The sequence below is a fragment of the Mucilaginibacter sp. SG538B genome (genome assembly GCF_013376065.1).
In the GTDB taxonomy this organism is placed as follows: Bacteria; Bacteroidota; Bacteroidia; order Sphingobacteriales; family Sphingobacteriaceae; genus Mucilaginibacter; species Mucilaginibacter rubeus.
The window spans coordinates 1,842,688-1,900,358 of record NZ_JABMJI010000001.1 but is presented as its reverse complement, the minus strand read 5'-3'; the positions used below and the strand labels follow the sequence as shown (position 1 = coordinate 1,900,358).

General features: G+C 44.0%; 41 protein-coding genes (2 of these 41 only partly in view). 15 read left to right on the top strand and 26 right to left on the bottom strand.

All coding sequences use genetic code 11. The features are described from left to right. The 4 genes in view from FHW88_RS07680 to FHW88_RS07665 are tightly spaced (at most 2 nt apart) and all read right to left on the bottom strand, a layout consistent with a single transcriptional unit that may run on beyond the window. Window positions 1-998, bottom strand: partial view of a hypothetical protein gene (locus FHW88_RS07680; protein WP_176624372.1) — the 5' portion only. 214 nt of this gene lie to the left of the window's left edge; only the first 998 of its 1,212 coding nucleotides appear in the window; its start codon is at window positions 996-998; its stop codon lies beyond the left edge, outside the window. Continuing rightward, on the bottom strand, window positions 998-1,330 hold the full coding sequence (locus FHW88_RS07675) for a metal-sulfur cluster assembly factor (protein ID WP_218117141.1): 333 nt from the start codon (window positions 1,328-1,330) through the stop codon (window positions 998-1,000). Before FHW88_RS07675 ends, FHW88_RS07680 begins: the two co-directional genes overlap by 1 nt. After that, window positions 1,323-2,609, bottom strand: a complete 1,287-nt coding sequence (locus FHW88_RS07670) for a hypothetical protein (protein WP_176624370.1) — start codon at window positions 2,607-2,609, stop codon at window positions 1,323-1,325. The genes FHW88_RS07675 and FHW88_RS07670 overlap by 8 nt, the downstream gene beginning before the upstream one ends. 2 nt (window positions 2,610-2,611) lie before the next feature. Then, window positions 2,612-3,427: a DUF2249 domain-containing protein gene (locus tag FHW88_RS07665; protein WP_090525207.1), complete on the bottom strand. Its 816-nt coding sequence runs from the start codon at window positions 3,425-3,427 to the stop codon at window positions 2,612-2,614. A 489-nt stretch (window positions 3,428-3,916) separates the two neighbouring features. Here FHW88_RS07665 and FHW88_RS07660 point away from each other — a divergent pair, with 489 nt between their 5' ends. Next, window positions 3,917-4,729, top strand: coding sequence for a universal stress protein (locus tag FHW88_RS07660; protein WP_176624368.1), 813 nt, complete (start codon window positions 3,917-3,919; stop codon window positions 4,727-4,729). 48 nt (window positions 4,730-4,777) lie between these two features. Here FHW88_RS07660 and FHW88_RS07655 read toward each other — a convergent pair whose 3' ends face one another. From FHW88_RS07655 to FHW88_RS07645, 3 genes are read right to left on the bottom strand one after another with little or no spacing between them, the layout of a single operon-like run. Next, on the bottom strand, window positions 4,778-5,989 hold the full coding sequence (locus FHW88_RS07655) for an acetate/propionate family kinase (protein ID WP_176624367.1): 1,212 nt from the start codon (window positions 5,987-5,989) through the stop codon (window positions 4,778-4,780). A gap of 8 nt (window positions 5,990-5,997) precedes the next feature. Further along, window positions 5,998-8,103, bottom strand: a complete 2,106-nt coding sequence (gene pta / locus FHW88_RS07650) for a phosphate acetyltransferase (RefSeq protein WP_176624365.1) — start codon at window positions 8,101-8,103, stop codon at window positions 5,998-6,000. A gap of 30 nt (window positions 8,104-8,133) precedes the next feature. Then, window positions 8,134-8,508, bottom strand: coding sequence for a hypothetical protein (locus FHW88_RS07645; protein ID WP_090525198.1), 375 nt, complete (start codon window positions 8,506-8,508; stop codon window positions 8,134-8,136). 36 nt (window positions 8,509-8,544) lie between these two features. Here FHW88_RS07645 and FHW88_RS30140 point away from each other — a divergent pair, with 36 nt between their 5' ends. Then, complete coding sequence (locus FHW88_RS30140; RefSeq protein ID WP_255485223.1) at window positions 8,545-8,670, top strand: hypothetical protein; 126 nt, start codon at window positions 8,545-8,547, stop codon at window positions 8,668-8,670. A 52-nt stretch (window positions 8,671-8,722) separates the two neighbouring features. Here the strand turns inward: FHW88_RS30140 and FHW88_RS07640 are convergent, their stop codons facing one another. After that, entirely contained in the window at window positions 8,723-9,184 is a 462-nt protein-coding gene (locus FHW88_RS07640) for a DUF3659 domain-containing protein (RefSeq protein ID WP_139159926.1), read from the bottom strand. A gap of 196 nt (window positions 9,185-9,380) precedes the next feature. Here FHW88_RS07640 and FHW88_RS07635 point away from each other — a divergent pair, with 196 nt between their 5' ends. The 4 genes from FHW88_RS07635 (at window position 9,381) to FHW88_RS07620 (ending at window position 14,749) form a co-directional block, all read left to right on the top strand. Continuing rightward, window positions 9,381-9,779, top strand: a complete 399-nt coding sequence (locus FHW88_RS07635) for an HYC_CC_PP family protein (protein ID WP_090525192.1) — start codon at window positions 9,381-9,383, stop codon at window positions 9,777-9,779. A 128-nt stretch (window positions 9,780-9,907) separates the two neighbouring features. After that, window positions 9,908-10,411 carry a DUF3347 domain-containing protein gene (locus tag FHW88_RS07630; RefSeq protein ID WP_090525190.1) on the top strand — a complete coding sequence of 168 codons (504 nt, stop codon included), beginning with the start codon at window positions 9,908-9,910 and terminating at the stop codon, window positions 10,409-10,411. A gap of 43 nt (window positions 10,412-10,454) precedes the next feature. Continuing rightward, on the top strand, window positions 10,455-12,647 hold the full coding sequence (locus FHW88_RS07625) for a multicopper oxidase domain-containing protein (protein WP_255485222.1): 2,193 nt from the start codon (window positions 10,455-10,457) through the stop codon (window positions 12,645-12,647). A gap of 38 nt (window positions 12,648-12,685) precedes the next feature. Continuing rightward, complete coding sequence (locus FHW88_RS07620; RefSeq protein WP_176624363.1) at window positions 12,686-14,749, top strand: copper-translocating P-type ATPase; 2,064 nt, start codon at window positions 12,686-12,688, stop codon at window positions 14,747-14,749. A 14-nt stretch (window positions 14,750-14,763) separates the two neighbouring features. On the opposite strand, the gene FHW88_RS07615 is transcribed toward FHW88_RS07620, so the two are convergent. Further along, window positions 14,764-15,456 (bottom strand): hemerythrin domain-containing protein, encoded by a 693-nt coding sequence (locus FHW88_RS07615; RefSeq protein WP_176624361.1) that lies wholly within the window; start codon window positions 15,454-15,456, stop codon window positions 14,764-14,766. Window positions 15,457-15,690: 234 nt separating this feature from the next. Further along, window positions 15,691-16,962 (bottom strand): glutamyl-tRNA reductase, encoded by a 1,272-nt coding sequence (gene hemA / locus FHW88_RS07610; RefSeq protein WP_176624358.1) that lies wholly within the window; start codon window positions 16,960-16,962, stop codon window positions 15,691-15,693. 395 nt (window positions 16,963-17,357) lie between these two features. On the opposite strand from hemA, the gene FHW88_RS07605 reads away from it, so the two are divergent. Then, window positions 17,358-17,810, top strand: coding sequence for a pyridoxamine 5'-phosphate oxidase family protein (locus FHW88_RS07605; protein ID WP_090525181.1), 453 nt, complete (start codon window positions 17,358-17,360; stop codon window positions 17,808-17,810). Between the two features lie 231 nt (window positions 17,811-18,041). Here the strand turns inward: FHW88_RS07605 and FHW88_RS07600 are convergent, their stop codons facing one another. The 3 genes from FHW88_RS07600 to FHW88_RS07590 form a co-directional block, all read right to left on the bottom strand. Continuing rightward, a complete protein-coding gene (locus tag FHW88_RS07600) occupies window positions 18,042-19,562 on the bottom strand; it encodes a RagB/SusD family nutrient uptake outer membrane protein (RefSeq protein ID WP_176624356.1) in 1,521 nt (506 codons plus the stop codon). A 9-nt stretch (window positions 19,563-19,571) separates the two neighbouring features. After that, a complete protein-coding gene (locus FHW88_RS07595) occupies window positions 19,572-22,994 on the bottom strand; it encodes a TonB-dependent receptor (protein WP_176624354.1) in 3,423 nt (1,140 codons plus the stop codon). A 139-nt stretch (window positions 22,995-23,133) separates the two neighbouring features. Further along, window positions 23,134-24,303, bottom strand: a complete 1,170-nt coding sequence (locus FHW88_RS07590) for a FecR family protein (protein WP_176624352.1) — start codon at window positions 24,301-24,303, stop codon at window positions 23,134-23,136. Between the two features lie 140 nt (window positions 24,304-24,443). Between FHW88_RS07590 and FHW88_RS07585 the strand changes: the two genes are divergently transcribed. Next, on the top strand, window positions 24,444-25,028 hold the full coding sequence (locus tag FHW88_RS07585) for an RNA polymerase sigma factor (protein WP_176624350.1): 585 nt from the start codon (window positions 24,444-24,446) through the stop codon (window positions 25,026-25,028). Window positions 25,029-25,116: 88 nt separating this feature from the next. Here the strand turns inward: FHW88_RS07585 and FHW88_RS07580 are convergent, their stop codons facing one another. After that, complete coding sequence (locus tag FHW88_RS07580) at window positions 25,117-26,562, bottom strand: phytoene desaturase family protein (protein ID WP_176624348.1); 1,446 nt, start codon at window positions 26,560-26,562, stop codon at window positions 25,117-25,119. A 449-nt stretch (window positions 26,563-27,011) separates the two neighbouring features. Between FHW88_RS07580 and FHW88_RS07575 the strand changes: the two genes are divergently transcribed. The 7 genes from FHW88_RS07575 (at window position 27,012) to FHW88_RS07545 (ending at window position 37,594) form a co-directional block, all read left to right on the top strand. Beyond that, entirely contained in the window at window positions 27,012-28,274 is a 1,263-nt protein-coding gene (locus FHW88_RS07575; protein WP_218117140.1) for a glycoside hydrolase family 2 TIM barrel-domain containing protein, read from the top strand. 74 nt (window positions 28,275-28,348) lie between these two features. After that, window positions 28,349-31,255, top strand: coding sequence for a glycosyltransferase family 2 protein (locus tag FHW88_RS07570; protein ID WP_218117139.1), 2,907 nt, complete (start codon window positions 28,349-28,351; stop codon window positions 31,253-31,255). Window positions 31,256-31,261: 6 nt separating this feature from the next. Continuing rightward, window positions 31,262-32,947 carry a hypothetical protein gene (locus FHW88_RS07565; protein ID WP_176624342.1) on the top strand — a complete coding sequence of 562 codons (1,686 nt, stop codon included), beginning with the start codon at window positions 31,262-31,264 and terminating at the stop codon, window positions 32,945-32,947. Between the two features lie 124 nt (window positions 32,948-33,071). Beyond that, the gene (locus FHW88_RS07560) at window positions 33,072-34,022 is read left to right on the top strand and encodes a manganese catalase family protein (protein WP_176624340.1); all 951 of its coding nucleotides are present in this window, start codon (window positions 33,072-33,074) and stop codon (window positions 34,020-34,022) included. A 298-nt stretch (window positions 34,023-34,320) separates the two neighbouring features. Then, entirely contained in the window at window positions 34,321-35,175 is an 855-nt protein-coding gene (locus tag FHW88_RS07555; RefSeq protein ID WP_176624338.1) for an SDR family oxidoreductase, read from the top strand. Window positions 35,176-35,292: 117 nt separating this feature from the next. Continuing rightward, window positions 35,293-35,544, top strand: a complete 252-nt coding sequence (locus FHW88_RS07550) for a hypothetical protein (protein ID WP_176624336.1) — start codon at window positions 35,293-35,295, stop codon at window positions 35,542-35,544. A 142-nt stretch (window positions 35,545-35,686) separates the two neighbouring features. After that, on the top strand, window positions 35,687-37,594 hold the full coding sequence (locus tag FHW88_RS07545; RefSeq protein ID WP_176624334.1) for a PAS domain S-box protein: 1,908 nt from the start codon (window positions 35,687-35,689) through the stop codon (window positions 37,592-37,594). 194 nt (window positions 37,595-37,788) lie between these two features. On the opposite strand, the gene FHW88_RS07540 is transcribed toward FHW88_RS07545, so the two are convergent. The 12 genes from FHW88_RS07540 to FHW88_RS07485 all read right to left on the bottom strand — a co-directional run. Next, a complete protein-coding gene (locus tag FHW88_RS07540; protein WP_176624332.1) occupies window positions 37,789-39,396 on the bottom strand; it encodes an arylsulfatase in 1,608 nt (535 codons plus the stop codon). 19 nt (window positions 39,397-39,415) lie between these two features. Next, a complete protein-coding gene (locus tag FHW88_RS07535; RefSeq protein ID WP_176624330.1) occupies window positions 39,416-41,887 on the bottom strand; it encodes a glycoside hydrolase family 31 protein in 2,472 nt (823 codons plus the stop codon). Beyond that, window positions 41,887-43,032, bottom strand: coding sequence for a glycoside hydrolase family 88 protein (locus FHW88_RS07530; protein WP_176624328.1), 1,146 nt, complete (start codon window positions 43,030-43,032; stop codon window positions 41,887-41,889). Before FHW88_RS07530 ends, FHW88_RS07535 begins: the two co-directional genes overlap by 1 nt. A 43-nt stretch (window positions 43,033-43,075) precedes the next feature. Further along, complete coding sequence (locus FHW88_RS07525) at window positions 43,076-45,217, bottom strand: hypothetical protein (protein WP_176624326.1); 2,142 nt, start codon at window positions 45,215-45,217, stop codon at window positions 43,076-43,078. 10 nt (window positions 45,218-45,227) lie between these two features. Beyond that, window positions 45,228-46,301, bottom strand: coding sequence for a glycoside hydrolase family protein (locus FHW88_RS07520; protein ID WP_255485221.1), 1,074 nt, complete (start codon window positions 46,299-46,301; stop codon window positions 45,228-45,230). A gap of 13 nt (window positions 46,302-46,314) precedes the next feature. Further along, window positions 46,315-47,133 carry a rhamnogalacturonan acetylesterase gene (locus FHW88_RS07515; RefSeq protein ID WP_176624324.1) on the bottom strand — a complete coding sequence of 273 codons (819 nt, stop codon included), beginning with the start codon at window positions 47,131-47,133 and terminating at the stop codon, window positions 46,315-46,317. Between the two features lie 14 nt (window positions 47,134-47,147). Next, window positions 47,148-47,915 carry a rhamnogalacturonan acetylesterase gene (locus tag FHW88_RS07510; RefSeq protein WP_176624321.1) on the bottom strand — a complete coding sequence of 256 codons (768 nt, stop codon included), beginning with the start codon at window positions 47,913-47,915 and terminating at the stop codon, window positions 47,148-47,150. A gap of 1 nt (window position 47,916) precedes the next feature. Continuing rightward, window positions 47,917-50,850: a sugar-binding domain-containing protein gene (locus FHW88_RS07505; RefSeq protein WP_255485220.1), complete on the bottom strand. Its 2,934-nt coding sequence runs from the start codon at window positions 50,848-50,850 to the stop codon at window positions 47,917-47,919. Further along, window positions 50,831-52,240 carry a glycoside hydrolase family 28 protein gene (locus FHW88_RS07500; RefSeq protein WP_176624319.1) on the bottom strand — a complete coding sequence of 470 codons (1,410 nt, stop codon included), beginning with the start codon at window positions 52,238-52,240 and terminating at the stop codon, window positions 50,831-50,833. Before FHW88_RS07500 ends, FHW88_RS07505 begins: the two co-directional genes overlap by 20 nt. A 300-nt stretch (window positions 52,241-52,540) precedes the next feature. Continuing rightward, complete coding sequence (locus FHW88_RS07495) at window positions 52,541-54,064, bottom strand: RagB/SusD family nutrient uptake outer membrane protein (protein ID WP_176624317.1); 1,524 nt, start codon at window positions 54,062-54,064, stop codon at window positions 52,541-52,543. 19 nt (window positions 54,065-54,083) lie between these two features. Continuing rightward, window positions 54,084-57,299, bottom strand: coding sequence for a SusC/RagA family TonB-linked outer membrane protein (locus FHW88_RS07490; RefSeq protein ID WP_176624315.1), 3,216 nt, complete (start codon window positions 57,297-57,299; stop codon window positions 54,084-54,086). A 170-nt stretch (window positions 57,300-57,469) separates the two neighbouring features. Continuing rightward, window positions 57,470-57,671, bottom strand: partial view of a glycosyl hydrolase gene (locus FHW88_RS07485; protein WP_176624313.1) — the 3' portion only. The gene runs 2,657 nt beyond the window's last position; the window shows 202 of its 2,859 coding nt (coding positions 2,658-2,859); the start codon falls outside the window, past its right edge; it ends in the stop codon at window positions 57,470-57,472.

Genomic DNA, 57,671 nt, shown 5'->3' with positions numbered 1-57,671 from the left:
TTTTTTCCGGCGCCGAAAAAGCCGGCTTGCTTAAACTGATCGAGTATGACTGGTGTCACGATGCCCAATGTCAGCAAATGAATATAGCCAATGATGATATTACGGTCACTGAAAGCCCATTTGCCAATGACGGGAATACATACCAGGGTTTGAAAAACGGTTTTTAAGGTGATGGCCAAAAATGCAACTTTTAACAGCAAAGGCAGTTTCAGCAGCCGCGTTTTCCGACCCTGCCATATCATAAACCACGCAGTAAGATTACCCGCAGCCGCAATTCCGGCTATCAGAAAAACCCAACCGGCAGGGTTGCTCCACAAGGTAAAAATTAAATACAGCGGCAGGTTCGACCAGATTAATAGTTGATATACCCAACGCCGCGGATTGGTTGGGCACATATTAAAATAGGTGATTTCAACCAACGCAATGGCCGCCAACTGCATCCAGCCATTCAACTGAAAATGCAGGTAAACATAAATTACATCCTGGTACACTGCCGTGCCTTTTAATCCCATAACCATAAGCGGCCCCAGGGCTAAAGGGCCCAGTGAGGAAAAGCAGAGAAAAAACAAAGCGCCAAGGGTCAATTGGCGCGCGCCTTTTGAAAGTTGCCGTGTTTCCTTTAAACTTTTCAGGAACTGTCGGGTAAAATAATAAGTACTTAAAATAAAAAACGTCGAAAAAATAATAGAGACTGTTTTGTAGCCCTGAAAGGAGAAACTAACCAGCATGCCATAAGCACTTAATAGTGTTACATTAAGGGCATACAGGAACTTCCGGCGTCTTTGAACAGGCGAAACCCGTCCGGCCAATAACATGGCCAATCCAAGAAAAGCCCACCCCGCAAAAGCGAAATGCGAGTGAGCATGCAGTAAAAAAATATAGTTTAAATGAGGCACAAAGGCAATATGCATCAGCCTGAGCAACACGCCAAAAACAGCAAGCACCACAAAGCTGCCTCCTGCCCAATAATGATACCTGCCTTTACTTATCCAGTCCATTATCCCCACAACTGTTTTTTGCCTTCTTCAGTAATATTATCAAAGCCCCATGCTGGCTCCCAGGTGAGTTGCACATCTGTCTTGTAGTCCACAAATCTGGCTTCAAGGCAATTGGCCACCCCCTGCAAAATGGCTTCACCCACCGGGCAACTGGGTGACGATAAGGTCATTACCACCGCCAGCATCCTCACTGTGCTATTTGCCCTGATAGTATAAACAAGTCCCAAATCAATGATATTGACATGAAGTTCAGGGTCAATAATGGATCGTAAGCGCTCCCATGCTTCCATTTCTATGTAGGTATCAGGATCGGTAATGTCAAAGCTATGCATGGCCGGTTGTTTTTTTGTGGGTAAGGACCCTGGTTAAATTTAAAAGATAGCAAAGCGCCGTTAACAGCAGGCAACCTGAGGCAATACGCGCAGGCGCAGCCAGGCCGGATAACGCCATAGTGATCATGGATAATATAAAACCGATAAAGGCGATACCCTGGATGACCAGTAATTTTTGACTGTATAGATCCGAAGGTAAAGGTGTAGGTTCTTTGCCGGTGCCCGGGCCATAAATTTTTAGCCAAACCAGGAAAGGCAAAGTTTTAAACGCCTGCCCCAGGATCAGTAAAGAAAGCCAGCCCATTAGCACCAATAGCCCGTATAGTTTAGTAAGCGCAATGCCTTGTGCGGTATTTTGAACATGCGCGTTAATAATGAGCGGCTGTATCAGCAATGCAGCCAGCAGCAATATAAAAGACAACATAGTGTACATCATGGGCAAATCCAACTTTCTTTTCATTCTTGACCGGTAACATTGGATTAAATAAATGAAATATATGATAAACGCTGCAGCTGGAAGCAGTGCGATGAGATAGGTCCGGTTATTGATACCTTCCAGGTACGTATCGATCACAAATGCAAGCAGGCCGCCATTCAGCAGATAATAAACCCAATCAAGCAGCCGCAAATTCTGTTTGCGGGACACCAGGAACATCGGTACCAATTTACTGCTTACCCCTATCACCAACAATAAAAACCAGCCTCCCATTCCCATATGCGCATGGAGCCTTAAAAACTGAAGGTGATCCTGTGGCAGAAAGGCGTAACGGAGGTTGAACACCAGCAGAACCCCAAGAACACCGGTGGCCAGCAACCAGATACAGGAAGTATTGATCATTTCCTGATGAATGTTCTCCTTTTTGTTCTTTAACCTTTTTCCTGTTAGAAAAATAACAGTGGTAAAGCCAAGCATGCCGGTTAGCAGCAGCAGAGCCCCTCCCTGCATACATAAACCTGGTTCAAAACGCCAGAAAGAGCAAACCAACAGGACAAGCCCGCTCAAAAAAGCGACGAATGATAACCAGGGCAAACGATAGCCTGACAAACCTGTTTCAAGTATGACCGGTACCAGTTGATACGCTGCACCGAAAATAACCATGGTAACCCAGCCCAACGCGGCAAGATGGGTAATGGCTAATAATTTCGGCTGAAAATAGTGCCCGGCAAAGTCTGCCGACGCAAAGAAAAACAAGACGCCGATAAGCACAAAACAAACCGCTGAAGCCAGGTAGTGAGCCCTTACAATAGGGTATAATTCGGGATGCTGTTTAGTGATCATATTCATGGCCTATAGATAAACAGGATAACTGCTTCCGCTGTTTCCATGACGCGAAAGTCAAAACCTCTTTCTTTTAATACCGGGAGCAGATGAACTGGGACTTTTCGATGCCGGACATACAAGGCTTCAGTGGTCTTCAGCGTTTCCAGCTTGTCAAGGATCATAGTCATAGGCTTAGGCATTTGGAAAGGCCTGACATCCATAATGTGCAATTGATAGGCTTTCATAAGTTCCGTGAGCCCATCTGCTTCAACCGATAATTCCGATATATCCATTATAAGCTCATCAGGTTGGGCCTCTTTCTTTAGGAAATAAGTATTCACAAGTTCCGGTCCCGCGATGTCAATAAACGAACGGTATCCCTTATTTTCCAGGAGGTTGATTAACGGCACAGGTTCAAAAGTATTGATCACTTTAAGCACCTCGCCATTTTTAAGCCCGGCCGCCGTAGTAAGGATCATTTTTAAAGGGTCATTTCCTGCCGCCAAAATCGGTCTGACATCGAGGTCGATAATTTTATTAAAAGAAGCAGCAAGCGAAAGCGGTAACCTGTCAACTTCAACAGCTTCGTGCGCCGCTTTAAATCCAAGCGGTTTAAGGACGTCAAAAAATTCATTCAGCGAGCAGCCTGCTATCCTGCAAGCCTGAGCAACGGATACCCGTTTGGCTAAAACCTTTCTGAGCACAGGGTTTTTCAGCCGGTTAAAATTTTTATTGAGTTCGGTAAGTTTTTGGATTATCAGCTCTTCGTTATACTTCAGCAGATCACTTATTAGGCTATTAGCATTCAATACAATGTGTATTTCTGACGGTTCCATTTTTTTATGAGTTGATGGACAAATGTAAATAATAAAAGATAAAATTGTCTTTTATTATTTAGAAAGGTGACGTAAAGATTACGTTTACCCTGCTGCGATATTTTTTGCGTCAGTCACCCATCGATCAAATGGCTGCCAACAATTGGTTTCCTGTTCTCTTTCTGCCGACATTATCTACGCTATTTTTAAAAAGCCCTATCTCCTAAAATAAACTTTTCAAAATGGCCCGGCGCTATGGCAGTTGATCTTCTCCCTGATTGCCTTCTGGTTTCCCTGCAGTTGTTAGTAATTGTGATCATTTTTTAAGCTGATCAACGTCATGTTGAAGTTTAAAGCCATTCTTGATCTTTGTTTTTAAGAAACCGCCGATAAAAAAGCAGAACAGGTTGCACTGTTTAACTGCGCTATTTACTGTACAAAGGGTCTTCTACTTTTACGAGCCCGTATTTAATGGTTTTATGAATATTAACAAAACAACCAGTCACCCATATGAAAACTATAATTGCTGCAACAGACTATTCGCCGGCTGCCGAAAACGCGGTAACCTATGCCGCCGCTTTGGCCAAACATTTCAACTACAGGCTCCTGCTTTTTAATGCCTTCAGCTTGTCCCTGCACGAATCGAATACGCTCCTGCCAGCTTCAACCGTAAGCGACCTGGAGGCAAAAAATCAAGACCGGCTTGCACAACAAGCAGCAATAACCGCATTGGTTCACGACATCACTGTCAGTTGTGAAACCAGTTATACGCCGGTAACAGATGAATTACAAAACCTGGTAAAAAAGCACAATGCTTCGCTGGTAGTGCTTGGCATGGCCCCTGAAAGCCAGGACTGGATTTTGGGCAATACAACTACAACTGCCATCAAAAATTTGGCTTTCCCTGTGCTGGTCGTCCCCATTGGCGCCCGGTTCAAAGGGCTAAGGAAAATCATGCTGGCATGTGATGTGGCTAATGATCAGCCCGTACACTTACTTTCCACGATTCGGAATGAAGTTATTGCTTTCGAATCGCCGGTGGAGGTTTTTTATGTTAATAAAGAAGCAGCTGAAATAAAACCTGTTCAGGGCACAGTACCGCATAATTTCCAGGCAGCTGGTATTGATTGTGTTTATAGAGAAACTAATTCAAATAAAATCGTTGCCGAATTAAAAAAAGAGCTTATTACTTGTGACGCCGAGTTGTTGATCATGATCCCCAAAAAGCACGGCTTCTGGTCTTCACTTCTTCACCGAAGTAAAACCCGCCAAATGGCTACCGGGCTGAACATACCGTTACTTGCTGTTCCGATGAGTTCATGAACTTAAGTAATGATCCCCAGAATTATAAAATATTTGCATGGGATCCAGTTACCGCCCGGTGGTTTCACCGAGCAATTGCCTGCACTGCCGGGCAATTTCCAATTCTTCATTGGTGGGCACCACCAATATTCTGGCACGGGCAGCCGGTGCACTAAGATCACGAATCCCATTGCCTTTTTCTGAATTTTTTGCGTTATCCAGTTTAATGCCTAAAAAATCCATATTCCGGCAAACGAGGTCGCGTGCCAGGGCATCATTTTCACCAACCCCAGCCGTAAACACAATTGCATCAAGCCCGTTCATTGCAGCGGCATAAGCGCCAATAAATTTTTTAATCCGGTAGGCATACATCTCATAAGCAAGCTCCGCCCGGGCGTTCCCATTATTATAAAGCGCGCTGATATCCCGCATATCGTTATGACCGGTAAGCCCCTGCATGCCGCTTTGTTTGTTTAACAAGGTAGTAAGTTGTTCTGTACTGTAATTTTCTTGTTCTGAAAGGTATAATAATACCGAGGCATCAATGCTTCCGCTTCTTGTTCCCATGATCAACCCATCAAGTGGGGTAAGCCCCATACTTGTATCCACGCTCTTTCCGCCGTTAACAGCGGCCATGCTACAGCCATTACCAAGGTGAATGGTAATAAGTTTTGCGTCTGTATGATTAAGATATTTCATTGCTTCACCACTAACGTACTGATGACTTATGCCATGAAAGCCATAAACACGAATGCCATGGTTTTTATAAAAAGAGTCGGGTATAGCATACCTAAAAGCTTTTTCGGGTAGCGATGTATGAAACGCGGTATCAAATACAGCAATCTGCACAGCCTGGGGGAAAATCTTTTCTGACACTTCGATACCCTTTATATGCCCCGGATTATGCAAAGGCGCCAGTGGGTACAGTGCTTTGATCTTGTCTTTTACCCCGGGCGTAATGACTGTGGTACCGGTAAGTTTTTCGCCGCCATGAACTACACGATGACCAACCGCGCCCACTTGTCCCGAATCGCGGATCACCGCGATACCATCCCTGGTGAGCAGTTCGCCCACAGCCTGCATGCCGGCTTCGTGATCGGGTACCTGTTGTTGAATGTACAACACTTTTTCCTCGTCATGCTGCCTGTATTTATGAGTGATCAGCGCATCTGGCTGACCGATGCGTTCAACCAGGCCACTGCAAAGCGGGCTGCTTGAATCCTGAGAAAACAACTGGTATTTGATAGAGCTGCTGCCCGAATTGATAACAAATATTTCCATATGTAAAATTATAGTGAGGCCGGGCTATCCTGACTTTGGATGGCAGTGATAATAACGGTATTAAAAACATCATCAACAGTGCAACCGCGGCTAAGGTCATTAACCGGTTTATTCAACCCCTGCAGCATCGGCCCAATGGCCAGGGCTCCCGTTTCCCGCTGTACCGCTTTATAAGTGTTATTCCCGGTATTCAGATCAGGGAAAATCAATACGCTTGCCTTGCCTGCAACTTCCGAACCGGGCATTTTCTGGCTGCCAACTACCGGATCTACAGCGGCATCATATTGTATAGGCCCTTCTACTTTAATATCGGGCCGTCTATCACGCACCAATTGGGTAGCTCGCCTAACCTTTTCCACATCGGCCCCTGAACCTGATGTGCCCGATGAATATGAAAGCATTGCAACACGCGGTTCAATGCCAAAACGCAGGCTGTTATCTGCCGACGAGATAGCTATCTCGGCCAGTTCTTCGGCAGTAGGGTCGGGATTTACCGCGCAATCGCCAAATACAGAAACACGGTCGGCCAGGCACATAAAAAAAACAGATGACACCGTAGAGATGCCGGGCTTTGTTTTGATAAACTGCAGAGCGGGGCGTATGGTATGCTGAGTGGTATGAACGGCCCCGGAAACCATTCCGTCGGCATGCCCTTTATAAACCATCATCGTTCCAAAATAAGATACATCCGTCATGAGGTCCCTCGCCATTTCGAGGGTTACGTTTTTACTTTTACGCAGCTCATACAGTGTTTGAACATAATCTTCGTAATGAGGCGAACTGGCCGGGGGTATAACGGTTACCTTATTGAGATCAAGGTCAATGCCCAACCGTTTCACCGAAGCGGCTATTTCTGCAGGATCGCCAAGCAGGATAATGTTAACCAACTGCTGTGCAATCAGCCTTGCGCTCGCCTGCAGGATGCGGTCGTCATTCCCTTCGGGCAGTACAATAGTTTTGCGCTGCCGCTTAGCCCATTGGGTGAGCTGGTATTGAAACATGTGCGGCGTCATCACATTGGAATGATATGTTACCAGCATTTTATCAAGGGCGGCGATATCTATATAACGGTTAAATGTTTCTATAGCAAGCCGTATTTTTTTAGTATTATCCGCTGTAATACGGGCTTTAACCGCTGCCACCTGGTTAGTTGTTTCAAAAGTGCCTGACCCGACAGCGAGGATAGGGACAACGTTCTGCAATCCTTCAATCAACCTCATCACCGGTTCTTCCGGAATTGCGCCTGCCGTAAGTATAATGCCGGCCACGCGGGGATAACTGGCAGATTGATTGGCTTGCAACGAGCTGATGACAATATCTCCCCTGTCGCCAGGTGTAACGATCAAAACATTCTCCTTCAGATAATTCAAAAAATTGGGCACCTGCATGGCGCCGGTCACAAAGTTATCAACCTGGTTTCCGAGGTGTTCACTACCAAACAGCAACCTGCCGTCCAACTTTTCAAAAATATCGTGAACAGTTGGGTTTTCCAGGCCCGGATCAGCGGGTATAACCGCGATAAGTATATTTTCAGACAATTGCGCACGCAGCAATTGTTGTACATCTGCAGCCTGATCGGCCTGTACCCTGTTGACAACAACCGCTAATACCTGAATATCCTGCGCCTGGTAAGCCTGCTTGAAATTCAGCGCATCCTGAACAATTCCGGCAGTGGTTTTCCCCACGCCCGATACAAGGAGTAAGACGGGGGAGTTCAGATTTTTGGCGATGAGCCGGTTAGTTTCAAACTCAAATGCCGTTCCCTGCCCTTCAAAATCACTCCCTTCAACTACAGTAAAATCGCACGTCGCTTCTAAGGCCTTAAACCGTGCGATAATCGCGTCGATCATGTCGCCCTGGTGCTGATCTTTGATCTGCTGCATAGCCCCCTGCCGGGTAAATACATAGGTATCCCGATAAGTTTGCGGTAGTTGAAAATGTGCCAAAACCGTTTCAATATGGGTATCTGGCTGCTCTTCCGGGCCAAACGGTATAATGGGTTTCAAATAACCTATCTTTTGTGCCCGGCCAAGCAGCATAGCCACCAGGCCCAATACAATAACTGATTTGCCGCTATAGGGTTCGGCCGAAGTGATATAAATACTTTTTGTCAAAACCTTTATAAATTAAGTTTTCTTGTGGAACTAAGCAGCCCGCCTTATGCCTGTAAACGCTAATTTAAGGTCCTTCATTGCCAATAAAGCACCCCCTACCCTGATCTGTAAACTGATAAAGTCATCTATCAGCGATAACCCGATCACAGCTCCCGGAACAACGATCAATTGTTCTATTTTGTTTATGAAATGAAGAATATCTTTATGCAGGTCATGTTGCTCAAGCATAGCGGAGTGCAGCCCTTCTTCCATATGCCTGGCCGGGCTTTTTTCGCCAGCCAGCAGTTTTGTTAAAAAGGCATGCTCATTATCCATGAAGGCCAGGTCTGCCAGCCATTGTTTACCAGTGAGGTAAATTTCCTGAAGTTCAAATTCCAGTTCGGTGTCTTCGATAAGTGCTTCCATCGTTTGAATATTTTATAGTACAAATATCGTTGCCGGATGAAATCTGATAAGGGTAAACAATCAAAAACAAAAATGATCTCCGTCATATTTAACTACGGGCTGAGCAGGATAGTGGGGATACAACCCTCGCTTAAAAACAACAACTATGAAAGTGCTGATTAGCAGCTTTGAATTAGCAAACAGAAAAGGGAGTATGTTGTGATACTCCCTTTAATTAATGCACCGGGTGTGGCGTATTTTTCTTTTTCAGCCAGAAACAATGCGCGGCGCATGCATGCAGTTTATAATTTTTGTGTGTCGTGCCAAGGTTATGTCCTGCGGGATCAAGGATTTCGCATTCTTCGGCGTCCTTATCCTTAACTTTAAGTACGGTTTCACCCTCATTATTAAAATAAAAACCGTCTTTCCTTGCTTTGCCCAATTTATTGCCCTTGGCATCGATCACGTTACCGTCCCGGTCGATAAAATAAACCTTGTTGCCCTGGGCATCTTTTACGATATCATCTTTGCTGATATACCCGAGCAGCGTACCGCCGTGATCATGGATTTCACCTTTTTTATTAATATGAATTTCGCTGGCAGGAACACTCTTAGGTTCTGTTTGCGCAAATGCAGGTACGCTATTCCATAATAGCGCAGCTGTAATAAACAAAATAGCTGTGATTAGTTTTTTCATGATTGTTTTTTTTTCCAAAGTACCGGCATTTAAAAAAGCAAATCATTGATCATCAGCATGTAAAAAAGTAATGGTTATCATTTATTGCAAGGATGGTTTATTCTATGTTTGGAAGGTGATCTATCCCAAAAAAACATAAAAAGAAAAAGAAATTCTATAAACAACACTTTACTAATTTGCTCATATTTGTACCGTGATGAAGAAACTGTTCGTAACTTTTTTAGCTGTGCTGTACCTCGGGGTTTCTTCGGGTGCAACATTGCATTATCAGTACTGCATGGGCAGGCTGGTCAAAGTTGCGTTGTGGCATGATGAGCAGGGCAAAAAATGCAATACTTGCGGTATGAACTACCATGGCAAGGCTGCAAAAAAATGCTGTACAGATAAACACCAGCAACTGAAATCGGAAAAGAGCAGCTCACTTACGTACAGCCAGATTGGCCTGGGCACAAGCCCCGCATTGTTGGTTATACCGCTTTTCGGGTTAGTGCCTTACAATTACCTGCCGCTGAAAATTAGTCATCCGGTTGGCCAGTCACCGCCGCTTGTCACTACCCTACCTGTTTTTTTACGCAACTGCACATTCCGCATTTGATTTTCCTTTTGCTTCAATCCGAAGCCCGGTAGCTTTTTTATGGCTACCCTGCAACCCTAAAACTTCTTTAATTCATAGTTTCCTGCTACGGCGGGAAATGATATTCATTACTTAATCATTTCTATATCATGAAAAAGATTCAAATTTTCGTTTTCGCCATCATCATGCTATTTGCTTTTAACCAGGTTAAAGCACAAAACACTTCATCCAAAGCGGATGTACTTTCGGCCTATTATGGCGTAAAAAACGCCCTGATCAGCGGCGACGCGTCTGCAACCAATGCCAAAGCCAAAATGTTGCTGGCTGCAATCAGTTCATTTCCGGTCGACAAGCTTTCAGCAGCTGATAAAACTAGCTGGACAAAATATGCGGATAAGTTGCAGTTCGATGCCCGCCATATTTCGGAAAGCGATGATATCACGCATCAGCGTGAACATTTTGCCAGCCTTTCAGAAAACATGTTCGCCACCGTACAGGCAATCAAACTGAACAATGCCCCTGTTTACCGCGACTATTGTCCGATGAAAAAATCATATTGGTTAAGTGAAACTGCCGCTATTCAAAATCCCTACTACGGCAATCAAATGTTAACCTGTGGCGCTGTAAAAGAAACTTTACCTGCAGCTAAGTAATTAAAGGGCCGGGGCATATACTCCGGCCTTATATTTTAATACTATGAAGAAGTTTATTTTATTGTTCCTTTTTTTGCTGCCTGTTGTCAGTTCCATTGCCCAACATTCGGGGATGAAAATGGAGTCTGCCGGTCAGAGCAAGCATCTTCCGTTTTTCACCAAGACAGGTAACCGGGAGATTTACCACTTATATATCAATGATACCACCGTTAACTATACCGGCAAACAGCGGCCGGCTATGGCTATAAATGGCAGTATCCCTGCACCCGAACTGGAATTTACCGAAGGCGATACTGCCGAGATCTATGTGCACAATGAAATGATGATGGAAACCTCTATCCACTGGCACGGGCTGATCCTGCCCAACCGGTATGACGGTGTTTCCTATCTAACTACCACGCCCATCAAGGCTGGTGAAACGCACCTATTCAAATTTCCGCTGGTGCAGCACGGAACCTACTGGTACCACTCCCATACGATGACGCAGGAACAAAGCGGGCTGTACGGGGCATTTATCATTCATAAAAAACAGCCATCCCCTTTAAAGGAATATACCCTGCTGCTAAGCGACTGGACCGATGAAAACCCGGAACAGGTACAGCGCCGGCTCCATAATGCCACAGACTGGTATGCCATCCGTAAAGGCAGTACCCAGAATTATTTGCAGGCGATACAAACCGGACATTTCAAAACAAAGCTGGCCAATGAATGGAAACGCATGACGGCTATGGATGTAAGCGATGTTTACTACGACCGTTTTTTCAGCAATGGCAAGGCCGAAAACCAAGCTCCCGAATTTAAAGCCGGCGACAAGGTGAAACTGCGGGTAATTAACGGAAGTTCTTCTACCTATTTCTGGCTTGGCTGGGCGGGCGGCAAACTAAAAGTTGTTGCCAATGACGGCGAAGATGTTCAGCCTGTTGAGGTGGACCGGATGATCGTAGGCGTTGCAGAAACGTATGACCTGATAGTTACTATCCCTGCCGATGGCAGTTATGAGTTCCTGGCGACACCCGAAGATCGCACCAAATATACATCGCTTTGGCTGGGCAGCGGTATCAAACATGCTGTTAAAAAGCTGCCCAAGCTGAAATACTTTGAGGGCATGAAAATGATGAATGATATGATGGATATGCAGGGTAACATGAAGGAAATGGAAGGAATGAAGATGACTACCCAGGTAATGGACATGAACACCGTGATGTATCCCGAACTTGACAAAGGCAAGCCGCCGATTACCCTGAACTATGGTATGCTGAAAGCCCTTCAACCGACAACGCTTCCAACCGACCCTACCAAAGTGTTCAATTTTGAATTAACCGGTAACATGAACCGCTATGTCTGGACGATCAACAACAAAACCGTTTCTGAATCTGACAAGATCCTGATTAAGCGGGGAGAAAATGTTCGTATCATTCTCTATAACAATACCATGATGCGTCATCCTATGCACCTTCACGGGCATTATTTCAGGGTATTAAGCGGACAGGGAGAATACTCGCCGCTGAAGAACACCCTGGATATTATGCCGATGGAAAGGGACACCATCGAATTCCGTGCCAGCGAAAGCGGCGACTGGTTTTTCCATTGTCATATCCTATACCATATGATGAGCGGTATGGGGCGGATCTTCAGTTACGAAAACTCGCCGCCTAACCCCGAAGTGCCTGACCCGGCAGCTGGATTTAAGAAAGTAGCTGCCGACGATCGTAAATACTATGCATCGGCCAAACTGGGGTTGGAAACAAACGGCAGCGATGGCAACGCGGCTTTAGCAAATACCCGCTGGAAATTTTCTACCATGTGGCACCTTGGAATAAACAATACCAAGGGATATGAGAGTGAAACGATGTTTGGAAGGTACTTTGGCCGTATGCAATGGCTGTATGCTTATGCAGGATTTGATTATCATTATAAAAAAACAAACGAACAGGAAAAAAACCTGTTCGGTCAGCTCAGCAATAAAAACAACCGGCATACGGTAGTTGCAGGTTTGGCCTACACTTTGCCATTACTGTTTGTGGCCGATGCCCGTATTGATGGCAATGGCAAACTCAGGTTTCAACTTGGCCGGGAGGATATTGCATTGACCAGCAGGCTCCGGTTTTCTATAACAGGCAATACCGATAAAGAATATAGCACCGGACTGCGCTATATCGTTAATAAGAATTTTTCTTTCTCCAGCCACTATGACAGTGATATGGGCTTAGGCGCCGGATTAACATTAACCTATTAGTAGTTATCAGTAAGTAAAGCTAATTAATACAAACGACTATGGAACATCAGCATCATGAACACCAGCACGAAATGCCTGAAATGAAAGGGCACCAGCATCCACAACATCAGGAAAGGAATGGTATGGGGCATGGAGACATGGGCCACGCCGGGCATGATCACGGAGCCATGATGGCTGATTTCCGTAAGCGTTTTTACGTAGTGCTGGCATTCACCCTACCTATATTGGCGCTATCGCCCATGATCCGACACTGGCTGCACCTGCAAATTGGTTTCCCGGGCGACCGGTATATACTTTTTGCGCTGTCGACGGCAGTTTTTCTTTATGGCGGCCGGCCTTTTCTGACCGGGTGGCTTTCGGAACTAAAGGCGAAAAACCCCGGAATGATGACCCTGATCGGTTTCGCCATATCCGTTGCTTACCTGTACAGTGCGGCTACCGTATTCGGGCTTAATGGCATGGATTTCTTTTGGGAACTGGACACGCTTATTCTCATTATGCTATTGGGACACTGGATCGAAATGAAATCGATAGCCGGCGCCTCGCGCGAGCTCGAATTGCTGGTCCAGCTCATGCCTTCAGCCGCGCACGTATTTAAAGGAGACATTACAGAGGACGTGAAAACGGAAAGCCTGAAAGAAAATGACCTGATCTTAATTAAACCAGGCGAAAAGGTACCCGCCGACGGTATGGTGGAAGATGGCGAGAGTTACCTGAATGAGTCCATGCTGACAGGGGAATCTGCCCCGGTGCAAAAAACAAAAGGCCAGCAAGTGATTGCCGGATCGGTGAACGGTAACGGTTCATTAAAAGTTCGTGTTACACATAGCGGTAAAGATTCCTATTTGTTCAAAGTCATCGATCTTGTCCGCGATGCGCAAAACGCTAAATCAAACACGCAGTTGTTAGCAGATAAAGCGGCCCGTTGGCTAACTATCATTGCGCTCTTAGCCGGTATAACTACATTCGTGGTATGGATTAGCCTGGGGCACGACCTGGCTTTTGCCATGGAGCGAATGGTGACCGTTATTGTGATCTGTTGCCCGCATGCGCTCGGCCTGGCTGTTCCCCTCGTGGTAGCTAAATCAACATCCTTATCGGCGCAACATGGCCTGTTGATCAAAAACAGGACTGCTTTTGAAAATGCACGAAAGATCACTTCTATTGTTTTTGATAAAACCGGCACCTTAACTAAAGGAAAATTTGAGGTATCCAGGACGGTGCTTACCGGAGGAGTATTGAAAAGCGAAGATGAATTACTTAGGCTGGCGGGGGCATTGGAAAGCAATTCAGAACATCCGATAGCCACAGGCATTTTAAGTGAAGTTAAAAAAAGAAAACTAACCCTTCCCGAAGTAACACAATTTAAAGCGATCACTGGTAAAGGCGTTGAAGCGGTTACAGAGCAAAAGCACATCAAAGTGGTCAGTCCCGGTTATCTGAAAGAAAATAGTATCGGCCTTCCGGCAAATTTCAAGGTGTCCAGTAACGAAACAGTGGTATTTGTATTGATCGATGAAAAACTTGCCGGGTTTGTTGCCCTTGGCGATGCCATCAGGGAGGAATCAAAGGGAGCGATAGCAACCCTCCACGAAAACGGTATCAAGTCGATACTCCTGACCGGCGATAATAAGCAGGTTGCCGAAAGTGTTAGCACACAGCTGAAAATGGATGGTTTTTTTGCCGAAGTACTGCCGCATGAAAAACTGGAAAAGATCAAAGAATTACAGCAACAGGGCGAGTTTGTAGCAATGACAGGTGATGGTGTAAACGACGCCCCCGCACTTGCACAGGCCGACGTTGGCATTGCTGTTGGCTCGGGCAGTGACATTGCTGCCGAAACCGCCGGCATTGTGCTGGTGAACAGCAATCCTAAAGACATCGTTAACCTGATCCTGTTTGGTAAAGCCACCTACCGTAAAATGACACAGAACCTGGCCTGGGCAACAGGTTACAATGTGATAACCCTGCCACTGGCAGCAGGCGTTCTGTACAACCAGGGTATTATGGTGAGCCCGGCAATTGGCGCGGTACTCATGACAGTGAGCACGGTAGTGGTGGCTATTAATGCCAGCCTGTTATCGATAGGAAACAAAAAATAGTTGGCAATTTGCAGTTAGGTGCCTGGCGTGAACCGGGCCAGCTCATAAATACCTAAAGACTTTTCGATACCGGCCACTTTCTCAACCATGTCTTCAAACCCGTTTTTGCCAAACAGTTTATGTTCGTTATTTTCAAATTCCTCACCCAGAGCGTCATATTCATGATGGGATACGATCTTGCGGAAGGCGGGGAATAAAATGGTATCCTCGCGCGTTTCATGCGGGCGGTACATCCTGTTGAAATTATTCAACAAGGTAATAAGCTGCTGTTTTTCCGTATCGGTCAGGTTTTGAGACTTAGTTAATTGCATGAGCTCATCCGTGACAGTACGCCCAGCCTTATGCTGCGCCAGCAACGTTTGTACAAGATCAGTTAACTGGTTGGCCTTTTGAAAACGTGGGAACAGGTAGTTTTCTTCCTGCTTTTCATGGTAATCCTCAACAAAGGTGCGAATAATGCCAGCCGAGTTTAACAATGCTTCCATCGGGAAACCCTGCTTATCTATTAGGAGGCCTTTGCAATGGTCATAAATGAGCAGCACCCGGTTCAGTAAACCGTGCTCCTGCATAAGATCCTCGGGTGGCGATACTTTTTGATCCTCCTCATCATCGTTGTCATTACAAGCTGATAACAATGTCAGCCCGGTTAGTGACCCAATGGCGGCTGTCTTAATAAAATCCCTGCGGTGTTGATTTGCGGTTTCCATAGCGAAGTCAGATAAGATGATGATCAATGACTAACAAAAATCGTACTGTATCAGGCAATACTGCAAAATATGTTTAGTAATAAAGGTACTATGATATTTTGAACGCTGGAAATCCTCTTTTTCTTATTCGCTATTTAATAATCTCTTTCATGCCCCGGTTATATTCAGGCAAAATTGATATTACTTCCGTTTATCCGATAACCTCAAACATCTGCCTTGGCTGTCTATTGTTATTTATATTAACGTTCGCTCAGGATTTAATATGTTGGTTGGTAAACCCGGGGGCGACATAAATTCATTTAAAGCCTCCAGGTAATGGCAGCCGGCTTTGTTAACGCCTTTTATTTTTCCCGCTGTTCCGTTTAATATTTGCTGTATTCTTTGTTCATCCGTGGAAGATACAAAGCCCGCAACGCAGCCGGCGGATTTAGATTGGCTTAAACAAATGGAGGTTAACTGTTTTTTAATGGCATTCACCACTATGCAGCTTTTTCGCAGTTCGCACCATTCAACAAACCTGTTGATGAAATGGTTGTTGATCTCTCGCGCGGCAATAACCTGACTTTGCCTTTTCTGAATAGTTTCACTGTTAACAAGCGAGAGTTCGTCAATATTAACCAGTTTAATGTGCGGTAATTTTGACGCTGCGGGTTCAACATTGTTGGGTATTGCCAAATCTATGATCAGTTTTTCACTGCAATATTCAAGATCAGCTTTAAAAATTACAGGCGTAGCGCAAGCTGTGGTTACAATAATAACATCTGCAAGAGAAATGAGCGTTGGCAAATCTGCTATATGGCCATAACTAACGTCCATTTCTTCGGCAAGCCGCTCTGCCTTATCAACAGTCCTGTTAACCAAAGTAATACGAACCTTTTGTCCCAGGTAATCTTTAATGTTTTTACATGTACGCTGCCCCATTTTACCTGCCCCTACAATCAAAATATTTGTCGCATCAGCATGATATTGCTTAATGGATTGCAGAGCTGCAAATGATACGGAAGTAGTTCCTTTGCTGAGGCCCGTTTGATTTTTGATCTGCTTTGAGGCTTGCAAAACAGTATTATATAGCTTTTCTAAAAAGGTATTGATAAAACCGCGGTCTTTCGCAAATCTTACAGCCTGTTTAAACTGCCCGATAATTTCATAGTCTCCAAGTATCTGTGAATCTAAACCAGCTGCAACGTTAAACATATGTTCAACCGCGCCAATGCCTTCCTTTTTATAGCAGTAACCCTTAAATTCTTTTATTTCGCCATTGGTAACACTGCATAACAGGTTAACCAGTTCATTTGGCGTATTGGTTACTCCGTAGATTTCGGTACGGTTACATGTCGACAAGATAAATAATGAGCTAACGCCATAATTACCGGCCTCTTTCAATATGGCTTCATATTGCTCGTTTGAAATTGCAAAACGGCCTCTAAGCCGGGCGTCCGATTTTTTATAATTAATTCCGACCGCGTAAAAATTTTCGATCCCAGTTATGCTGCTCTTATTATTCACGCTTTTAAAACTTTAAATTGTATAACAGGGAAATGACCGTTCGTTTACTGGCGGCATAGCTTACCTCAACTACTTTCATAACATTATTTTTATGAGGTAAAGTTGCGATGTTCGGCAGGTTAAAATAGTGACGGCCGTCACTTATACAATTGATTGTACACCCGAAACCGGTCCAATTGATTAATAAAGCAACATAAAAAACAATCACAGGTAAATATCCCTGTGATTGCGATGATGTACAACAGCCGGCAGATCGGGATGCATAACATGTATCACAACATCAACAGCCCAAGGGATACTGACACAAATGTGACGGCGATCATGCCCTTAACTGACCGGCAGCATTTTGTTTAAACAGTGATGAGCTTAGCTTTGGTCAATTAATATTCGCCGTTATGTTAGGAAAATTGGAACAACCGGAAATTGAAGCGTTGCTTAGCCGGCAGGTAATCGGCCGTTTAGGGTGTCATGCCCAGGGCACCACGTATATCGTACCCGTTAACTATGTATACAAGAACGGCGTAATCTATGCGCATTCCGGTCCGGGAAAGAAAATTGAAATGATGCGAAAAAACCCTAAAGTTTGTTTTGAAGTTGATGATATAAAAAACATCTTTAGCTGGAAAAGTGTCATAGCCTGGGGTACATTTGAAGAAATTACAGACATAGCGGAACAAGAGCAGACAATGCAGTTACTGATCCACCGGGTTATGCCACTGGTGGAACATGCTACAGACCATCCCTCCCATGGTATAACCGCAAATGAGTATGATATTGGCGACAAGATCGACCTGATCGTCTATAAGATCAGGATAGACAAAGTCACCGGCAGGTTTGAACATCATTGAGCTGCATAAATATAATCAACACGTTAATCTTTAGACTTTGTGCATTCTGCTTTTAGCTTTTATATAAAGTACGGCATTATAGGGTCAAAGGCTTTTGGAATGGGTGAAACCCGACCTAAAAAGAATGAGCCCGATAAAATACCGGGCTCATCACATGATTAATTAAGACTGTTGTCCAGATTTTGGCATGCGCTTCTTGACAGGCCGCCTCTGGCGTTTAAGATCCGGTTGCTATTTGTAATCCGGATTTTGTATAAGTACGCCTCCGCTCTTGTCAATTTCTGTTTGAGGCAGCGGCCAATGGTAAAATTTATCCTCAAAATGATAATTGATAAGGCTGGTTTTTACCGCGTTAAGTACCGGGCCGGCAATATGCCATCTTAACAGATCGTAGTGGCGCAAACCTTCGAAAGCGAGCTCCACACGGCGTTCGTGCCTTATCCGTTCACGCATCTGATCTTTGGTATACCCGGCCGGGTAAGCCGGCATATTTACCCGTGCGCGCAAATCGGCCATAGCTTTATAAACTGTTGCATCAGGGCCGGCAATTTCATTTTGAGCTTCTGCATACATCAGCATCACCTCACCTAAACGCAGTATAACCGCATCCTGCTGGCTAAGCGTTGAAAAGCCGTAAGGTATGTTATTAGGTTCGAGGAATTTTATAATCCCATAGCCTGTAGGCCTCAGATTTGAAGGATGGTGAACCTTGCCCGGACCAAAATATACTGAATCGGCATATACAGTTTTGGCCAACCTTGGGTCGCGGTTTTTGAACTGATTTTTTGTATCAGTTAATGGCGAGATACCATATGGTTGTCCGTCAGTACACTCGTAGGCATCTACCATATTTTGCATAGGCGCGCAGGCATCCCAGTCGCCGTAATACATGTCCCACGGAGCTGTATTGTTTGGCGCAAGGAAGTTAACCGAAAACATGATCTCGGTATTATTTTTCTGGGTTGCATCCCTGAAAATATCCTCAAAGTTGGTACTCAGTTTGTATTGTCCCATCAAGTCCAAACAAAGGTTTCGTACCTGGGTTAGCATGGCGGCATCAGGCGTGCCTGTGCTTCCAAATGCGGCAAATAATAAAATCCTTGCTTTAAATGCTTTTGCAGATGACGCGGCCACATGACCACCGTTGGCGTAATAAGCATTGGTGCTCAAATTAGCAATGCCGTAATCAAGATCGGCAGTAATTTGAGCAAGCACCTGTGCCGCAGGCACTTTAGGCTGCTTTTGATTACTCAAATCAAGTGGTTGTATAACCAACGGAACGTCGCCATAAATACTGTATAGCTGAAAGTAAAGAAAGGCACGGATAAACCTTACCTCGCCTTCATAAATTTTACGCTGGCTATCAGAAATATCAGCACCTTTATATGTGCCTAAGTTTTTGAGAAACAGGTTTACCCTTGTAATACCTATATAACTATCGTTATAAATGGCAGTTTCATAACCACCTGTAGTGGGGTTAAAATTGCCCTGTACAAAATCCTTGGCGGCACCCGAATTAAACTGATTGTATCCATTATCGGTAAAGCCATCTCTGAAGCCCATGCCATAAGAAAATTCTTCTTGTTGCAGGGAAGCATAAACCGCTGCCAAAGCCGCGTCAAAGTCTGCTTTCGTTTTATAGAAGGTTGAAGTGGCTATCTGATCGTTGGGGTTTAAATCAAGGGCCTTTTTACATGCGCCTAAAAACAGCGATGTAATTAATATGATGGTTAATATAATTCGATTTTTCATGTGGGCTAATTAAAAGGAAACGTTCAAACCAAAAGAGTAGATTTTATTTTGCGGGTACTGCACCTGGTCTCCGCTGCCATAACGCTCAGGATCAAGGCCTTTAAATTTGGTTATGGTTAACAGGTTATCGCCCGCGAAATAAACCCTTAACCGGTTAATACCCACTTTTTTGGTAAGCTGTGACGGCAGGGTATAACCAAACACCAGGTTTTTAAGCCTCAGATACGATGCGTCCTGCAAGAAATAAGATGACCTGCGGCCGATCTTATCAGGTGCGCTTTGCCCGAAATACAGACGCGGCATAGTGGTTGAAGGGTGCTCAGGCGTCCAGGCATTTAACCAATCGGTAGTTGGTGACGAACCTTGTACAAATGGTATAGTGCCCCAACCTGATACATAAGATTTAACACCGTAAACGCCCTGCATCATGGCTGATAAGTCAAAGCCTTTAAAGCTGGCCGACAAGTTAAACGAGTAGTTTAATTTTGGATAAACACCAGCAATAATTGTACGGTCATTTTGATCAATTTTACCATCGCCATTTACGTCTCTATATTTTAAATCGCCCGGTAAGGTAGAATCAGAAAACTGTTTGGGAGAATTAGCTACCTCTTGCGCCGACTGGAAGATACCGATAACCTGCAGCATGTAGAATGAGTTCCACGGTTGCCCGTTTTGGTTGATGGTATAATCTCCAATTTCTGTTTGACCAAATTTCACCAGTTTGTTACGGTTATGATCAACGTTTGCACCTACATTAAAGGCTAAGCCCCTTAAAGCGCCATCAGTTATTACATTATTGTACGATATACCAAGCTCAACACCCCTGTTATTTACCGATCCGTCATTAATGGTAGGTGCACTTAAGCCCACAGCTGCGGTAACCTGTGCCTGCCTCAAAATATCAGACGTTGTTTTATTATACCAATCGGCAGTTAAATTAAAGTTTTTGAAAATGGTAACGTCCAAACCAATATCGGTCATAGTAGTGGTTTCCCATTTAATGGCCGGATTGTTGAGGTTTTGCTGAGCTACGCCAGTTAAGAGTGTCGAATTATCAAAAGAATAATTGCCCGTAAAGTTCAATAAAGCCTGATATGGATAGTTGGCACCATAGCCGTTCATTACTATATTTTGATTACCCAGTTGTCCCCATGAACCTCTTAATTTGAAATTATCCAGCCAGGTTAAATTCATGGCTTTTACAAAAGGCTCTTCAGTAACCCTCCAGCCGGCTGAAAACGATGGGAATACACCCCATTTGTTTTTACCGGCGAATTTTGAACTTCCGTCATCACGAATGTTGCCCTCTAAAAGGTAACGCCCTTTATAGTCGTAATTTACACGACCGAAATAAGACATTAAGGCCCATTGGTTACTGGTTCCGTTTGCGTTTTGAATATCAGAACCACCTGCGTTTAACTCCTGCAGGTCCAGATCGGCAAAGTTTTTACGGTAACCTGATAAGTACTGATATTTACTTTGCTCAATGCTATAGCCAAATTGTGCTTTAATATTATGCCCATGAAAATTGTGCGCATAGTTCAGGTAACTGAACAGGTTGGTATAAACGGTTTGCTCGTCCTGATCTGTTAAACCTTTACCCAGGTCAAGAGATGTTGCCAGTTGATTAGTGCGGAAATTATACTCATCCAGCGTGGCTTTAAAGTCCTTGTACTTATCCATATTAAAGTTCACCGCGCCTTTGGTATACCAGGAAATGTCTTTAGTAAACTGCACTTCAAACCAGCCCTGGGCGTTTACAGCGTAATCATTGGTGATCCTTCTGAAGTTTTGATCAAGTACAGCTATCGGGTTTTTATTGTTATACTCAAAGTCATAAGCTTTGTAGGTGTACCGCCCGCTACCATCAGCTAAATATGGACCATAAGTAGGCGCCTGCGACATGGCCGAAAGGAAAAGATCCATCGAAGAACCATCCCACTGACTTGGTGATGAAGGATTACCGGCTACAGCACCCCTGGTGCCTGATTTTAACAATACGTTGGTACCAAATTTTATATGGTCATTGATCTTTGAAGTTAAGTTGATACGGCCGCTATATCGTTTATAATCGAAGCCTCTTTCAATACCATCCTGGTTAACATAGCCAAATGATACGTTATAAGTAGTTTTCTCTGTACCACCACTAAATGTGAGGTTATGGTTTTGTGTTACAGCTGTTCTGAATATGAGGCTTAACCAATCGGTGTTAGGATACCTTACTCTGTCTGTGGCATTACGGTACAGATCGATCTGGTCCTGCGGATAAAGTGAGTTAGGATCTGTTGTGCCGCTGTTGATGCGTGCCTGGTTAAACATCTCCATATATTGGGCAGAGTTGGTCACCAGTTTAAACATCTTGGTCGGGCTGTTGTACCCTAAGTTACCATCGTAAGTAACAGACATTTGTCCGGCCTTGCCTTGCTTGGTTGTTACAAGCACCACGCCGTTGGCAGCCCTTGAACCGTATATTGATGCAGATGCAGCGTCTTTCAAAACAGATACATTGTCGATATCGGTTGGGTTAAGATCGCTGAAGTTACCGGGAACACCATCTATCAATACCAACGGATCAGAACCGGCGCCACTGAATGTGCTGTTACCGCGGATCCGGATAGATACAGCCTCATTTCCAGGCTCGCCTGAGCCTGTGTTGATCTGCACACCTGGTGCAAGACCTTCAAGCATAGATGCAGTGTTAACAACAGGGCGTTTATTCAACGTCTCGCCGGATACCGATGATACAGCACCTGTAAGGTTTGCTTTCTTTTGCGTACCATAACCAACCACTACAATTTCGTTTAGTGCCGATGTTTGCTCTTTAAGCGTTACATCAATTTTGGTTTGATTGCCTACAGGTACCTCCCGGGTAACAAAACCCACAAAGCTGAATACCAACACTGCGCTATTGTCATTCACAGTAACAGTATAATTGCCATCAATATTGGTCTGTACACCCGTGTTGGTACCTTTAACCTTTACTGTAACACCCGGTAAAGACATGCCTTTCTGATCTTTTACCGTACCGGTAATCGTTATTACCTGTGCCGGTTTCTTTTCGGCGGGTTTGGGGGTAACTACAATAGTAGTGTTATTAATTACATAACTAAAAGGCTGGTCGCGGAAACATTGCTGCAATGCTTCTTCCAATCCCGCATCTTTAAGGTCGACGTTTACAGGAAGTGCCTTTTTTAACATTTTGGAATTGTAGAGTACGCTATATCCGCTTTGCCTGTGGATGTCTTTAAGCGTTTCAACAAGCGAAGCGTTATTTTTACTAAGACTTATCCTTTGCGCAAACGTGGTTGAGGCACTTACCTGAAGTATCGAAACCAGACACAAAAAGAACGACAATTTCATGATCAGAAATATTTTTGATACGGCACGGGGTATCTGCCCGCGCTTTAATGCAGTAGAATTTTTGTACATTTGAATGTTAGGTTAAATAACTGGTTGTGAGAAAAAATGATCGTTAACTGACCTGATTGCTATCCGTAGCATTGAGCCAGGGGCGGTGCGAACGCTCCTGGTTACTTTCTTTTTGGGATAGCATTATATAAGTATGAGGTTACTTCATAATGATAACCCTCCTTCCTTCAATTTTATAGTGAATACTACCGGTAAGCTTGATATTATCAAGCAATTCTTTAATGTCTTTATATTTTGAGATGGTACCGCCAAATTCATTTTCCTGAACCTGCGTATCCTGATACTCAATATCCACGTCATACCAGCGGCTCACCTGCTTCATGATATTCACAATGCTTTGATCATGAAATATAAAAAAGCCGTTTATCCAGGCCATATTGGCTTCAACATCGGCCTTTTGTACTTTTATTGATGAACCATTTTGGTTTACAGTTCCCTGTTGGCCAGGTAAAAGCATTATTGCGGCTGTGCCTTTACTCATTTTAACCGAGCCTTCAAGCAGGGTGGTGGTAATATCAGGGTTATCGCTATAAGCGTTAATGTTAAAGTGGGTGCCGAATACCTGCACCTGTGTACCATTAGCCTTAACTATAAATGGATGGGCCTTATCTTTTGCTACCTCGAAATAAGCCTCCCCGTTCAATTCAATTTCGCGGGTAGCGCCGCTAAAAAACTCCGGGAATTTGATTGACGATGCTGCATTAAGCTGCACCTTGGTGCCGTCTTCCAATACTACCTGGTATTGGCCGCCACGCGGTGTGGTGATGGTATTGATTTGTGGGATACCTGCCTGCCCTTGTTCGTTTGGCTTCCTGTCAAATTTATAAACCACTAAACCGTTGGCTGCTTTGCTTACTTTTACGCCCATCCCTGCTGCCAATTGACCATTTTTGGCGTCATCAAGTACTATTTTATTGCCATTGGCCAAAGTGAGATATGCTTTGTTGCTTCCGGGTAATATGGTTGTTTTAGTATTCTTAACTATTGTACCTGTGGTATTATCCTTTTTTGTAGGCATAAACAGCAAGCCAGCCAATACAGCTATAGCAACTAATGAAGCAGCCGCCCATAACCATTTGTAGCTCGTTTGTTTAAGAGGTTTTATGACAACAGCCTTTTGTCTGCTTTCAGTTAATTTTTTCCAAATCCGCGCATGTACATCGGCTTCACTTACCTCTTCATCATCCCAAACCTCGTCGGCTAACTGCATTTCATCGCGATATGTATCCAATAGCTGTTTTTCAGCATCGGTGCATTGGCCGCTCATATATTTTTCATACAGCGCAAGGAACTCGTTCTTAGTTATCATCAGGTTGCAATTGCAGGTTTATATGATGTTAGTGTAAATTTTATGCCGGCACACACATACATTTTTATTTTTTTTTTACGCCCAGGCTTAAAGGTTAAATAATTTTGATCGGCTTTTCCTAATTTTATCCAACCAATTGTATGTACAATTCTCATATTAGTGATCAGGAACTGTGGCTTGCCGTACGTAAGGACGATGAGCACGCGTTCGCCCTACTTTTTGACCGGTACTGGGTAAGGTTATATAAGACTGCCCTCCGGTATCTGAAAGACCGTGAAAATAGTGAAGAAGCAGTACATGATGTTTTCCTGAATATCTGGGATCGCCGGTATCAACTGGACATACAATCTGTCCCCAATTTTCTGCTCTCGGCCATCCGCTACCAGGTTTATAATCGCATGCGTGCGGCAAAGCGCCCGGTCATCCTGGAATTAGATAATCTGGAAGCAGGCAATTTCCCCGACTACAACCAGGGTGATTTCCGGATCAAAAATCAGGAGTTGTTACAGGAACTGAGTTATTACCTGGAGAAGTTGCCCAAGCGCTGCCAGGAAATATTTTACATGAGCCGCATGGAAAACCTGAGTAACCAGGAAATTGCCGCCCGCTTAGGAATATCCAAACGAACGGTTGAAAACCAGATAACCGTGGCATTGAAACACCTAAGGAGCTGTTTCAAGCAAGTTTCAATGATGCTTTGCCTGTACTATATGTTTTTTAAATAATGCGGGGGGGGATGGTGCACGGCTTTTCGAAGCCTATTGTCATTTTAGGTATGAAGAGCTATTGGGACTTCTGGGCTTTGATTAATAATTATGATTGAATGCTGATGTTAAACACATCTTTTAAAGCACGTTTGGCCGAATGGTAGCCGCACATACCATGTACCCCTCCTCCCGGCGGTGTGGATGATGAACAGATATAAATCCCCTTTGCCGATGTGCGGTATGGTGAGCGGCGCAATACCGGCCGGGTAAACAACTGGCCAATGTCAATTACCCCGCCGTTAATATCACCTCCGATATAATTGGGATTATAGTTTTCCAGTTGCCCTGTATTAAAAGTATGCCTGCCTATGATGCGTTCGCGGAAACCAGGGGCAAAACGCTCCACTTGTTTTTCGATAATATCGGTTATGTCTTTGTTTGATCCGTTGGGAACGTGGCAGTATGCCCAGGCGGTATGCTTGCCCAGGGGCGCACGGGTATTGTCAAAAAGGCTTTGCTGGGCCAGCAGTACAAATGGTTTTTCGGGGTGCAAACCGTCCCAGATTTGCTGTTCACCCACAGCAATTTCCTTCAGCGTACCGCCAATATGTACCGTTCCTGCTTGCCGGGCCTCTCCTGCTTTAAACGGAATAACATCATCAAGCGCCCAGTCAACTTTAAAAACACCCATCCCGTAACGATAACGTTCCAGTTGCCATTTATACAATGATGAAAATTTATGTCCGGCAATTTGCAGCAGTTGTTTTGGCGTAACATCAAACAAAATTGTCTTTGCCGATGGCAGCTGATCAAAATTATTGATGTAGGTATTGGTTTCTATCCTGCCCCCTATTGATGTAAAGTATGATGCCAGTGCCTCCGCTATTTTTACCGAGCCGCCTTTAGGCACAGGCCAGCCTTTTAAATGCCCGTTAACCATCAATACTAAAGCAATTGCAGATGTGGTAAGATTTTTTAGCGGCAGAATGCTATGAGCAGCCATCCCGGCTAAAAGCCCTTTGGCTTCCTCAGTTTTAAAGCGTTTGGCCAAATAGTTTACTGAAGTTAAAGCATCCAGCCCAAAAGCAGCCAGGTGGACCGGATGTTTGGGAAAAGTAAGCGGACCTAAAACATCAGACGCCAAACCGGGCCACGAAGTTACCAGGGGGGCCATCAGTTTGATGTAGGTATCCCTGTCGGCACCTAACAGATTGGCAGTTTCAACAATGGCTTTTTTAAGTACCGCGGCGGTTCCATTATCAAAGGGATGCGCTGCAGATATTGTGGGATAAATATATTCAAGGCCGTGCTCACGCAGTGGCAGTGTTTCAAAAAATGGCGAACCAACTGCCAGCGGATGAATAGCTGAGCAAACATCATGCTTATAACCAGGCAGGGTTAGTTCTTCAGTACGTAAACCGCCGCCAATAGTACTTTTTCCTTCAAGCAGTAACACCGAAAGTCCGTTTTGTTGCAACAATATGGCTGCCGCAAGGCCATTTGGCCCCGAGCCTACTATTACTGCGTCATAATCATGCTTTTCCGGTTTCACAGGTATCTGTATTTTGGATTTGCCCGCTACTAATTTGCCTTAGTAAAACGCGCACTGACGATTTAAGTTATCAGGCACAATATACACATCATTTCTTGTCGCCTTACCTTTACGTTCTATAAATTCGGGCAATTTATCCTGCAAATGTCCCCCAAATCATGCCGGCAGTAAGGTGTATCTGCTAACATCTGGCCCCCTCCTCTTAATTCCTGATCTACATATAAACTATTAATTATACTTTCCGTATACAGTCAATATTTACATGATTTTTTGAATATTCGCAACATGAACCAAAACCTGCAGTTGGAATTTCCTTTTATTAAAAGGCGAAGAGTTTTATATGTAGCTACAAAAATTTCGTTTGCATTTTTAAATGAACCGAACTACTATTTATGAGATGTCCTCTTTTACGATTAATTATTAGTTGTCTGATACTTTGCCTTTCTTTTTTGTCTTGTAATCGATCACAGCCTCGCAATGTCAATAAAAATGGAGTTTACATCAAAAACGAAAATGGCAAATATTCGCTGTACCGTAATGGTGAGCCATTTTTCATAAAAGGAGCTTCCGGTTTTACAAATTTAAAACAGTTAAACGAGGCTGGAGGCAATACGATAAGGGTTTGGGACACCTTAAATTTAGGAAGTATTTTAGATTCGGCGCAGGCACATCATTTAGCTGTAATAGCAGGTTTGCCAATGCCACCAAGCGAAAGTATAGATGACTTTTATAAAACACCCAAAGCCAGTGCCCATGTGAAGACTATTGCCGGTATTGTAAATAGGTTTAAGCATCACCCCGCGCTTTTGAGTTGGTGCCTGGGCAATGAGCTTGCATTCCCTTACAAACCGAAATACAATCAGTTTTATACCATATTTAATGATGTGGTTGATATGATCCATCAGGACGATCCGCAGCATCCGGTTACCACAACCATTATGTCCTTTCAAAAGAAAAACATTGTCAATATTAAGCTACGGACGAATATTGACTTCATCTCGTTCAATGTTTTTGGCTCGATACAAACATTAAATGAAGATCTTCAAAAATTCAATTGGTTTTGGGATGGCCCGTTCCTGATAACAGAATGGGGAATTGAAGGGCCCTGGGTCGCGGACAATCAAAATGCCTGGGGGGCTTATATTGAAAATACCAGTACCAAAAAGGCTGAGCAATATCTTTATACCTATAAAAAGTATATGCCGGTTAATAACTCCAGGTTTCTGGGGTCGATGGTGTTTTATTGGGGTCAAAAACAGGAGCTAACGCCAACCTGGTTCAGTCTGTTTGATGAAAATGGCGCTGAAACCGAGGCCGTTCAGGTGATGCATTATATCTGGACGGGCCAAAAAGCGTCTAAGAAGGCCCCTGCATTGAAATATATGCTGGTAGATGGAAAAGGTGCCAGGGACAATATCTTGTTTAAGCCCGGCATAACAATAAACAGCAAAGTGTATCTTGAAGATCCTGATACTACCGGCTTAACATTTAAATGGCAAATATTTGCGGAGGATTGGTTCAAACCCAATGGCGTTTTTAACCAAAAGAAACCAAAGGAGATTAAAAATTTAATAATCGGGCATTGCGGACCGGACTTGAAGTTTAAAGTACCGGATCAAGAAGGCCCTTATCGCTTATTGGTTTATGTATATGATCAAAAGGGCTCTTTTGCTACCTCAAACACTCCCTTTTATGTATTAAAAAATCCATGAACAATATTATAAAACCACCTTCCAAACGGCAATTATTTTATTTAAGGCTGATGATTATCATCGGTTTGCTTTGTATGTTTTTTTTAATACATAGCCTGCTCAGAAAGTCAGTTATTGGTTATCAGCCACTGTATTGGCTATTAATATCAACCTTTGTTTATACCTTTTTTAAGGTAATATATGAGTGGTATCATTATTGGTCAATAAGTGTTCCGCCTGTTTTACCCATAACGAAACAATATACGGTAGACATATTTACCACGTTTTGCGCCGGTGAACCATATGAAATGATTGTTGAAACACTTACTGCAATTCAGGCTATACGTTATCCTCACGAAACCTTTTTATGTGACGAGGCCGATGACCCTTACCTGAAATCAGTTTGTAAAGAACTGGGTGTTCATCACATAACAAGAACTAAAAAGATCAACGCCAAAGCCGGCAATATTAATAACGCGTTAGCCCAGTCATCAGGCGAACTATGTGTAATTCTTGATCCTGACCATATACCCGTACCCGAATTTCTGGATCCGATAATAGCTCATTTTGATAACCCCGAAATTGGTTATGTGCAAATTGTGCAGGCTTATTACAATCATGACATTGGATGGATAGCTAAAGGCGCGGCACAACAAACCTATCAGTTTTACGGCCCCATGATGATGTGCATGAACAGTTATGGCACTGTGCAGGCTATAGGCGCCAATTGTACTTTCAGGCGAACAGCTTTGGAATCAATTGGCGGGCATGCTGCCGGGCTGGCTGAAGATATGCATACGGCAATGCAGCTCCATGCACGCAATTGGAAATCCGTTTATGTACCCGCTGTATTGACCCGGGGCCTGGTTCCGGCTACTTTGTCAGCTTATTATAAGCAACAATTGAAATGGTCGCGGGGTGTTTTTGAGCTTCTGGTGACTTCCTACGTTAAACTTTTTAGAAAATTCAACTGGCGGCAGAAACTTCATTACGGTCTTTTACCTCTATTTTACTTATCTGGTTTTGTATTTCTTATTAATTTCTCAATTCCGGTCATATCACTGTTCACAGATGCTTTCCCGTTAAGGATGGACTTTTCTGAGTTTTTAGTTATCAGTGTTCCTTTTATAACTTCAGTGGTTCTGATCAGGCATTTTGTTCAGCAATGGGTAATGGAGGATAATGAGCGGGGGTTTCATGTGGTGGGGGGATTACTGCTCATAGGTACATGGTGGGTTTTTATATTAGGTTTTGTCTATACTATTATCAGGAAGAACGTTCCCTACATAGCAACCCCCAAGGATATCAAAGATGAAAAAAATTTAAAAAACAACTTACCCAATATTGTAGTGTTGGTTGTATCCATCGCGGCTATTATTTACGGCCTTTACAACGACTGGAACCCCTATACACTTTTTATGTCCGGCATCGTTGGCCTGAATTGTATGTTCATGATATTTATGCTTATCGCGAGTTCAGAACTCAAGTTTCAGGCCTACCTGGATAAACATGCAACATTATTTACAGTTGTTTCAAAAATACAGCATGTTAAAGTATTTTTTTGGCTATTAAGAAGAAAGATATATTTCGGTGTAAGGAAAGTTAGCCTGATACTTAGCATATTAGTGGTTGGCATCTGCATATATGCTTCTCAGGAAACGGATGAAGATACAAGTTTTAATGTTGCGCGTGGTTTCGATGCAAAGAATGATAATAGCAAAAAGTCTTTTGCCGAGTTCATCTCCTCATCAGATACCACCGGGTTATCCCAATTGATCAGGCAATCGCGACTTTATAATAGCGCTTCGAGAAAGTCTTCAGATACTTCGACAAATATTATTGAACAAGATCCAGTCACCGGTCAAAAACGTTTATCAGTAAACCCTCCATTTTTTTCTTCAGTAAAAGGCGTAATCTACTCTAAAGGAAACTACTGGTACAAGAACATAGCCCCGCTCACCAAAAAAATCATAGTTAATGATTTTGAAGACATTAGAAAAGCGGGGATAAATACCATAAAAATATATGGACCTAATATTTACGACCACTCAATTTTTGAAGCAGCGGCACAAAAGGGCTTAAAAATTAATTATAGCTTCTGGGTTCCTGCCCCATCAAGCTTCATTAATGATACCACCTACCTGCACGAGCAATTCAATATCATCCTTAACACCATAAATAAAAATAAATCAAACCCTAACATCAGTGCCTGGAACTTAGGTAATAGTACCTACCAGCAACTATCTCAATTTTATCATGGGCCACAGTTGTACCAGGCCCAACAGCATTATATCAATTTGTTAAAACGTTTGGTAAATGAAATTAAACATGAAGACCCAACAAGGCCATTAACCATCGACCTTTTATCCTCTCCCACACTTAACCCTGCTATGCAAATATTAAAGGGGCAAATACCGGCAATTGATGCTTTCGGAGTAATTATTGATAATAAACTGTCATTGAAATATGTTAGCCGTGATTTTAAAACGCCTTATTTTTTCAGTTGCACTGATCCCGGTGCACTTGAAGGTGTCCAGCATTCCGGCGGAATTTTTTACGCTAACTGGCAGGATCAACAAAGCGGCACTGCTGTCACGTTTGACGGTTTAAAAGATGTATGGGGCAGAAATAAACGTTACCTTTATAAAATAAGCAGGAACTGGAATGGCAATACACCTGTCTATAATTTGCCCGATATTAAAATATTAAAACCTGCATTAACAACTACTCCCGGAGCATCCCTGCGCTATAACGCCCTGGTATTTTCCTACGGTCACTGGAACATCGCCGCGTATTTAAAAACCGGATTGAAATTTGAATGGTATCTTGTCAAAACAGACAATTTGGGTAATGCTACCGGCATGAAAAAGGTAGGAGGCGGTCCGGACGTATACCTCACAATCCCAAAAAATGATGACAGATACAGGCTGTACCTTGTGGCAACCGATGGCGATAATGTAACTGTTGACTACGCAACATTAAATACCCCTCTTCAAAATTAATCGTCAATGAAAAAAAAGTCCGTAAAGATTTATTTAGCGATCAGTTTAGGTATAATCTTCGTTATATCCTTTTGGGGCATTAAACTTTTCCGCAGTGATTATTTTACAAATGACTACTACCGCAGCAACGAACAGGTGGTTGGCATATTTAACCGCAGGAATTTAAGTGATACCTTACCGGCCAAACCCATTATTTGTTACACGGCAGTGTTTAAAAATACAGCTATAAGGTCAAGCCGGGGCAATGTTGAAACAGCTTTGGCTGATAACGATGTATTAATTACCGTGGAAACCTGGCTTAAAGGCGTAAATTATCAAAACAACGTTTTAACTGAAGTGCTTAACGGCAGTTTTGATAAGCAGATCCATGAACTGGCTGTTTTGGCTGCAAAAAGTCACCATCAGGTTTTTATCCGCTGGAACCCTGACATGGAAGTACCGGCCAGTGTATTTCCCTGGCAATATAAATCGCCTAAAGACTATATTACTTCATTTAATTATTTTTCAAAAAAAATTAAAATGATTGCCCCAAAGGCACAAATCATCTGGGGGCCGTCTGGTTATCCCGGTGATACCGAATACTGGCCCGGCAATAGGACTGTTGATTATGTAAGTATAACACTTGGAAGCAAATCAGAAGATACCACTCACTTTTATCCAAAAGACAGCACGGTTTCTGATATGTTAAAACATAAGCTCCATCGCTTAAGGTTTATAGACAAACCGGTATTGATCATAGATAATAATACCGGAAAAACACCTTTTAAATACAGTTGGCTAAACCAACAAAAAGACTACTTTATAAAATACCGGAATACCGTATACAGTGCCGACAACTACGCGGATAGTGCCGCTAAAAAGCCGGTAAGGACATCGCTCAAGATTGGGGTATTTGACCCAAATAAAAAACTGCTCAATCAACCGAGAATTAGTGTAGAACATCTTTTTACAGATTGGGGCGAAGTTGAAAGAGGCGATTTTGAGAAAAAATTCTCCGAGGTCATTAGCCGTCACCATGACGTTATTGTAACCATGGAACCATGGCGTGACACCAGCGGAATACCGGATACTGCTGTCACGGAAAGTATTTTAAACGGCCGTTATAACAAGCAAATCAAAAAATTATTTAATATAATTTCTGCCACACCGAATATCGTTTATCTCAGATGGATGCATGAAATGGAGATCCCGATCCACCGGTACAAGTGGCAAAGTCAGGATCCCGTTAACTACATCAACGCCTTCAGATATTTTATGCAGTTTGACGGAGGGCCGGGCAAAAATGTCAGAAAGGTTTGGGGACCTGCCGGCGACCGGGGCTCGGCAGATTTTTGGCCCGGAAGCGATGTAGTAGATTATATCAGTATAGCCATTTACGGTTTGCCGGATAAAAACATTACCGACCAGGATAAGCAGGAAGCCTTTAGCACCATATTTAACCGAAAATATTTTCGGATGAGGTTTCTTGATAAGCCTTTATTCATAACCGAATTTGGTGTAAAGGGATCAGAAAGCTTCCAGGACAAATGGCTTGTCGATGCCGCTGAAACAATAAATGCAAACCCTCATATTTTTGGCGTTTGTTACTTTAATTTGTATGACAACCCCAAAGCCTGGGGTGATATTAAAGCCCCTAACTGGAGTATTACTCCGCAGTCGATGCTCAAATTTTGTAGTTTATTGAAACAGTAATCATATTAACGATTTGTAAAATAGATCGCTTACATTTTCATATTAAATAAATTTATTAAATTATAAAACATAAAACATTACCCATGGTTGTATCATAACACTATCTACTCTAAAATCAAATGTTATGTTTCACCATGTAAAAGAACTACAATTTAACGCGCGCGTGTCGCGCCCCGACCCACAGTTTGCCAATTTATTACTGGAGCAGTTTGGCGGAGAGAATGGCGAATTGGCCGCAGCCATGCAATACTTCACGCAGGCCTTTGGTGCCAAGGTACCATACCCCGACAAATATGATATGTTGATGGATATCGCCACCGAGGAATTCAGTCACCTTGAAATTGTGGGCGCCACTATTCAAATGTTGCTCAAAGGCGTTAATGGCGAGCTTAAGAATGCTGCCGACAGTTCCGAGATCATGCAGGTTTTGAATGGTAAAGCTGCCAAAGAAGATATTATTCACCAGGCAGTATTCGCCAATCCACAGTTTGGCGTTATTACGGGCGGCGGTGTTACGCCCCGCAACAGCCAGGGTATACCATGGTGTGCCAGTTATATCCATTCAAATGGCGACCTGACCGTCGATCTTCGCAGTAACCTTGCCTCAGAGTCACGCGCCAAACTGGTTTATGAACACCTGATGAAGTTTACCAATGATCCTTACATCCACGAAACACTGTCCTTCCTGATGACCCGTGAAGTGGCGCATTACAAGATGTTCGAAGCGGCTTTAAACGATATCCAGCCAAACTTTCCACCAGGGGTACTGGCAGCCGATCCACGCTTTACCCAGCAGTATTTCAATATGTCTAATGGTGCCGACGTTCACGGCCCGTGGAATGAAGGCGAAATGCCCGATTTGGAAAAAGAATTCATTTACATAGCTGACCCGGTAAAGCACGTCAGGGAAACACAGGGCCTCACCCAACTGGAAGACGATAAGGCGAGGGAACTTAAACAGGCCGAAAAGCTGAATAAGCAAATGAGCCAGGAAAAAAGCACCGAAGTAAAGGACTCTGAACCCGAAGGCGTGGCGCAATGGAGTACTTATCCTGATAATAATAACAGAGTCTGAAATACTAAAAAAAACAATGCTACCAGCCGTCATCCTGCTGATGACGGCTTTTACTAAACAGTTGCCCAGGCGTTTTTAATACCGCTGACTTCCCCCCCTTTTCGAGAGCTTTATATCGATCGATTTTAAAGAAAGTTTATTAGATCTGCACTCCCGTGCTTACAAAACATTTTCTAATTTTTTCAATATTATAAACATTTAAGAAAAAAAATCATTATTTAATTAAACAACTTCTAATAAGAGTCGGCATTCCGTTTTATTTAATCAACTCAACAACAAATTTTTTTTTTAAGAATTTATGATAACCAAAGAAGAAACACCGCAAAAACAGGACAGGCAGCCAGGCATTGAAGCAAAGATGCATCCGGCTCCGGAATACATTAAAGACAACTATAAAGCTGCCGGCAAGTTGCAGGGAAAAATAGCCCTGATTACCGGAGGCGACAGTGGGATTGGCCGCGCGGTAAGTGTACATTTTGCGCAGGAAGGTGCCAATGTGGCCATTGTTTACCTGGATGAGGATGAAGATGCCAAAATAACAAAGGACCTGGTTGAATTAACAGGTCAGCAATGCCTGCTCATTAAAGGAGACGTAAAAGACCCCGCCTTTTGCAAACACGCGGTACAACAAACTATAAAAGAATTTGGCAAGCTGAATATCCTGGTGAATAATGCAGGTATGCAGTTTCCGCAAAAAGACGTTAGGGCGATTGACACCGGGCAACTGGATGTTACCTTCCGCACCAATATATTTGCCTATTTTTATTTTGCAGAAGCTGCATTAGATCATATGCATGCAGGCGATTGCATTATCAATACCACCTCGGTAACGGCCTATCGCTCTTCGCCTTCGCTTATTGATTACTCATCAACCAAAGGCGCTATCACCACGTTTACGCGATCACTGGCTACCAACCTGACAGAAAAAGGGATCCGCGTTAACGCCGTAGCGCCCGGACCCGTCTGGACACCGCTTATTGTATCCACCTTCGACGAAGAAAAGATCAAAAAGTTTGGCAGTGAAACGGCTATGAAACGTGCCGGACAGCCTTCTGAGCTTGGACCCGCCTATGTTTTCCTGGCTTCAGACGACTCTTCCTTTATTACAGGCCAGGTAATCCATGTTAACGGCGGCGAAGTAGTAAACGGATAAGGTGACATCTGATAAAAGTAAACCCAAGAGCGGCATCAGTTATCTTCCTCCGGGCAGACAGGCTTGTTTAGCAGTAAAAGACAATCACCTTTTTTTAAACGTTATAATAGCATCACCATGAAAACAACAAATCTAATTATTGCGGTCGCTCTGTTGCTTTACGTCAGCACCGGCTGTAATCCTGCCGATCGAAATAGAAAAATAGGCGGCTCTACCGATAGCAGCAGTGTAAACAGGGGCGGCGGACCATCCATTTCCGACACAAACACTATAAACAGTACAAGGAAACAACATCTACAGGATTCCTTAAGCGGAGATACCACATCGAAAGGCAACGTGCCGCCGAGCGGCCAGCTGCCTAAAAAATAAGGCACTGTCAGTAAAACTGCCTCGCGTTAGGAAACCCGATACTTATTGTCTGCAGTTTTTATAACCTGTAAATTAATTTTTTTTAATCCCGTTAATTTGTATTTAACTTATATTTATCCATAAGAAATTACCTATTACTTATATGCAGATAGCCGGCGAGGAAGATTTATATTCGATCATACTCCACGCACCTGTGGGCATTTGTATACTTCATGCGGAAAGTATGACCATTGAAGCAGCTAATATTCATTTGTTAAAGCTGATCAATAAACAGGCTGAAGACCTGGCAGGGAAATCTTACCGGGAAATCTTTACCCTTGCAAAACCCGGTGATGAGTCGGCACTGAAAATGGCAGTAGAAGGCAGGCAGCACCAGGATGATAAAGGAACGATGATACAAATGCTTAACGGGAAGAAAGAGATTGTACCCGTTACCTTTGTTTATAAGCCCGTAAAAAACAATAAGGGCAAGGTCACTCACATAGCCATATGGATATTAGAAAACACCAAAGAGGTGCTGGACGAGGAACTGGCAGCCATTAACGAAGAGTTGGCCGCTACCAATGAAGAGTATGCAGCTGCCAACGAAGAACTGGCCGCAACCAACGAGGAGTTGCTGGAAACCCAGGAAAATCTCCGGCGGAGTGAAAAACTTTTCCGCTCCATTGCACTGAACATTCCAGGTTCGCTGATCCTCGTCGTTGACCGGAACCACCGGTATATGGCCATTGAAGGCGACATTATGGAAAGGATGGGTTATGACCGGCGCGATTATGAAGGCAAGCATCCGTCAGAGATTTCGCCCGAACGCTACGAAGCTTCCAGGCATTTATATGAGAGGGTTTTGTCCGGCGAAAAGTTTTCTATAGAGCGAAAGGCAGAAACGGGAGAATTTTATCTTATCCATTTTGTGCCGCTTAAAAATGACGACAACATTGTAGAATCCGGGCTTATCATAACCCTGGATATTACCGAGATTAAACAGGCCGAAGAAAAAAGCGCAAAGCTTGCCGCGATCGTCGAAACTTCGGATGACGCCATTGTAAGCAAAACGCTGGAAAGTGTGGTCACCAGTTGGAATGCCGCGGCCGAACGAATGTTTGGCTACACAGCAGAGGAAATGATAGGGCAAACAATTTACAAGATCATTCCCGAAGACCGGCAAAACGAGGAACCACGCATTCTTTCCAGGTTAAACACAGGCGAACGAGTTGATCACTTTGAAACCAGGAGACTAACCAAAGATGGGCGGTTACTGGATGTTTCGCTAACCATCTCTCCCATTATGGATAAGCAGGGGAAAATAATCGGCTTATCCAAGATCGCACGCGATATCACCGATAAAAAGCAGGAGGAACAACGCAAAAATGACTTTATCGGTATGGTGAGCCATGAACTGAAAACGCCGCTGACCTCATTAGCCGCGATCATACAGGTTGCGCAAAAGAAATTGGCGCAGAGTGAAGATCAATTCCTCTCCGACGCGATGGAGAAGGCAAATCAGCAAGCCAGGCGGATGGCTGCTATGATCAACAGTTTCCTTAATATTTCGCGCCTCGAAGCCGGTAAATTATTAATTGAGAAGCAGCCGTTCGATCTGGGGCAATTACTGCAGGAAGTACTGGAGGAAACCCAGCTAACGGTAACGAGCCATGTCTTCAGTCTTAAAGAATGTAGTAACCTCACGGTTAATGCCGATCGGGATAAGATCATTTCCGTTATTTCCAATCTCATCAGTAATGCCGTAAAATACTCGCCTAAAGGCCGCCAGATCGATATCGGTTGCAAACTCAATGGCAATATGGTAATAGTGAGTGTAAAAGATGAAGGCATGGGCATAAAGCCCGATGATCTCGGCTATATTTTCGACCGGTATTACCGCGTTGAAACCAATCATACACGCCATATTTCCGGTTTCGGGATCGGCCTTTATCTCAGTGCCGAAATTATTAAACGGCATGGCGGTGAAATCTGGGCTGAAAGTGAATTGGATAAGGGATCAACTTTTTATTTTTCGCTTCCCCGGGCTGAATCACCCGATAATTTGTAAGTCTTCCATCTGCCCAACCCTACCGATTCCACCCAATATCAATAATCCTGGCGTTATCCGTTGCGCGGCTCATGTGGACCTGATCTGAAATATTGCTATTGATAAAGCTGGACACTTAATGCACAAAGTTTACAGCTAATTTTATAGCCGCTATCGCTCTGTTGCCGCATAAGCAAATGATTAATACTATTTAATTATTCGCCTTTTGCTTTTGCTAATTTATCAAACTCCACCACTCCTGCCCTGGTGGCCCATGCCTTATACATTGCTTCAAGCTCGGCTACTTTTTGAGGATATCGGGCACTCAGGTCATTTAATTCGGAACGGTCGGTGCTGATATTATAGAGTTCCCATTTATTTTCGGGGCGTTGCGATACCAGTTTCCAGTCGCCCTGCCTTACAGCACGGTTACCTTCATGTTCAAAAAACAGCCCGTTGTGTCCTTTCCAGTTTTGCCCCTTGAATACGGGGACAAGACTTATACCCTCCGTAGGTGTAATGTTATTGTCATGATAAACTTTAGGATAAGTTGCACCGGCCAGATCAAGGCAGGTAGCCATCAGATCAATAATGTGGGCAGGCCTATTGACTATTGACCCTGGCTTAATCACATCGGGGTAATAAGCTATAAAAGGGGTAGCTGTCCCCCCTTCATATTCCCAGTGTTTAAATAAGCGGAAAGGTGTGTCGCTTACATTGGCCCCCAATGACCCGTACGATGTAAAAGAAGTTGGGTCACTTGCAGGCTTACTGTTTGCAGCCAGTACCTCGGGGGTAAAACCCGGCCCCGAGATAGTTTCATTACTGGCGCCATTGTCTGACAAGAACATGATCACTGTATTTTTATCCTCACCCAGCTCTTTAAGTTTTTTCCTGATGCGACCTATGTTCTGATCCATCCGGTCGATCATTGCAGCATATACAGCCATTTTGGTATCAAACTGCTCTTTTTCTTCCGGGGTAAGGCTATCCCATTCCGGTACGCTCTTATCCCTCGGCGAAAGTCTTTCATCCTTAGCAATGATCCCCAATTGCTTTTGACGTTCGAGCCGCTCCTGCCTGAGCTTATCCCAACCTTTCAGGTATTTGCCTTTGTATTTAGCAATATCTTGGGGCAGTGCCTGAATTGGCCAGTGCGGACTGGTAAAAGCCATATACAGGAAAAATGGCTTGCCCGTGCCTTTATTACCTTCAATAAACTTAAGGGCATAATCGGCATAAGCATTGGTTGAATACCAGTTTGGCCCTGGTGTGTATTCCTTATCGTCTAACGCAATGGTAAGTTTTTGATTAGGGCGATAAGGCATTGTTGGATTAAAATAACTGCTTGCCCCATCTATTAAACCAAAATAATGATCAAACCCGCGTTTAACCGGCCAGCGCGAGAGGTCTGTACCCACATGCCATTTGCCTGCCATCAGCGTATTATAGCCGCCATCTTTAAGCGCTTCGGCTATGGTTACGCAGTTTTGGTTCAGGTAGCCCTGATAAGCAGGCACATCCCGGTGGTTTACCATATCACCTACCCCAGCCTGGTGCTGATAAAGCCCGGTGAGTAACGATGCCCGGGTTGGGCAACAGCGCGACGCATTGTAAAACTGGGTCATGCGCAAACCGCCTTTGGCCATCGCATCAAGATTGGGCGTTTGGGTTTCAGAGCCGAAACAGCCAATATCCGAGTAGCCCATATCATCGGCCAAAATAATAATGATATTTGGTCGCTTAGCCGGTTGCTTATGCTGGGCAAATATTGAACTGCTTGCTACTGCAAAAAGAAAGATGGTTTGAAGGAACTTTTTCATAGGAGACGATTATCGCAATCTATTTAAAATTAAGGGTAATATCATCCCTGTTACTATGGGATGTTTTTATCCAAAGCAAATGATTGATTTTATCATAATACCAGCCAGCTGTTTTGTCTAATGCGTCAACATTATCAGCCGCTTTCAATGTTTCATTATTTTCTGTTATTGAAGAAGGTTCCTTATCACCGGCCCAATGTATTTTGGCCAGATAGGTATGCTGCGCGGGGATAAAACTACCGGATGGTTTCTTAATCTGCAATTCCCAGCCACCGTCACCATTTACCAATGTAACATGAGTGATTGCCTTATCCCCATGCTGATATTTTAAGGTAATGCCATCATCTTCATACAACTTAAACTCAGATGCCTGGCCCAAAAACACGTCCAACGTTATCAAATCTACCGGTTTTTCATCCATGTATTTCATGGCCGGTTGCATTGGGATAATGCCTCCTGCTTTTACAAAAATGGGTAGATGATCTGTAGGGGTCAGGATATGGATATATTGCTTTCCGGTATATTTTATGCCCGTCCAATAATCAAACCAAATCCCCTTTGGTAAGTAAACAGTACGTGTTTGAGCGCCCTTTACAGTTACCGGGCAAACCATCAAATTATCACCAAACAGGTATTGATCGGCTACATTATAGGTATTGGGATCGTCCTGGTATTCCAGCACCAAAGCACGCATGAGTGGCATACCGGTTTGATATTGTGTATATGCGTTGCTGTAAATATAGGGGATCAGCCTGTAACGGAGATCGTCGTATTTTTTAAAGTTGGCTAATGCCTCGGCCCCATAGTTCCAGGGTTCTTTATAACCCGGATGGTCCATGCCAAAAACCATAGCCACCGGACTGAACATACCGAACTGCACCCACCTCATATACAACTCCGGATCCGCCGCATGTTCAAAACCGCCCATGCAATGTGCCCAATATCCAACGCCCGACATGCCAATATTTAATCCGCCTTTTATAACCGGCGCAAAGTATTGCCATTCGCTTGGCCAGTCGCCTGCAAAAATGAACGGGTAACGCTGGATGCCGGAATAACCTTCGCGCGTTTGGTTTAAACCACGAATGCCATTGTATTGCTGAAATTTCAAATATGGTGCTTTAGCATATGCAATAGGGAATACATTATGAAGTTGTGCCACTTCTCTACCAGTAGGCCCAACTTTTTCACTTTCATTGGCTAATGAGCCAAAGGCACTGCCTTCATCTGTTTTCAGGAATTTAGCACCAATTGAGGCTACTTTCATCACGCCGTTATCCCACCACCAGTTTGCAGCCTGCTGATCAAAAAAGTTCACAAATTCGCCTGGTTTGCCATTTTCGGGATAAGTAAAACCTTTAGCCTGTGCCTCATCAAGCAGGTTCAGATTTTTAGCGTTATCAAACCTTGGGCGGATATGCAGCCCCACCATTTTAAAGTTCATGGTATACAGGCTATCAAACATGGCTTTAGGGCCTTTAAATGTTTCGCGCCATTCAAAGGTCGTGGCCCCCTTACCCCCCTTTTTACCAAACAAGCGCCAGGTGGAATCAAGAAAAAGAATATCAACCGGGATGCCCATCTCGCGCATCTTACGGGCCAGTTCTATCACATACCTATCCGAAGTAAGTTCCTCATGCCCCCAGGTGCCGCCGCTATAAGTGCCCATATGCAAACCGAAGGCAAACCTTGGCAACAATGGCGATTTACCTGTGATGCTTAAATAACTGCTTAAAATAACCGGGAACGTTGAACCGTAAATAAAGTAATAATCCAATTCGCCATCATTCGCTTTAAAGCTGTATTCATCATCAGTTTTGCTACCCATATCCCATTCGGTAGCCGATGAATTGTGCAGATATATGCCATATCCCTTGGTGCTCATAAAAAATGGCACAGGGCAATAATTGGCCTCGTTGATGTTATAGGCACCAAGCAAGTTGTTTTTGCTTTTGCCCCTACCTACATTGAGCTTTACCAGTTTGTTACGCTGGTCGGTAAAATCCATACGCTCACCAAAGCCAAAGAAATGCTCATCGGGTAACAAGTTTTTGGTACACATCACGGTATCGCCCATGTGATGCAAACCGCCGTTCTGCTTACTATCAGGCACATACTCTGATGATAACATCACACCCTTACTATCAGCCACATTGATTATAAACGGCGATTTAAACACCGTAATAATCAACGCCGATGTTTGGATTATGTATGCCGATTTAGCATCAGTTATTTTATAATCAACAGCGGGCCACTTATAAGTCTCCTGCATTAAATGCTCATCGGGCGAAAATGTACGGCTCCAGCTCGCCCTTACGCGGAACATTGAGGGCGAGCAAAATTCAATTTTAACATCGCCATTAGCATTACTGAACAACAATGCATTGCCTTGCTTTTTATAGCCGGACTTATTGCTGCCAATACCCGTTTGCGCAGAGGCAGCCACCGCTATTAATAAAACAAAGGCTAAAAACAAGGATACCTTTTTCATTACTTGCTCAGTTTATAAACTTCGCTGCCAGCCAGCAGGAAACATCCCAAACCATAGTCTTCAAAATCGGGCACGTTGTTATAGCCAACAGGCTGGCCATCCTTGGGTTCCTTGCCTGTGCCCTGCACAAAGCCGAGCATGCCATCCGGATGCAGGCATTCTTTTGCCATGGCATTCCATGCTTTGAAAACTATTGGCAAATAGGTTTTCTTTTTCAGGATGCCATGGTTAATTCCCCAGGCCATACCATAAGTAAACAAGGCTGTGCCAGACAATTCCTTCCCGCCAAAATTGGTTGAATCCTTCAGGCTCACATTCCAGTAGCCATCAACACGCTGTAATGGAACCAAAGCCTCAATCATTTCTTTATATACCGATAGATACTCGTTGCGGTGAGGTGCATTTTTAGGCATAACTTCTAACACGCGCAGCATGGCAGCCAATACCCAACCATTCCCGCGCGACCAGTAGCAATTCGCTCCGTTAGGTTCTTTATATGGAGGTACAAAGTCTTTATCACGCCACCAAAGATGATCGGCTGTATTGTACAATCCTTTACCGCCGTGAATGGTTTTTGAGTAATTGTAGATGTCGAACATCTTTTCATAATACTTATTGTCGTTATACACTGCACCGAGCCTGGCATATACCGGCATAGCCATTTGCAGTGCATCTATCCAGTTCCAGTCGTCCTTTTTTTCGCTGTTCACCATCAGGTCGATGCTTTGCTTTATTTTTTCAATCCGTTCGGGCTTTTTATCAATCAGGTAAAGATCGATATAGGTTTGCCCGCAGCATTGATTGTCGGCATTACGGGTATCAACAGCGCCACGAGGGCTCCACTGATGTTTTTCGCCCCAATCAACTGCATAATCATAGTACCTTTTTTGAGGATCGATTTTATACATCGCCATCAGCCCTTCGTAATAAACAGCCCTCGTCCACAAATTGCTGGTACGGGTGACATTTTTTACGGTAACAGACGCTCCCGGATCCGGCCATTTCTGCATAAAATAATTATTGGCCAGGTTCATACCGGCCAACACCTCTGTTTTTGCAGGCAGTTGGGCAAATGCACTACCTATCATACCCATAACAGCGCATGCGCTTAATACCGTTTTTATTGTAAGCAATAATTTATTCATATCGTAGAGTTTATATATCCATTCTAAAAAGACACGTTAAACATTAAGGCATTTTCCTGAGCCCTTCCCACCTTACTTTCCACTTCCCATCTTTTGGGAAACCGGGATTTACAGTGGTTGAGCCATCCCAGCCGGCACACATCATGGCTACAGCGGCCAGTAAACCACCGTTGCCAGGCAGGTACATGCGTAATCGCCCGTCCTGATAATTGTGGCCGTTGGCTAAGTAAGTATTGGTTTTTATGGGCATAAACAAAGCATCGACAGCTTTATCAGGCATATTTAAACGGGCTGCTGTCATGGCAGTCATCGGGAAATCCCAGCCCCAGGTATCCTTCCAATCCCATACATCCCAAACCAGGTTGAAGGTTTTCTTCATTACCACAGTATCCAGTTTATCATTATACGGCAGCATACCGTAGGCAGCTAATACTGCCGGGTGGTCTGTTTTTAATTTAGGATTAGTATAGGCATCGGGCGAGCTTTCAGCAGCGAGGTAAACGCCATCCTTTTGGGGTAACTGGGCCAATTTATCCAGGATTTGGGCATACTTTTTATCCGGCTGCAATCCCAGGCGTTTGCGCCATTGCTGGGCGGTATTTAAAGCCCAGCGCCAGTATTGCAACTCATAGGTTGGATTATATGTTTCTTCGGGCTTGTAACGTTCCTGCGCCAGGATAATGCCCTTGCCTAAATTATACCGGTCATGCTCCTTATCATAAGTGGGAAACGAGGCCATAAAATCTGCATCGGCCAGTACAAGGTCTTTATATTTGTCGAGGGTTTCCTTATTTGGGTGGGCCCGGTAGTCCAGCTCAGCAAAATAAATAAAATGAGGCTGCTGCCAAATGAGGAATGCCCCTACCGAAGATGGGCTTTCATTGCCATCAGGGTCGGTCATTTTTTGCCAGCGGATGCCATCATATCCTTGTCTTTTGGCGATAGCCCTGGCATTAGCTTTTACGTGATGGTACCAGTCCAAACTGTTTTCGAGCAATTTCTCTCTGCCCCATAGTGCAAAATGGATCCCATGCCACCAATGCATTTCGAGGTGCGGCTTGCCGTACCAACTGTTATACGTTAAGCCAGTTTCCTGCGGGGGCTGATGACCTGAACATTGTATTTTAGTAAGATATTGAGACAGTACTACCCTTCGTTCCAGCTCTTTTGCCCGGGGATCGGTGCTACCGCTAAAATCAACAGCACCGCCGCTTTGCCAAAAGGCCTTCCATTGCTGAATGCTGTTTGTTTGCGTTTGGGAAAACCCGGGTAAAAGTGTTGTTGTTTTCTTAGGGCTAAACAAACAGGTAAATGTTAATTCCCCTGTTTTACCTTGCGGAGATAACACAAACTGATGAACGGCGGTAGTTTTAACCGATGCTTCCCCATCCCAGGCGAGGCGTACAAAATACTGGTTAGTATCTAAACGATGAATGATGGCTGCCTGGCTGGCACCGGAACCAACAATTGCCGAATAGTGTTTTTGCGGATTTTTCCAATTGTCGCCATAATCGGCAAACTGATTGGAGGGGAAAGGAAAACGCAGCCTTACTTTAAGCCTGCCCTGCGCTAACAATGGCGATTGGACTTTCACCGCTACCAGGTCCTGATCCTGGTGCGCGTAGGTTTGAACTTTTACGGGCTCACCATCAAAAGTAAATGAGCTGCTAATGCATCCTGTCCACAAATTAAGTTCCTGCCGGATATTTTGGATATCGGTTATCTGTGCCTCGCTCCCATCCTTATGCAATAACAGGAAACCAAGGTTACCCAATTGCAGGCGATGTACATTTTCCCTGAACCAATTGGCAGCATTCCTGTTACGGCCAGGCTGGTTCCACTGCACTGCATAACTTACATTGCGGCCATTGAGCGTGTAGGTTTTTAATGTTTCATCAAACTTGTAGCCTGCGGTATCTTTAAAGCTGTGCCAACCCCACTCCGATTGTGTGCCTAATGGAATGCCTTTATCATAATGTTCAGGAAAGGTTTGCAGACCTGTAGCATCAACCGTAAAAGCAAAACGACCATTGCCCACAGATAGTGACGATAGCGTATCGGTGCTATTATTTATTACATTGTACCTTTGCACCAAAGCCTTACGGTCTATTTTATTTTGCGCCCTCAATAAAACCGGCCAAACAATAGCAAATAATGCAAAATAAACGGGCAGTATTTTCTTCATGTTGAGGATGCTATGATTCTATTTTAAATATAAATGGCGATGCCGTCATGTATTTACCGCCCTGTGAGGTAGTAAACATATAAGTTGGTTTACCATTTTGAAATAAGAGCTGGGGCCTTTCAAACCTGCCGTATTTGTTAAGGTATTTTGGCGGCGGCGGTTGATTGATATGGTAATATTCGGCATTAAAATATCCAATCTCCGGTTCGCTCCATTTTTTACCGGTTTTTGATTCCATGTATAAACCATACTGGTGATTAAATACACCCATGTCCCGGGCAAGCATTTTAAAGCGGCCCCTATCAAGCCAAACAAAAGCATCCTCCAACTGGGCATTATTGCCCCGTCCTGAAAAATCTATAACCGGGTTGCCGTCATATCTGATATAAGGCCCTTCCAGTTTATCGGAAATAGCTAAACCGTATTTGCGGTTCCCTTTTACCAGCGGGTCGGTTGATGCTTCATATTCCTTAGTGTTCCATGATTTATAAAACAGCCAGTATTGCCCGTTGGGATGTTTAACAAATGCCGGATTGGTGGTACAATGATCATCCCATGCCCCTTCGGTACCGGGCAAAAGCAGTGGTTCATCCGGCCGCGTCCATGGGCCATCAAGAGAATCAGCCATGGCCAACCCTATCCGTTTTGTATTGGTTTTGCCGTTGGAATTACCCATAAAAAACAGGCAATATTTACCATCGACCTGTTTTATTGACGGATTATGACAGGTAGTAGCATCCCAATAACCGGGACCGCGCGGGGCGAGGATTGTTTCTAAAAACTTAAACTCACCTTCTGGCGTATCTGCCACAGCATGGCATATTTCAGATCCGTTGATCCATCCACTCATTTTTTTGGAGGCGATCCATCTCGAAAAAAACACGTGGATCCTGCCATCGGGGCCCTCAATAGGACTATTGCACCAAACGTAATAACCCTCCATTTCCAGCGCACGGCCAACAGGCTTCAGTTTTTTAGCGAATGCCGAAACATGATCATTTGAATTACCAAAAGCCAAACCCGGCAATAACGCCATTGCCGAAGCCATGCTTAACCGTTCAATAAAATCTCTTCTTTTCATCATCCAAACACTATCTTTATTGAACCTGTTGCTTTAAATATTTATTGAGCCCCAACCGATTGAGCGACCGGATGCCCTGAATAACCAATTTAGCATTTAACTGCGCACCCGGCTCAAGCGTATGGGTAGCATCGGTACCGAAATAGGTTGACTTAACCTTTGCTTCACCTTCCGTATCGTAATCATCAGCAATCAGTTTGTTTAAGTCGATGAAAAAGGCCCCGGTTTGTTCGCCCAGCTCACGCGCCCATTGCCCATAGCTGTTTTCATTGTTGCGCCCTGCGGATTTGCCATCTTTCCAAACATTACGGGGTATAGGCGAGCAAATAATAGGTGTCGCCCCCTTCGCTTTAATATCCGCAATAAATTTGCGCATGTACCAGCCATAGGTATGTACCACCTCTTTTACTTTCCTTATCGGGTTATATATTTCCTGTTGTTCGTCGCCAATACCTTTGATAGTTCCGCGGGCCCGGGCTGTATCATCCAGCGCACCGGCGTCATTGTGGCCAAACTGCATAATCACAAAATCGCCGGGTTTGATTTTAACCAGTACCTTATCCCACAAGCCCATAGTTTGGAAGGTGCGGCTGCTGGTGCCGCCAAGCGCATCATTTTCGACCGATATTTTTGTTGTATCAAAATAAGGGGCTATGTAATTCCCCCATCCCCATAAACCACCATCGCCTTTGCCTTTACCATTCTTTACAGTCGAATCGCCTATCAGGTAAAAGGTTGGCTTATCGGCAGGTTTCATCAACATAAAAGAAGATAACAGCATAACCAGGACAAGCAGTAAGCCTAAGCCGGCATTTGTACGGATCATATTTTTCATAGCAGCCCGAAATTTTAGTTTTTAAGGTATTTATTCAGAGGGTTTACGGGATTGGCCCGGATGCCATCAACTACTGATTCTGCATTCACGGTAGCTCCCATTTTGTTAGTGTGGGTATGATCTCCGGGGAAAAATTTCTTAACCGAATCGGCTCCCCATTGATCATATTTATCGGCTGTGATACGGTTCATATCAATGAAGATGACACTTTCCTGCTGTGCCACTTCCTGTGCCCATTTACCGTAATCATCATTGGCACGAATAACTTTGCCATCACGAAACTCATTCCGTGGAATCATGGATAGTACAATAGGCGTTGCACCTTTAGCTTTGGTATCCCTGATAAATTTGTGAAGATACCAGCCATAGGTATGTACAGTTTCTTTAGTACCGTTAGGCCAGGTAAGCTCTACAGTTTCATTACCGGTGCCTTTTAATACCCCACGATACCCGGCTTTGGTAGTATCGGGTTTACTGCCTTCATTATGGCCGAATACCATCATCACATAATCGCCCGGCTTTAAAAGCGAATCAACCTTGTTCCACCGGCTTTCTTTGATAAAAGTGCGTGTACTGCGACCGGCCATGGCATGGTTTTCAATATTGATCTTCGACAGATCGAAATAGTATGGGATAATGCTCCCCCAGCCCCAGGTTTCCTTATCGTTATTATGCGTAGTGGAATCGCCAATTAAATAAATGGTTGGCTTTTGCTGATTGATAAAAGCCAGGCCCACAAAGGCTATTATTAATAAAGCTAAAACCGGTTTCAATACTTTCATATTATTTTTTTGTGTTTTTAGGCTTCAGTTCGTCCGGTGCGCCGTTAGTATAGGACACAAACACCTCTTTTGAAGCAGTTTTGAAAAGATCATCAACAGTTTCCATCGAAATGCTGTCAGCAGGTTTAAACTGCGGTGACGACATATATTTTAAAATGCTGTAATATAATTGCTTTGCCGCCGGCCTGTCTTCGCCGGTTGTTGGCGAAAGATCGGCACTGCTCACCATCAGACTCCCCTTACTTACCTTTGCTTCAAATAATAAGGCTAAACGGCGGTTCATGAACCAGGTATCAATAGGCTGAATAACCGGACGGAATGTCGCCGGAAAATCTTCCAGGTGCATGACCTGCGCATTCGAGAGGATATCCCACCATTGTATTTCACTATAGGATGATGTCGGGAAATCATTAAACGCAGGATGCTTAGGATCGCACACAAAACCAAGCGTATGCGGAGGGCGCATTTTAAACCAGGAGGTATTCCAGAAAACAGGAGTAAATGATTGTATAATTTCCTTGCCCTTTATTACCTTACCCGAGGCATTCAGAAATACTTTGCCGCCATTATTGAGTACCTCTTTGGCCTTATCATCCAGCGAAGTAGTATAATACACATCGGTTTTCACAGCAGGCAAGTTTGCGGGATACACCCAAAAATCCCAGTCGTTTACATATTGGGTATTAGGCACGGCTACTTCAAGGTTCAGTTTTACCGGCGATTTTATTTTTGATAAAGCGACATTGATCACTCCTGCCTGCTGACAGTTCCCCATTACATAGCTTTTTTTATCCAGCACACCCTCGCTGATCACTTTATGCTGAGCATCGGTTAATTTCCAGTTAAGCGTAGTTGCCATAGGCTTGCTATAGTTAAACAGCTCAACCTGCGCCTTTAGCGTTTCGCTGTTTTGATAAACAAACTTTTCGGTACAGATAAGTGGTACGGTGGAATTGCAAAACCGGGCAAACTGCTTTGCTGTGATGTATCCCTTACTATCCCAAAAGGCATTGAGTATACCAACCAAGGCAGTACCCTGACCCGGATAGTCATTTAACGAAAGCAACTGAAACCCCGAATATCCGGGCGTCCGCATGGCTTTTTCAATTTCATGTTTGTAGCATAAAGCCTGTAATTTTCCCGAAGCCATCAGGAACTTCTCGGCCTCATCGGCCATGCCATGATCTTTAAGGTCTTCCTGAAAAAGTTCAAAGTTTTTTGCCTTATAAAGGCCGGTATATTTCCTGATCTCCTTAAAATCGGGAAAGGCGCAATACTGTCCCATTTCGTGGGCTACAAAGGGTACAGTAAACTGGGCAATCTGTTTGCTGTAATCAGAGTAACTTTCGGGCCGCTGGTTCCAGGCCAGGCCGCGCGCACCGGCACGGGCCATATATTCGTTGTTGGGGATCACCGGCCAGCTGCCGCCTACTGCCGCCGCTGTATAAAGCCTGCGCGGATCTTTAGCTTTCCAGTAGTCAACAAATTTGGTAAGGTATTCTACCTGTTTGCCGCTGGGCTCATTACCATAAGCCATCATGCAAAATGAAGGGTGATTACCATACCACTTAACCATACGGTTTGTTTCGTCATAAATATACTGGTCGATAGGCCGCCCCAAACCCAAACCACTGCCATGATTTGCCCACGAAGGCCCTTCCACATGCAAGTAGAAGCCGGCTTTATCAGCTGCATCGAAAGCAGCCTCCGGCGGGCACCAGGAGTGAAAACGCATATGGTTAAGTCCGTACTCCCTGCAAATTTTAAAGATCCTGTCCCATTCTGCTTCAGTAGTTGGCGGGTAACCCGTAAGCGGGAACTCACAGTTATTCACCGTACCACGCAGAAAAACGGGTTTGCCATTTATGGTAAATGTTTTTCCATCAGCCTTAAACTCATGCATGCCGAAGCTCAGTTTCCTGGTATCTGTTGATCCATCCACAGTGCGCAACGTAGCTGTAAGCCGGTATAAAACCGGATTAAATTCATCCCATGTCTGCATTTTAGCTCCCATTGGCAAATCAAATGTTAACTCCGCCACGCTATCTGTGATATTAACAGGTTTGCTAACAGCTGGTATAAGCTGCGAAACCGGGGTATTAAATGCTTTGGCCGAAAGTGTGATAGTGCCGGCGACAGATGTCCGTTCTGTTTTTACCCGTATTTTGATATGGGCTGTTTTTTGTTTCAGATCAGGGTAAACCTGGATGTCATCAAGCCATGTTTTACTTCCGGCCCTCAGCTCCATTTTACCAATCACCCCATTCCAGTTGCCTTGCGTATGATCTGTAATGCTATGAGAATCGGGTCCTACGTTGATCGCTTTAATGCGGTTATCAATACAAAGTGTGATTTGATGTTTTCCGGCCGATAAATGTTCTCCAAGATCATACTGATGCGGAGCTACCAGACTGTTTTGCATCCCAATTTCGGTGCTGTCAATCCATAATCTGGTTTCGGTATGGGCCCGTTCGAGGAAAAGCACCAGATGTTTATTTTTCCAATCCGAAGGAACAATTACTTCTTTTTTATACCATGCCGCTCCTGTGTAATGTTTCGGCGGTGTAAGCCAGAAAGGTATTTTGAGGTTGCCGGGAACCCGGTACTTAGCTAAACGCGGGTTATAAAACCATGAACTGTCATAAATACTTCCTGTCCATTTTGTTTTAAGGGTGATATCATCACCTTTTAGGTTTTGGGCCATGGAACCCGGCAAGTGAATAGTATCCGCCAGCGGTTTTAAGAACCATTTCTCTTCAATCCCCTTATCAGCGCGATCCATCTGAAACTGCCAACGACCTGCCAGCGAAATAACATTGCCATTTTTCTGTGCCGGAGGGACTGACCATGCACAAAAAAGCATTCCCAAACCCGTACCCACGCAAATAAGGATTCGCTTTAAAAGCTTGTATTTATTATTGACCAGCTCCGGCATCAGTTAAATTAAGTTTAGTATTATCCTGAGTATTGATCTGTGAGTTTTTCCACTCCCATCCTTCTGCAAACTGAACATCGCCCGCCGTGCCTGACTCAATGTTAACCCCATCAAAATGGAAATTTTGCATCGTAGACTCTTTAAGACCTATAGCGTTAATGGCCTTTTTAGCACCTGTTACTTTAATATTTGAAATAAAAACATCTTTGAAATGCGGGATCCCTTTTTCGGCAGGTTCCACTTTATGCAGGATCTTTTTCCAATGGTCGGGCAGCGTTGCTTCATTGTAACCATCGGGCAGTTTAGAATAACTATAGGTTGGGTTCCAATTCATTGTAATTTGAAAAGCCGTGCCTACGCCATTCATGATTATATTGGTAAAGTGGATGTCCTCAACCGTACCACCCCGGGTAATGGCCGACTTAATATTTAACCCATTACTGGTTCCGTTACCTATCAGATCGGTGGCAAGCACATGCCTGATCCCCCCCGATGTTTCACTGCCGCAGGTAAGCAACCCTGCCCCCGCCCTTGATACACATTTGCGGATCACCACATATTCGGTTGGTTTGTTTACCCGCAAGCCGTCCCAATCCCTACCGGCTTTAAGACAAAAGTCATCGTCGTTACAGTCAATATCACAGTTTTGCACCAGGATCCAACTTGACGAATCTATGTCTATACCATCTGTCGAAGGCCCATGCCCGTCAACGTTGTTGCGGATGGTAATGCCATCAACAGTAACATGATCTGAATAAAGCAACTGCACCGTCCAGAACCCGGCCTGTTGCAGCGTAATATTTTTAATGGTAACATCTGCCGAATTAGAAACCAATAACGTACGCGGGCGCCTGGCGTCATAATCAACTATCCAGCGCAAACCTTTAGGGTCATATTCAGCCCGCATTTTACGGTAGAGATCCCAAAACGGCTTACCCTGTGCGTTAACCAATCCTTTCCCGGTAATTGCCACATTGGTTTGCCCGGCTATGTTGATCAACGCGGCAGGCCACTTCATTTCGATACCTGCCACGCGGGTATCAATTTCGGGATAATCTTTTAAATCCTGGCTACCCAACAACTCCACTCCCTCATCAATATTCAGATAAACATTATTCTTTAAAAAAATGGAGCCTGTTAAATATTTACCGGGTTTAAATGAAACTGTACCACCTCCTTTAGCCGAGCATTGGTCAATAGTTTTTTGTATGGCGGCTGTATTTAAAGTGACTCCATCATTGACCGCGCCATTATCATTTACATACCACACCATTGTTTTTTGCGGCGCGTGCCTGGCCCCAACCTTTTTTGCCCAGTCAAGCTTAGTTTGCCCGTTTACGGCATTTGCAGCAATAACTATCAGGAAAACCGAATAACGTAACAATTTCATAGGTAAGTTTATTCTTTAAACGGTTTATCTCCCCGAAAAGCAAACATAACCGTCAACTTAAGGAATAAAAAGCGGGGGAGCGTGCGATTCCCCGCTTGAGAGGGGTGGAGGGGTGTGTCTCTGCTTTGATAAGCCTACTGTAGAAACACACCCCTGCTACCACTCGTCCCTCCGCGCCCCCTCTCAAGAGGGGATTTTCAAGTCTTCTATTCAATCCCCCTCTTAAATTAACGGCTATGCCCAAGCAGGGGATAAACCAGTCTTATGACAATCAAAATAGTTTGTTCATCATTTTCCGGATCAATACCCGGGATTTTGTGAGTACAGCCCCGGCGCCGCATCCAATTGTGTTTGTGGTACAGGGTAAATAACATAATTAGCAATAACCGGCTTTATCGCTTTCTGAGCATCTTCTTTGGCAATCCAGCTATTCATAATAGTTAAGAGGTTACCACTTCTTTGCAGATCGAACCAGCGCGAACCTTCATCGGCAAACTCCCTGCGGCGCTCATCAAACAACTGTGCCAGCGTTACACCTGTTACCGGCGGTAAGCCGGCCCTTGTACGTACCTGGTTGACAATAGCGTCAACATCAGCCTGGGATCCGCCGGTTGCGCCATTCAAAATACATTCGGCTTTAAGCATCAAAACATCGGTATACCTGATGGCAATAAAGTTAATTCCCCAGTCAAAGCGGCTGGCCGTTGGGATTTTTGTTATATCGAGCCATTTTTTAAAGAAAGGGCGATTTTCTGTACTCCCTGCATTGGTGTAACCCGCGGTATATATCGTAAATGCCTTTCTTACGTCGGCAGCGTCATAACTGTTGGCCAGATCATTTGATACCGGGATGATTTCCAGGCTCCCGTTTGATTTGGCATCCTTAATAGATAAAAAGTAAGCATTGGGAGCAAGTGTCCATGGGTATGAGGCTCCGTAAAGGTCGCTGATGCCGCTTATAGCACTGGTATACATCACATCAAAAATAGCCTCTTTGTTAATTGCAGGACTTTGATTGGCATATGAAAACACATTGCTGTAAGTAGGCTCAAAAGCAAACTTGCCGCTGCTGATAATATCCTGCAATAATGGCAAAGCCAAATTCCATTCGTTTGATCCCGTTCCAGGCCCCTCAATACCGTAATTCGGTGCCGATTTAGCCATATACACCTGTGCCAGCAAAGCTTCTGCAGCATATTTGGTGGCACGGCCTACGTCTACCCCGGTATATGTGGTGGGTAAGTTAGCTACGGCGGATTGCAGATCGGCTATAATCAATTTGTAAACATCAGCTACAGAACTGCGGGCGATTGAATTAGCTTCAGGCGCAGTAACCGGGCGGTCAATGATTGGAAGCTTACCAAAATACCTAAGCAGATCGAAGTAATAAAACGCCCGCAGAAACTTAGCTTCGGCCTGTAACCTGGTTGCTAATGAAGCCGAACCTATGTAGCTGCCATTTTTGGCAACCTGGTCAAGCAGGGTATTAGCCCTGAAAATACCGTTAAAGTCGGTGCCCCAGGCTTCGGTAACGTAAGCGTTTGCTGCTAATGATGGCGAAAAATCATTCACGGGGTCCCAGTCGCGCACGGTGACCGAAACACCATAAATATTATCCGAACGAATTTCAGACATATTAGCTAACCGCACCGGGTAATTGTGCAGATCGGCATAAATGGCATTGGTAGCCTGTAAAAAATCGCTTGGCGATTTGTAAAAAGTTGCTGTTGTTGAAGCGGATATAGGCACCTGGTTTAAATCCTTATTACAGGAGGCCATTAAAAATGCAGCTGTTATGGTTGATAGAAAAAATATCTTTTTCATTTTGATAATGTTGAAATAATTAAAAAGTAACATTTAACCCAAAGATCAATGATTTAGCCAACGGCAAGCCTCCGTAATCACCCGCTTCCGGGTAGTTACTGTCCGAACTGATGGCTGTGTTTTGCGCCTCAGGGTTGAAACCTCCATAATATTTGTCATGCCCGAAGAAGTTTTCGGCGGTAACATACAGGCGTGCTGCTCCTAAAACTTTGGTTTTAAAGACATTTTTAAGATCGTACCCTAACGTGATATTTCTAACCCTCACATAATCTGAAGAGTACAACCAATCGGTATTGGCTACGAAACCAAATGTAGAATAGGCTTTGCTAACGCGGCCGGCGCCCTGGTTTTCAGGAGATCTCCAGCGGTTATCATAAAATGCAGGAGCATTATCAGTAAAGCCCTGGCCGGTACGGGTTATAGCCCTGCCCAGTAAGGAATAAACAGATCCTCCATTTTGGCCCTGCACTAAAACAGTAAGGTCGAAACCTTTCCAGCGTACGGTATTGGTAATCCCCCAGGTATAATTAGGATTAGGGTGGCCAACAATCTGTTTATCGGCTTCAGTTATTACGCCGTCACCGTTTAGATCCTGGTATTTCGGATCACCAACTGTTTCACCGGTACCGTAGGTTGCCACATGGTTATCAATATCGGCCTGTGTAAGGAAACCGATTTGCCTTACCACATAGATACTGTTTATTGGTTGGCCTACGCGCAAAATAGCGTCAGATACATCAAAGGAGTTTGGAATAATAATTTGTTTCTGGTTACTGTAAAGACTTACGATTTTATTTTTGTAATGACTGATATTAATTGATGTGCTCCATTGAACTTTGTCAACCAAATTACGACTTGTCAATTCCAGCTCCTGACCAACGTTACGCACTGAACCTGCATTGCGCAGCTGGCTGCTGAAACCGGTAGATTGCAGGATGGGCACATTCAGCAATAAGTCGGTGTTTAGTTTGTTATAGTAGTCAAATGAACCGGTTAAACGGTTGCTGAAAAAACCGAAGTCGAGGCCCACATCATAAGTTTGTGATTTTTCCCATTTGATATCAGGGTTCGGCAAGTTGCTTGGGGCCTGACCAATAGCCAATGCCTGGGGTGAACCCAAAACATATCCGTATGGACCTATTTGTGAAATACTTCCGTAATCGGCAATGCTGTTATTACCATTTACGCCATAACTAAAGCGTAGTTTCAAGTCGCTTACCGCAGATAGTCTTTTCATAAAATCTTCCTGTATGATACGCCAGCCTACAGATGCTGAGGGGAAAATACCGTATTTGGTATTGCCGCCAAACCTTGAGGAACCGTCTTCACGCAAGCTTGCGGATAAAAGATACTTGTTCTTATATGCATATTGCGCGCGGCTAAAGTAGGATACCAACACACTTTTGGTGCTGGAGGTACTGCCTGTTACCGCTGCGGCAGCATTTAAAGTTTGGATAACGCTGCTGGTATAACCGCCAACTGATGATAATGAAGACTGATCTAAACGATCTGTATTGTAAGACTGACCTAACAATATACTCAAGCTATGATTTGCGTGAATTGTAGTATTATAGGTAAGCGTGTTTTCATTAACAAAGGTTTGCCTTTTAAAGGTGCTGTATGATCCTGAAGTATTAGCTGTTAAATTAGGATTTTTAGCAGCATCAAATGTTCTGGCAGCAAGATTACCGGCTATGATATACGGTGTGTAGCTATTAGTGGCATTGTCAACATTATCAAGATTCAATGAGCTTCTTAACGTCAACCCCTTTAAAATTTCGTATTCGGCAAATATGCTACCTAATGTGCGGTATTTTTTGGTTTGCCCTACCTTGTTCTCCAATTTAGCGATAGGGCTGTTTGCCGAGTTGCCCCAGGTATATTGTCCGTTCTTAAACGCGTTGGGATATAAACCTACCGTATCTTCCTGAATAGGGCTATAGCTTATGGCCTGGTGAAAAATATTGTCTTTCCCTTCTACACCAGGGTCCTGCGAAATTGAATAAGTGGGTGCAATGTTTAAACCTAATTTAAGGTTTTTGGCAATACGAGCTTCCACATTGGCCCTGGCCGAGTAGGCTTTATAACCCAGGCCTTTCACAAAACCATCCTGGTTGGCGTAGTTGCCCGAAATAAAATAATTTACAAATTCATTGCCACCGCTTGCGTTTAATGCCTGGTTTTGCATAGCTCCTTTCTGCTCAATCGCTTTCTGCCAGTCTATATACTGCAGCCCGGGATGGCCCGGCATAGCCCATCTCGGATCGAGCATATAGGCTGAGCTAAAGGCACCGCCATTCATCGCCTGGCGTGTTGCATTATCGTCACTGGCAGTTGCTCCTTTTGCGCCATATTTGAGCACATAGGCAGCATTGATCATTTCGGTAGCCCTGTCAATCCATTGGTCGCCGTTAAGCATGGGCAAATATTTGGCGGCAGCATTGTAACCGTAGTAAGCACTATAGCTAATTTTAGCCTTGCCCGATTTTCCTTTTTTAGTGGTGATCAATACAACGCCGTTTGACGCCCTTGAGCCGTAGATAGCCGCCGCTGCTGCATCCTTTAAAACCTGGATATCTTCAATATCATTTGGGTTGATATTATCAAGCGGATTTCCTGAGCCAAAGCTACCACCGCTGCCTATCGCCGATACAGACAAAGGAAAGCCATCTATTACATATAAGGGCTCATTACCGGCACTTATGGAGCCGCTGCCGCGCACGTTAACACTAAATGCTTTACCCGGCACACCCGTTGTTTGTTTAACGGTTACACCTGCCATTTGGCCTACCAAGGCCTGGTCAACACGGGTTATAGCCCGCTCGTTCAGGTTATCGGCCTTGAAGGTTGCCTGAGATCCGGTAACGTTTGCCCGTTTTTGAGCGCCGTAGCCGATTACCACCACTTCGTTCAATTGTGATTCGGTTTCAGTTAAGGTAACATTGATGGTATTGTTTGTGCCTACGGTAACTTCTTTAGCATCAAAACCGATTGATTTAAATATTAATACCTCTCCTGTTGAGGCCTTAATGGCGTATTTTCCATCTATATCGGACGTAGTACCCGATTTCGTGCCTTTTATTTGCACGGAAGCAGCCGAAACCGGTTGGTGCTTACTATCTGTAATAGTACCCGTAATGCTAAGCCTTTGTGCCAATGCACTGTTTGCTCCCGCCACGCAAAAGAGCAGTAATAGCAATAGCATTTTACAAGAATGAATAAAAATTCTTTTCATAAAATCAAATTAAGGGGTTTACTGTTTGGTACAGTTTGGGTTATAATTGTATAAACGAACATAAAAGTTAATTTCAATAATACCATCCTGTAGTATCCTGCTCCAATACATTAAAAACACAAAAAAAGGCGGCCAACATGACCACCTTTTTGAAATAAATCCTTAAATAATTACTTAACAAACAACGGCTTAACCGGCTCAAGTGTTACCGGACCAATCAAACCTGAAGGCTTCGGTTCCCAGTTTATAGCCGTAAAAAGTCCGTCCGGTCCTTTAGAACCCGGACTGTGTGATTGAAAATTGGTATTATAAAATATACGGTATGATATATGCTTTTTATCCATATCAATGATCCGGTTAACCATGAGGTTA

What these genes read in the sequence shown, in the direction of transcription:
- FHW88_RS07675 (WP_218117141.1), bottom strand. Translation starts at nt 1,330, where the DNA reads ATGCATAGCTTTGACATTACCGATCCTGATACCTACATAGAAATGGAA.
- FHW88_RS07670 (WP_176624370.1), bottom strand. Translation starts at nt 2,609, where the DNA reads ATGATCACTAAACAGCATCCCGAATTATACCCTATTGTAAGGGCTCAC.
- FHW88_RS07665 (WP_090525207.1), bottom strand. Translation starts at nt 3,427, where the DNA reads ATGGAACCGTCAGAAATACACATTGTATTGAATGCTAATAGCCTAATA.
- FHW88_RS07660 (WP_176624368.1), top strand. Translation starts at nt 3,917, where the DNA reads ATGAAAACTATAATTGCTGCAACAGACTATTCGCCGGCTGCCGAAAAC.
- FHW88_RS07655 (WP_176624367.1), bottom strand. Translation starts at nt 5,989, where the DNA reads ATGGAAATATTTGTTATCAATTCGGGCAGCAGCTCTATCAAATACCAG.
- FHW88_RS07645 (WP_090525198.1), bottom strand. Translation starts at nt 8,508, where the DNA reads ATGGAAGCACTTATCGAAGACACCGAACTGGAATTTGAACTTCAGGAA.
- FHW88_RS30140 (WP_255485223.1), top strand. Translation starts at nt 8,545, where the DNA reads ATGAAATCTGATAAGGGTAAACAATCAAAAACAAAAATGATCTCCGTC.
- FHW88_RS07640 (WP_139159926.1), bottom strand. Translation starts at nt 9,184, where the DNA reads ATGAAAAAACTAATCACAGCTATTTTGTTTATTACAGCTGCGCTATTA.
- FHW88_RS07635 (WP_090525192.1), top strand. Translation starts at nt 9,381, where the DNA reads ATGAAGAAACTGTTCGTAACTTTTTTAGCTGTGCTGTACCTCGGGGTT.
- FHW88_RS07630 (WP_090525190.1), top strand. Translation starts at nt 9,908, where the DNA reads ATGAAAAAGATTCAAATTTTCGTTTTCGCCATCATCATGCTATTTGCT.
- FHW88_RS07625 (WP_255485222.1), top strand. Translation starts at nt 10,455, where the DNA reads ATGAAGAAGTTTATTTTATTGTTCCTTTTTTTGCTGCCTGTTGTCAGT.
- FHW88_RS07620 (WP_176624363.1), top strand. Translation starts at nt 12,686, where the DNA reads ATGGAACATCAGCATCATGAACACCAGCACGAAATGCCTGAAATGAAA.
- FHW88_RS07615 (WP_176624361.1), bottom strand. Translation starts at nt 15,456, where the DNA reads ATGGAAACCGCAAATCAACACCGCAGGGATTTTATTAAGACAGCCGCC.
- FHW88_RS07605 (WP_090525181.1), top strand. Translation starts at nt 17,358, where the DNA reads ATGTTAGGAAAATTGGAACAACCGGAAATTGAAGCGTTGCTTAGCCGG.
- FHW88_RS07600 (WP_176624356.1), bottom strand. Translation starts at nt 19,562, where the DNA reads ATGAAAAATCGAATTATATTAACCATCATATTAATTACATCGCTGTTT.
- FHW88_RS07595 (WP_176624354.1), bottom strand. Translation starts at nt 22,994, where the DNA reads ATGTACAAAAATTCTACTGCATTAAAGCGCGGGCAGATACCCCGTGCC.
- FHW88_RS07590 (WP_176624352.1), bottom strand. Translation starts at nt 24,303, where the DNA reads ATGATAACTAAGAACGAGTTCCTTGCGCTGTATGAAAAATATATGAGC.
- FHW88_RS07585 (WP_176624350.1), top strand. Translation starts at nt 24,444, where the DNA reads ATGTACAATTCTCATATTAGTGATCAGGAACTGTGGCTTGCCGTACGT.
- FHW88_RS07570 (WP_218117139.1), top strand. Translation starts at nt 28,349, where the DNA reads ATGTTTTTTTTAATACATAGCCTGCTCAGAAAGTCAGTTATTGGTTAT.
- FHW88_RS07565 (WP_176624342.1), top strand. Translation starts at nt 31,262, where the DNA reads ATGAAAAAAAAGTCCGTAAAGATTTATTTAGCGATCAGTTTAGGTATA.
- FHW88_RS07560 (WP_176624340.1), top strand. Translation starts at nt 33,072, where the DNA reads ATGTTTCACCATGTAAAAGAACTACAATTTAACGCGCGCGTGTCGCGC.
- FHW88_RS07555 (WP_176624338.1), top strand. Translation starts at nt 34,321, where the DNA reads ATGATAACCAAAGAAGAAACACCGCAAAAACAGGACAGGCAGCCAGGC.
- FHW88_RS07550 (WP_176624336.1), top strand. Translation starts at nt 35,293, where the DNA reads ATGAAAACAACAAATCTAATTATTGCGGTCGCTCTGTTGCTTTACGTC.
- FHW88_RS07545 (WP_176624334.1), top strand. Translation starts at nt 35,687, where the DNA reads ATGCAGATAGCCGGCGAGGAAGATTTATATTCGATCATACTCCACGCA.
- FHW88_RS07540 (WP_176624332.1), bottom strand. Translation starts at nt 39,396, where the DNA reads ATGAAAAAGTTCCTTCAAACCATCTTTCTTTTTGCAGTAGCAAGCAGT.
- FHW88_RS07535 (WP_176624330.1), bottom strand. Translation starts at nt 41,887, where the DNA reads ATGAAAAAGGTATCCTTGTTTTTAGCCTTTGTTTTATTAATAGCGGTG.
- FHW88_RS07530 (WP_176624328.1), bottom strand. Translation starts at nt 43,032, where the DNA reads ATGAATAAATTATTGCTTACAATAAAAACGGTATTAAGCGCATGCGCT.
- FHW88_RS07525 (WP_176624326.1), bottom strand. Translation starts at nt 45,217, where the DNA reads ATGAAGAAAATACTGCCCGTTTATTTTGCATTATTTGCTATTGTTTGG.
- FHW88_RS07520 (WP_255485221.1), bottom strand. Translation starts at nt 46,301, where the DNA reads ATGATGAAAAGAAGAGATTTTATTGAACGGTTAAGCATGGCTTCGGCA.
- FHW88_RS07515 (WP_176624324.1), bottom strand. Translation starts at nt 47,133, where the DNA reads ATGAAAAATATGATCCGTACAAATGCCGGCTTAGGCTTACTGCTTGTC.
- FHW88_RS07510 (WP_176624321.1), bottom strand. Translation starts at nt 47,915, where the DNA reads ATGAAAGTATTGAAACCGGTTTTAGCTTTATTAATAATAGCCTTTGTG.
- FHW88_RS07505 (WP_255485220.1), bottom strand. Translation starts at nt 50,850, where the DNA reads ATGCCGGAGCTGGTCAATAATAAATACAAGCTTTTAAAGCGAATCCTT.
- FHW88_RS07500 (WP_176624319.1), bottom strand. Translation starts at nt 52,240, where the DNA reads ATGAAATTGTTACGTTATTCGGTTTTCCTGATAGTTATTGCTGCAAAT.
- FHW88_RS07495 (WP_176624317.1), bottom strand. Translation starts at nt 54,064, where the DNA reads ATGAAAAAGATATTTTTTCTATCAACCATAACAGCTGCATTTTTAATG.
- FHW88_RS07490 (WP_176624315.1), bottom strand. Translation starts at nt 57,299, where the DNA reads ATGAAAAGAATTTTTATTCATTCTTGTAAAATGCTATTGCTATTACTG.